Consider the following 57,671-nt stretch of genomic DNA (forward strand, 5'->3'; position numbering starts at 1 on the left):
AAGCTCTTCGACCGGGTCGGCGGGCGGCCGGTAGTCGCCGTGGTACGCCGCAGGCTCCGGCAGCGCGGCCCTGTCCACCTTGCCGTTGGCGGTCAGCGGCCACTCCGGCAGCACGACGACGGCCGCGGGCACCATGTAGTCCGGCAGTTCCTCGGCCAGTGCGGCCCGCAGCTCCGGACCCGTCACCCCCTCGTCGGCGGTCACGTAGCCGACGAGCTGGTTGTCGCCGGAGGCGGCCTTCCGCATGAGCACCAGCGCGGCCGTCACTCCCGGCCGCTGCCGCAGCGCGGCCTCGATCTCGCCGAGCTCGATGCGGAAGCCGCGCAGCTTGACCTGATCGTCGAGGCGGCCCAGGAACTCCAGCGTGCCGTCCGGCAGCCACCGCACCCGATCCCCCGTCCGATACAGCCGGCCCCCCTTGGACGTGGGAAAGGACCCGAACGGATCCGGCACGAAACGCTCCGCCGTCAGACCAGGACGCCCCCAATACCCACGAGCCAGGCCCGGCCCACCCACGAACAGCTCCCCCGCGACCCCCACAGGGACCGGCGCCATCACCTCGTCCAGCACGTACACGTACGTGTCGCTGATGGGAGTGCCGATCGGCACCGACGTGTCGCCGACCTCCTCGACCCGATGGCAGGAGGTGAAGGTCGTCGCCTCGGTCGGGCCATACCCGTTGATGATCGCGCATCCGGGGAGCGCGTCGAGCGCCCGCCGCACATGCGCGGGAGACAGCGCCTCGCCACCGGCGAGAAGCTGGCGGAGCGGACGGAGATCGTCCAGGCGTTCCTCCACCATCCGGTGGAAAAGCCCGGCCGACAGCCACAGCGTCGTGACGCCCTCGGCCGCGATCACCTCGCCGATCTCGCCGAGTGCCGGCCGGGTCCCGGGGAACAGCGCCAGCCGCGCGCCGTTGGCCAGCGCGCCCCACACCTCGAGCGTCGAGGCGTCGAAGGCCAGTGGGGCGAGGTGCAGGAACACCTCGTCGGCGGCGAGCCTGGCGTAGGAGGCCTCCTTCACCAGGCGCGTCACGCTGGTGTGCGTGACCGCCACCCCCTTGGGCCGTCCCGTCGAGCCCGATGTGTACATCAGGTAGACGAGGTTGTCCGGCCGTACCGTCACCTCGGGCGCGGTCTCGCCCGCGCCCGCCAGCTCGTCCAGCAGCACGACGTTCGGGTGCTCGGGCAGGCCGCCGGCCAGCTCCGCGGTGGTCACGATGACGGTGGGCGCCGCGTCCTCGACCATGTACGTCAGGCGGGGCAGGGGATAGCCGGGGTCCAGCGGGAGGTAGGCCGCACCGGCCTTGAGCACGCCCAGCAGCACCACAGGCAGCTCCACGTCCCGGGGCAGGCACACCCCGACGAGGTGCTCCACGCCGACGCCCCGGGCGGCCAGCTCGTTCGCCACCCCGTTGGCGCGCCGGTCCAGCTCGCCGTACGTCAGGGACCGGCCCTGGCACGAAACCGCGACCGCGGAGGCCTTGGCCCGCGCCTGCTCGGCCACCAGCTCGTGCACGACCCGCGGCCCCGCATAGGCGGAGGGTGTCACGTTCCAATCGGACAGGACGAGCTCGCGCTCGGCGGCGGGCCAGTAGACCAGGTCGGCGGGGCGGGCGCCGGGGTCGGCGGCGATGGCCGTGAGCATCCCGCGCAGGTGCCTGCCGAGCCGCTCGACCGTCTCCCGGTCGAGCCGGTTCTCGTCGTAGAGCAGCTTGAACGACAGGCCGCCGCCGTCGCGGGCGACGATGGTGAGCGGGTAGTTGGTCCATTCGCTGACGCGGGGGGCGTGCACGGTGAGCGGCTGCCCGCCAATTTTCGAACGGCCGTCGGAGTCCGGTTCGCGCGGATAGTTCTCGAACACGAGCAGGCTCTCGAACAGCGGCGATCCCGCGGGCAGCCCGCTCCACGACTGGACGTCGGCCAGCGAGGCGTAGGCGTAGCGGCGGGCGCGGTTCTGGGCGGCCTGGAGATCGGCGAGCCAGTCCGCGGACCGGGCCGCCCCCTCCAGCCGGGCCCGCACCGGGAGCGTGTTGATCAGCGGGCCCACCATGGCCTCGACCCCGTCGATCTCGGCGGGCCGCAGGGCCACGGTGGCCCCGAAGACCACGTCCCGTTCGCCGCTGTAGCGGCTGAGGAGAATCGCCCAGGCGCCCTGCGTCAGCGTGTTGACCGTGAGCTTGTGGTCGCGGGCGAACGAACGCACGGCGACGGTCTCCGCCTCCGTGAGCGCGCAGTGGTGCTCGGCGAACCTCGGCGACTCCGATGTGGCCGCCCGGTCGGCTCCCAGCGCCGTCGGCCGCTCCAGCCCAGCCAGCTCCCCCTTCCAGAAACGCTCGGCGGCGGCCGTGTCCTGCTTCCCCAGCCAGGCGATGTAGTCCCGATAGGGCCGTACGGCAGGCGACGCCGGCGCCGATCCGCCCACGAGGGCGGCGTAGCAGGCCAGGGCCTCCTGGAGGACGAGCGGCATGGACCAGCCGTCGAGCAGCAGGTGGTGGAAGCTCCACACGAGCTGGTGGTCGGTTTCACCGAGCCGCACCAGGGTGATCCGCGTCAGCGGGGCGCGGTCGAGCGGGAAGCGGCGCGAGTGGTCGTCCGCGAGCAGCTCCTCCAGGCGGCCGTCCTGGTCCGCCGCGCCGCGCAGGTCCTCCTCCCGCCAGGGCAGCACGACCTCCCTGTGGACCACCTGGACGGGCTGCTCCAGCCTGTCCGACAGGAAGGCGGTACGCAGGATCGGGTGGCGGGCGATCACTCGCCGCCATGCCTGACGGAACAGGCCGGGAGCGAGCGGCCCGGTGATCCGGCAGGTGACCTGCACCCCATAGAGCTCCCGGTCCGGCGAGCGGAGTTCGTGCACAAGCATCCCGGCCTGGAGCGGGGACAGCTGATACAGGTCTTCGATGGTGTCCAGGTTCATGTCATGACCGTCCGGGATCGAGAAGGGCGGCGAGGACGTCGGCGTCGCGCCGGCTGAGCCGCGCCAGGGGGAAGTCGGAGGCGGCGAGTGGCTCGTCCGCCTGTTCGGCGTAGGCCCGCAGCCGGCGGACGAAGGCGTCCGAGAGGCGCTCGACGGTCGAGGCGCGCAGGGTGTCCTCGCTGTACGTCCAGGAGAAGCGCAGCCTTCCGCCGCTGACGAAGCCGTCGACCTCGAGGAGGTGAGGACGGCGCTGCCGCGGGCTCCTGTCGTCCGCGCCCGACTCCCTGACCAGAGTGAAGAGCGTGGAGAAGGACGCGTCGAACTGGCCGAGGTAGTTGAAGCTGACCTGCGGATGAGGCGTCGCGGCGAGCCGCCCGCCGAGGTGGCGCAGGACACCGAAGCCGATGCCGCGGCGCGGCAGCCGGCGCAGCTGCTCCTTGACGTGGCGCAGCTCCTCCCGGTCGTCGCGGGACGGGCCGAGGTCGAGCAGCAGGGGGAAGACCGAGGTGAACCAGCCGATGGTGCGTGAGACGTCCACGTCGGGTGCGAGCGGTTCGCGCCCGTGCCCTTCGAGCGTGAGGAAGAGCGAGCGCGACCCCGTCCACTCACCGAACGCCTGCGTGAACGCGGTGAGCAGCACGTCGTTGACCTCGGTGCGGAACGCCTGGGACGCCTTCCTGAGCAGGTCGCGGGTGTGCCGCTCGTCGAGCCCGTCCCAGTGCCTGCGCAGCGACGCCACGCTGTTCGCACCGCCGGGGAAGTCGACGGGCAGCGGCGCCGGGTCGCGCGGCGCCTGGCCGCTCCAGTAGCCGATCTCGTCGCGCAGCCCGTCGGCGTGCTCGCGCAGGTGCCGGGACCACCCCTGGAAGGACAGCGTCTTGGCCGGGAACCGAACGTCCTCGCCGCGCCGGAGCTGCCCGCAGGCCGACTCCAGATCCTCGATGAGCACGCGCCACGACACCCCGTCGACCACGAGGTGGTGCACCACGAGGAGCAGGACGCCGTCCGCGAACAGCACGGCCCGCACCAGCGGCGCCTCCCCCAGGTCGAGATCGGCCTGGGCCTCCCCGATGGCGTCCTCAGTGCACGGAGCCGTGGTCACCCTCAGGACCACCCTGGCCGGTTCCTCGACGTGCTCCTGCCGCCACCCCGAGGCGTCGCGGACGAACCGCAGGCGGAGCGCGTCGTGGTGGCGCACCACCTGGTTGACCGCCTCCTCCAGCACGTCAGGGTCGACGTGTTCGCGCAGCTCCAGCAGGAAGGTCTGGTTGAAGTGGTGGGGGTCGGCCGGGTCCTGGTCGAAGAACCACCGCTGGACCGGTGTGAGCGGCACCTCTCCCGTGACCGGCCCCTCGCAAGCCGCGACGGGGACCGGCTCGTACGGCACGGCCGCCGCCAGCCGGGCGACCGTCGGGTGGTCGAAGGGGTCGCGGGTGGTGAGGCGCAGGCCCGCCTGCCGGGCGCGCGCGACGATCTGGATGCTCACGATGGAGTCGCCGCCCAGAGCGAAGAAGTCGTCGTCGGCTCCCACCCTCGGCAGCCCGAGCACGGCCGCGTAGATGCCGGCGAGGATCTCCTCCACCGGGCCGGCGGGGGTCCGGTAGCCACTGTCGCCGGGGACGGGGTCGGGCAGCGCCGCCCTGTCCACCTTGCCATTGGCGGTCAGCGGCCACTCGGGCACCACGACGACCACCGCGGGCACCATGTAGCCCGGCAGGCGCTCCGCCAGCGCCGCCCGCAGATCCCGGCCCGGCAGCCGCCCGCCGCCGGCGGTCACGTAGCCGACCAGCTGATCGTCTCCGGATGCCGCCCGCCGCATCACGACCACGGCGTCGTCCACCCCGGCCTGCTCACGCAGCGCGGCCTCGATCTCGCCGAGCTCGATGCGGAAGCCGCGCAGCTTGACCTGGTCGTCGAGACGGCCCAGGAACTCGAGGGTCCCGTCGGGCCGCCACCGCACCCGGTCCCCGGTCCGATAGAGCCGCTCCCCCGGCTCGAACGGATCCGGCACGAACCGCTCCGCCGTCAGACCGGGACGCCCCCAGTACTCCCGGGCCAGGCCGTCCCCGCCGACGAACAGCTCCCCCGCGTCCCCGGCGGGGACGGGCGCCAGCGCCTCGTCCAGCACCCACACGCGGGTGCGGGAGATGGGGCCGCCGAGCGACGGCTCGCCCGGCAGCGGCCCCTCCGGCACCACGCCAGACGTGGTCACCACCGAGTACTCCGTCGGCCCGTAGTTGTTGACCAGAGTGAACGGCAGGCCCGGCCGTGGGTGGCGGTGCAGCGCCGCCCCTCCGGTGAGCAGCACCCGCAGCGCGCACTCCGCCGGCCAGTCCAGCAGCAGCGCCCGCTCGGCCAGCGGCGTCGGCAGGAACGCCACCGTCACCCCTTCGCCGAGCAGCCACTCCCGCAGCAGCTCGGCCGAGGGCCGCGTCTCCTCCGGCGGCAGGCAGACGCGCGCTCCGGCCGTGAGGTACGGCCAGAGCTCCCAGCCCGCGGCGTCGAAGCCCAGCCCGGCGACGAGGCTGGCCCGGTCCGCCGCCGTCACGCCGAACGTACGGCAGTGCCACTCGATCAGGTTGACGATCCCCCGATGCGGGACCGCCACCCCCTTGGGCCGTCCCGTCGAGCCCGACGTGTAGATGACGTAGGCCAGGTGGTCCGGCCGTACGGGAACGCGGAGATCGGTCCCGCCGGCCGCCCGCAGCTCGGCCGCGACCGCCGGGTCGTCGAGGATCAGCAGCCCCGGATGCGAAGGAAGGCTCGCGGCCGGCTCCGCGGTGCTCACCACCGCGGTCGGCGCCACGTCATCGATCATGTAGGCCAGCCGCGCCGGCGGAAGGCCCGGGTCGAGCGGCACATAGGCCGCGCCCGCCTTGAGCACGCCCAGCAGCACCACAGGCAGCTCGACATCTCGGGACAGGCACACCGCCACCCGATGCTCGATCCCCACCCCGCGCGCCTTCAGCAGGTTCGCCACCTGGTTGGCGCGGCGCTCCAGCTCGCCGTACGTCAGGAACCGGCCCGCGCCCGAGACCGCCACCGCCGAGGGGGTGGCGAGGGCCTGTTCGGTGACCATCTGATGCAGGACGACCGACTTGTTCATGACTGCGTCTCCGGAATCTCCAATGTGATGGCTTTCGCCGAAGCGGCGGCGTTGCCGTGGGTGGCCGCGACGCGGGTCAGCAGGAGGGCGCCCGCGCTGGCCACGATGGCGGCGGTGAGGAACACGGGCACCGGGCCGCTCGCCTCCAGGAGCGCCCCCGCGCACAGGTACCCGGCCGCGCCGGCCAGCAGGTTGCCGGTGACGAGCGCGGTCATGACCTGGGTGCGAAGCGCCTCGGGCGGCCGCAGCGTGATCACGGTGATGTAGGCGGTGTTGAGCACGGGCACGCACACGCCGCTGACGACCAGCAGCGCCCCCACGGCCACGGCGGGCAGCGGCAGGGCGAGCGCCCACAGCGGCAGCGCGGTGACGCAAGCGGCGAAACCGCCCAGCCGGAGGGGTGGCACCCGGCCCGCCAGCCGGAAGGCCAGCAGGCTCCCCGCCACCGAGCCGCCGCCCCATGCCGCCAGCAGCCAGCCCAGCACCGCCGGATCGTCGCCGAATCTGCCCCGGGTGAGGACGGGCAGCGTGGCCAGCAGGACGGGGAACAGGAAGCCGTACATGAGGGTGGCGCCGGCGAGCCGTACGAGCAGCGGGTCGCGGAGCAGGTGGCGGAGCCCCGCCGACACACCGCCCTGGTCGTCTGCCGAGCTCCGTCCGCCTCCCCCGGGAAGCAGGGGAAGCAGGCCCAGCAGCAGGAAGGAGATCACGTACGACACCGCGTCCAGCCAGAGGACGTTGACGGCGCCGACGGCGGCGATCAGCGCGCCCGCCGCGGCGGGCCCGGCGAAGGCGGCGAAGCGGGTGCCGCCCTCGATGAGGCTGTTCGCCCGCGCGACGGTGACCTCCTCGTGGAAGACCTCGGGCAGCACCGACCGCTGGCAGGCGAGATACGGCGCGGTGAACGCGCCCACCCCGCACACCAGCAGCAGGAGCAGCGGAAACGACAGCACGCCGAGGGCGTCGAGCAACGGGATCATGGCGATCAGCACGGCCCGGCTCAGGTCGGCCAGCCGCATGGCGGCCCTGATCCCGACGCGGGCGACCAGCATCGCGCTGGGCAGCCCGAGCAGGGCCACGGGGACGAGCTCGGCCGCGAAGACGGCCGCCATCCGGGCCGGCGAGTCCGTGGCGCGCAGGGCGAACCACGGCAGCGCGACGAAGCTGAGCTGCGTCCCGAGCCCGGACAGCGTCTCGGCCGCGACCAGCCCGAAGAGGGTCCTGCCGGGTGTCGAGGCCAGTGGCGAGGCGGTCATCGGCTCAGTGGCTGTGGTCGTGGGCGATCCGGAGCAGACCGCCGTCCCGCACCAGGATGAGCGAGCTCACGGCCTGCGCGGGGACCCGCGTGTCCCCTCCGCTGATGCCGGCGAGGGCGACGGTGTGGAGCGTTCCAGTGCCGACCACGTCGGTGTGGAGCTGCTCGTAGGTCAGCGTCGGCCGGTCGAACCCGGGCTTGAACATCGGGGCCTCGGCGTAGAACCGGGCGATGCGCGACGTGCCGCGCAGCACCACGGTCTCCCGGTCCTGGACGGGCCCGTCCCCCGGCTCGTAGATGACCATCGTGGTCTCCTCGGACGGCAGGTAGGCCGCCATGTAGGCCTCGTAGTCGCCCGTGTTGTACGCCTCGGCGACCTCGTGCAGGAAGGCGTCGACCTCGGCGCGGACGCCGGGCGGCGCGGGCATGGGGTAGGTCATCGCTCCACCGCTTCCGTGGGCTCGTCCACCCGCACGAGGGCCAGGTGCGGCGTGGTCCGCACGAAGAAGCCGTTCAGCGCCGTCTCCTCCGACAGGGCGTACTCGTTGGGGGCGACCAGCGGCCGCACCTCCGCCAGCACCTGCTCCTGCTCCTCCTCGGGCAGTCCGGCGAGCCAGGCGTCGTCCCTGCCGGAGCCCTGGGCGAAGTAGACGTCGATGAGGCGGCGCATCTCCGACACGACCAGCGCGCTGCCGCCACCTTCCGCGTCGTCGAGGTCCTCCAGCCCTGACACGACGTTCCAGAAGGCATGGATGATCCGGCCGTCGGCGACCTCCTCGCGCGACATCCGGTGCGCGTCCCAGAACAGCGACTTCTTGCCCCGGTAGTTCAGGTAGAGCGACGACACGAGGACCAGGAAGCGGATGTAGGCGGTCTGGTAGGCGCCGCGGTAGTACTCGGCGACCTCGTCCTCGCGGAGCTCGCCTCTTAGGATGCTGGAGACCCCGGCCGCGGCGAGGGTGGCGCTGAACGTGGCCAGGTGGACACCAGTGGACAGCAGCGGGTCGAGGAAGCTGGCCGCGTCGCCGGCGATGAAGTAACCCGGACCGGCCGACTCCTCGCAGATGTAGGAGAAGTCCTGCTCGACCTGGACCGGCCGGACCCGCGTCCCCGATTCCAGCAGGCCGGAGATGAGCGGCGACTCGGCCAGCGCGTCGCCGTACAACTCTTCGATCGTGCGGCCCTGGTCGCGACGGCTCTGGAAGCTCTGCTTGTGAGCGACGACGCCGACGCTGAGGGTGCCGTCGTGCAGTGGGATGGCCCAGATCCAGCCGTCCTGGATGGAGCCGACCTGGATGGCCCCGGGCGGGCCGTGCCGCGGCGGCGTGGTGCCGGTCCAGTAGCTGTAGGCGGCGACGTTGCGGAAGCCCTCGTTGTAGCGGCGGCCGCCCAGGTAGCGGGTGGCCAGCAGGCCGGCGCGGCCCGAGGCGTCGATGAGGTAGTCGAAGGAGATTTCGCCGGTCTCCTCGGCATCGCGGGTGTTCACCCATTTCACCGAGGTGGGACGGCCGTCGGTGAAGACGACCTCGGTCGCCTTGACGCCCTGGCGTACGCGCACGCCCTGGCTCTCCGCGTGTTCGAGCAGCAGGTGGTCGAACTCCGAGCGGATGACCTGGAAGCCGTACCCGTCCTTGAACTCGGCGGGGTCGCCGAAGACGATCTCGAAGGTGTCGTCACCCCATTCGAGGTAGCCGCCGTATTTCCTGACGAAGCCGTGCCGCTCGGCCTTCTCCCTGGCGCCGATGAGATCGAGCACGGTGAGGATCGAGGGCAGCAGCGACTCGCCGATGTGCTCACGGGGGAACCGGTCACGTTCGAGCAGGGTGACCTGGAAGCCCTCGCGGGCGAGCAGTGACGCGGCGGTCGATCCCGCCGGGCCCCCGCCGATGACGAGGACGTTCGTGGTTTCACGCATGTGTGCCTCCTACCTGGGTAAGGCGGGCGAGCTGCCGGAAGCCGCGCTCTGGCGGAGGCAGGAAGCCCGTGTCGACGAAGTGCCGGATGTACGTGCGGAGCAGCTCGGCGTCGAGTGGCGGGCACTCGACGCCGCTGCCGGACAGCGCCGCCGAGGTCGCGCGGCAGGTGAACGGAGCCGAGGCCGGCTCCTGGGTGCGGGCGAACTGGTGCACCAGCGGGAAGAGGGCGTTGCCGTCCTCTTCCCGTAGGTCGTCCAGCCTGGACAGCCAGTCGAGGTAATCGACGGTCTCCAGGCGATATCCCAGGTCACGGACTGTGCCGAAGACCTCTCGCCATGGCGTGGCCCGCGTGCCGATCAGATGGAAGGTCCCGCTCGGCGAGGGCGTCCGGGCGAGGTGGACGATGGCCCTGCTGACGTAGTCGGCGGGAGCGCCGACGATTCCGGTGCCGATGTCGGGGGCCAGGCCGAGCTGCAGGCAGCCCTTGAGCATGCGCCAGATGGCGTCGTCGGGGCGCGACGCGCTCGTCCTGGTGTCGCCGGTGACCGCGCCGGGGCGGTAGACCGCAACCGGGATGCCGCGCTCGCGTGCGGCCTCGGCGAGCCGCTCCGCGACCCACTTGCTCTGGGCGTATCCGGTCGGAAGCACCTCGCCCGACGTCTGGACCGCGTCCTCGCCTATCTCTCCGTCCCGGTCGGCGGAGAAGACGGCGGTCGTCGACACGTGGTGGACCGGCTTGAGCCGATGCCGTACGGCCAGCCGCAGCACTTCCTGAGTGCCCAGGACGTTGCAGTCGCGCAACGCGGCGTAGGGCAGGGTGAAGTGGACCACGGCCCCGCAGTGGTAGATGGCGTCGACCTCCGCGCCGAGCCGGTCGAAGGCGTCCTCCGAGAGCCCCAGGAGCGGGCGTTCCAGGTCGCCCGGCACGGGGATGACGCGCTCCGAGTCGGCGATCCCGTGCTCACGCATCACACGGCGGAGGCGCCGGCCGGCCTCCGCCTCGGTCGAGGCCCGGACCAGGCAGTGCACGCGGTGGTCTGTGCCCTCCAGCAACGCCCCCAGCAGGTGCGCGCCGAGGTAGCCGGTGGCACCGGTCAGCAGGACCGCCCCGCACTGCCCATGCGCGGCATCGGGACCGGCATCGGGGCCCGCGGGCGGGACGATCGCCGGGTCGAGCCGCGCGTCCTCGTCGAGCCACATGCCGCGGTCGGGCCGTGTGCCGAAGCCGGTCCGCGTGTCCTGTTGAGGTAACTCGGAATGGCCGGACGCCGCCGACGGATCGATCACCCTGGCGAGCCGGGCCACGGTAGAGGCGCTGAGCAGGTCCTTGATGACCAGGCCGGCCCCGAACTCTCTGTTGACCATGGAGAGCATCCGGGTGGCGAGCAGCGAGTCGCCGCCGAGCTGGAAGAAGTCATCCCCATCCCGCAGGGACGGGTTGCCGAACAGAGCGCGCCACAGCGTCAGCAACCGATCCGCGACCTCGCCCACCGGGGCCGGGGCGGCGTCCTCGACCGGTTGCGGCGCCTCCTCCTGGTAGCCGTCGGGCCAGTACCGCCGCCGCTGGAAAGGGTAGGTCGGCAAGGGCACCTTGGTACGGCTCCGCCCCTGGAAGGCGGCCCAGTCCACGTCCACCCCGCTGGACCAAAGGGTGCCGAGCGCCTCCAGCACGGCGGCGGTGTCCTCCGTACTCTCCGGCCCGGAACGGAGAGAGGCCGCGGTGAGCGGCGCTTCGTCCGCCGTGTCGTGGGCCCGCACCAGGGACGAGAGCGCCCAGCCGGGCCCCACCTCGAGGAACACGCGCGAGGGGTCCTCCAGCAGCGTGCGGACGCCGTCGGAGAAGCGGACCGTGTGGCGGAGATGCGCCGTCCAGTAGCCGGGGTCGGTGGCCTGCTCGGGCGTGAGCCACGTCCCCGTCAGGTTGGAGACGATCGGCAGTCGCGGCGCGTTCAGTCGCCTTGACCGGACGAACTCCCCGAACTCGGTCAGGATCGGCTCGACCGCCGCCGAGTGGGCGGCGATCGCCACCTGGAGCCTGCGGCACGTGACGCCCTGTCCCGTCAGCCGCCGCTCCAGCGTCTCCACCGCCGCGACGTCTCCCGAGATCACGCAGGAGCGGGGGCCGTTCACCGCCGCGACCGCCAGGCCCGAGCCGATGGGAGGGCCGAGCAGGGGCCGCAGATCCCGTTCCGGCAGTGCCACGCTGAGCATCGCGCCCGGTGGAATCCGGTCGAAGAGCCGCCCGCGCAGCGCGATCAGAGCCAGCGCGTCCTCCAGCGAGAAGACCCCGGCCAGGCAGGCCGCCGTGTATTCGCCGAGGCTGTGCCCGATCACCGCCTGCGGCCGGATGCCCCAGTGGTTCCAGAGCCTGGCCAGCGCGTACTCGACGGCGAAGAGGGCGGCGGGAAAGGTCGAGACCCGGTGGACGCCGTCGCCCCGGGCGGTGCCGTACAGGATGGAGCGCAGGTCGGCGCCCAGGTGGGGCGTCAGCAGGCGGGCGCATTCGTCCACGGCCTCACGGAAGACGGGCTCGTGGGCGTACAGGTCCGCGGCCATCTCCGGCCGCTGGGCGCCGCCGCCGGGGAACATGAAGACCACGGGGCGGTTCCCTGCGGCCTCTCGGCCCGTCGCGGCGCCCGCGAGCGCGGCGACGGCGCCGGCGATATCCGCGCAGACCACGGCGGTCCTGTGCGCGAAGGCGCGCCGTCCGAGTCGCAGCGTGTGGGCGACGTCGGCAAGGTCATGTCCCGACCGGGACAGGTGCTCGGCCAGGTCGGCCCTCGCCTGCCGTAACGCCGGCTCGGTGCGGGCCGAGAGCACGAGCAGGTGGTGGCCGTGCGACGGGCCCGTCTCGGCAGGAGGCGGCGCCTCCTCCAGCACCACGTGCGCGTTGGTGCCGCCGATGCCGAAGGAGCTGACACCCGCGCGCCTGGGCCCGTCCTGCTCCCATGCGCGTAGTTCGGCGTTCACGTGGAACGGGCTCCCGCCGAGGTCGATCTCGGGGTTGAGCTCGGTGAAATGCAGGGTGGGCGGCAGCCGGCGGTGCTGGAGCGCCAAGACGGTCTTGATCAGGCCCGCGACTCCCGCGGCCGCGTCGAGATGCCCGATGTTGGTCTTGACCGAGCCCAGGCCGCAGCGCGTCCCCGCGTCGCCGAACGCCTCGATGAGGGCGGCGACCTCGATGGGGTCGCCGAGCGGGGTGCCGGTGCCGTGGGCCTCGACGTAGCCGATCGTCTCCGGTTTCACGTCGGCGACGAGGTGGGCCGCACGGATGGCCGCGGCCTGGCCCTTCACGCTCGGCGCGGTGAAACCGATCTTGTCGCGGCCGTCGTTGTTGATGGCGCTGCCCTTGATGACGGCGTGAATCGTGTCGCGCTCCGTCAGCGCGTCCTCCAGCCGCTTCATCACGACGATGCCGACGCCGTCGCCGCTGACCGTGCCCCTGCCCCGGGCGTCGAAGGCACGGCAGCGCCCGTCGGGAGAGAGGACCCCGCCTTCCACCGGCAGGTATCCCGCCCGCTGCGGCACGCTGATCGACACGCCCCCGGCAAGCGCGATGTCACAGTCGCCGGTCAGCAGGCTCTGACAGGCAAGGTGGACCGCCACCAGCGAGGTGGAGCAGCCGGTCTGCACCGTGAGACTCGGTCCTTCCAGGCCCAGCTTGTAGGACACGCGAGTGGACAAGAAGTCCCGGCTGGTGGCGAGGCCGATCTGGAACGGGTCCACGGCGGCCCGCACCTCGGGGCTGGCGTTCAGCGCGCTCGCGTACTCATTGGCGCTGGCGCCGGCGAACACCCCTACTCTGGCCGTCCCGGAGCCCGGATCGTGGCCCGCGTGCTCCAGCGCCTCCCAGGCGCACTCCAGGAAGACACGCTGCTGAGGATCGAGGATCTGAGCCTCGCGCGGGTAGTAGCCGAAGAACGCCGCGTCGAAGAGGTCGGCGCCGTCGAGCACGCCCCTGCGCGGCACGTATCTGCTGTCGCGGCGTATCTCCTCGGGCACCCCCGCAGCCGCCAACTCCTGGTCTGTGAAGGTCGAGAGCGATTCCATCCCGCTCTCGAGGTTGCGCCAGAATTCGTCTAGATTTCGCGCCCCGGGAAAGCGTCCCGCCATGCCCACGATCGCGATCTCGGTGCCAATGGCGTCATGATTTGTTTCCCCCATGCTTCAATCCCCCCGGACACGGCCGTGTCCCCCGTAAGTCGAATGGTCCCCACCTTCGCCGAACACGGATAACGGTCACAAAGCCGTCTTGCGACAGACTTGCAGGGGAATGGGATTCCTAGTCAGAGCAGCTGTTCTCCAGCTTCATTGGCCGTTGACCAGCGACCACTGACGGCGGCCACCAGCGAGGTGAACGACGGTGCGGAAGTGACCGTCGTCATCGATTGCCCGGCTCCGGTAACCGACCAGCCTGGTGGATCCGCACCGGCGCCCGGCCACCGAACGCCAGTGCCACGGGAGTCATCGCGTCTTCCCATCCGGAAGCGGGGCGGCGTTCTGCTCCGACTTGGCCAAGAACGGGGACCGCCCGAGAATCACGATGCCCGCCACCATCGCGATCAAGCCGATCACCTCGGCCGCAAGCGCCTCCGGGCTGACCCGCAAGCGCTCGGCAAAGATCGCGATCCCAAGCACGATTCCGGTGATCGGTTCGGCCGCGGTGGTAGCCGGCAGTGAGATCTGGAGCGGCGCGGCGTCGAACGCGCTCTGGTTGAGCAGCAGTCCCACTACGGCCACGCAGAGCAGGGTGTAGGGCTGCCAGGTTTCGAAGGGGACCTGAAACCCCTTGCTCAAGCCAAGCAATGAACTGTGAGTCAGCACGTCCTGAAGTCCGTACAGCACTCCGGCGGCTGCCGCCAGCAACATCGCCTTGATCTTCAGAGAACGCCGGAGTCCGGCGAAGACCAGCCAGGCCGCGACCACGATCACCGCCAGCACCGCCAGCCAGCGCATAGAGCCCGGCTCAGGCAGATGGTCTCCGTTCGGCTGCCCGAAGAGCAGAAAGAGCGATGCTCCTCCGCTGACAAGTACGGCGCCCAACCACTCCGTCCGGCCGAAATGTTCCTGGTAGACGACATGCGCGGCGGCCAAGGCGAACAGCAGGTTCGTCGCGAGAATCGGCTCCACCCATGCCATGCTCGCCTCCCGAAGGGCGACCGCTCCGAGGATCTGGCCACAGAGCATGAGGCCGATCCCGATAAGCCACAGCGGCATTCGGACAAGATCCAGAATCAGATGCGGGTGCAGCATCTCCTTCAACGGCTCGCGATATGCGGCATGTTGCTGGGCAACGAAGCCCAGACCGAGAAGGCACGCCGCACCCAGGGAAATCGCGATGATAACGAACAACGACTGTCTCCGATGTCCGGTCAAGAGGTATGGGCGCCGAACTAAAAGAGACTGGCTCATCCGGCGAACGTTGCTGAAAGCTTTAGTCCACACCTTCCCTGGATACCGACTCCCTACCTCGTGGCCCGGCCATGGTCAAAGGTTGCGTGGTGCAGCGAACTGGACGACCCAGAGCGTGCGGAGGGGCTGGCGCACCTGCGCGAGCTCGCGAAGGGCCGGACGCTGACGCTGCTCACCGCGACCAAGCAGCCCGAGATCAGCGAAGCCGCAGTCCTCGCCGACCTGCTCCGCGGCTGACCTCGGCGATCAAACCACACACAGATAGCCGGTCGTTGATTGCTCGCGTGTACGGGATACGGCACGGCAGGGACGTCGCGGCCTGACATTCGAACGGGGACAAGGGCGGACGAAATGACACCTACGAGCGATCATTGACCGGCAATTGACAAAAAGTTACATTACGTCGGCAGATCGGGGGGTCCTCGAAGGGAGAACCGTCCTCATGGTGCGACGAGTCCTGATCTCCACTGCGGCAGCCGTACTCTTCCTGATTTGGGGTGTTCCATCAGCCGCCTTCGCGGTGGACGGCATTCGAACTCCATCGTCGCCCTCCTACACGGTCGCCCTGACCAGCAACGCGTCGGGCAGCACATGGACGGGACACGAGAGCGTCACCTTCACCAACCCGTCCGCGGACCCGTTGACCGAGGTCTACCTCCGGTTGTGGGACAACTACCACGGGACGTGCCCGTCCACACCGGTCACCGTGACCAACGTGACCGGGGGCACGCCGTCCCCGCTGTCCGTCTCCTGCACCGCGCTGAAGATCACACTGCCCACCCCGCTCAACCAGAACCAGAGCACCTCGATCGGGTTCGACCTGAGCATCGTGGTGCCCACCGGCGCGGACCGGTTCGGTCACGACGGGTCCTACAACTTCATCGGCAACGCGCTGCCGGTTCTGGCGGTCCGCGACGCGAGCGGCTGGCACCTCGACCCGTATACCGACAACGGTGAGTCCTTCTACGCGCTCATCAGCGACTACTCGGTCACGCTGGACCATCCGGCCTCGCTGCTCGTGCCCGCCACCGGCACCTCCGCCGACACGCCGGGGACGGCCGGCCGTACGATCACCAAGGCCACCGCCAAGAGTGTCCGCGAGTTCGCGTGGGCGGCCGGGCCGTTCGTCAGGACCACCGGCACCACCACCACGGGCGTCGTGGTGAACGTCTACCGGGTGAGCTCGATCAGTGCGGGCAGCGCCAGTTCGATGATGACCACCGCGAAGAACGCGCTCGTCGCCCACGCCGGGCGGTTCGGAGCCTTTCCGTACGGCGAGGCGGACGTGGTGCTGGACAACAACTTCTGGTTCGGCGGCATGGAGTATCCCGGCTTCGTGCTCGACGTGGTGAGCTCCACGGCCCTCGCCCACGAACTGGCCCACCAGTGGTGGTACGGCATCGTCGGCGACGACGAGTACAACAGCCCGTGGCTGGACGAGTCGTTCGCCGACTACGCGACCGACCTGTACAACAACATCTCGGGCACCAACTGCTGGAACAGCGTCTCCTGGCAGTCGTCGGCCGAGAAGATCAGCAACTCGATGGCCTACTGGGACGCCCATTCGAGCCGGTACGGAACCGTGGTCTACAACTACGGCAAGTGCGCGCTACACGACCTGCGGCGCACGATCGGCACGACGGCGATGCAGAACCTGCTGAAGAGCTACGCCACCGCCCACTGGTACGGGATCTCGACCACCGCGGACTTCAAGGCCGCCGCCCAGGCCGCGACCTCGGTCGACCTGTCGTCCTTCTGGACCATTCACCGCATCGACGGCTGAGCGGTTCGCCCGGTCAGGTGCTCGCGGGGGAGAGCTCGGCCGCGCTCTCCCCCGACGCCGCGCTCTCCCCCGACGCCGCGCCTTCCCCTGACGCCGTGCCTTCCCCTGACGCCGTGCCTTCCCCTGACGCCGTGCCTTCCCCTGAGGTAGCGGCGGGCACCGGCGCGGGTGGCGTACGGACGGCGACGAGGCCGAGCGCGATGGCGGTGAGGGAGCAGACGGCGAGCACCGGCCAGACCTGGTGCCCGAGCTGGATGAACAGCCAGCCGCCCACCAGCGGGCCGGCGGCCGTGCCCAGCCCGACGACGAACTGGAAGGCGCCGATGTACCGGCCCTTGAGACCCGGCGGGGCCGCGATGCCGGGGTAGGCGTAGATCGCCGGGCCGCTGACGATCTCGCCGAGCGACCAGATCAGCGTGCCGGTGATGACGACGGCGGGGCCCATCGGCAGGCCGTAGAAGGCGACCCCGGCCCCGACCAGGGCGAAGCCCGACACGACCGTCACCCTGAACGGCCAGCTCTGCGAGAGCTTCGTCACCAGCAGCTCGAACGCGATCACGATGAAGCCGTTCAGGGACACCGCCAGCGTGTACCAGAAGATCTTCAGCCCGGCCGCCTTCACGTCGAGCGGCAGCGTGGACAGGTACTGCACGTAGACGATCGAGTGGAGGAACATGGCGGCGAGGTAGAGGACGAAGCGCCGGTCACGGAGCACCGCCAGGTGGCGTGGTCCGGACTCGCCGGTCGTCCCGGTGCTCGCGCCGGCGGCCCGGCCGGGCGGCAGCGCGACCCGGGCGAGCGCGGCGTAAACGAGCGCGATCAGGGCCTGCCCCAGGAACAGCAGGTCGTAGCGCTGGTGGTTGAGGTTGTACAGCGCGAACCCGATCAGCGGCGCGGCCGTGGCGCCGACGTTCAGCCCGAACCGGTACATCGCGAAGATCATGATCTGCCGGCCCTCGGGCGTCAGCTCCGAAAGGAGCGTGGCGGAGGCGGGCCGGTACATCTGGCCCATGAGGCTGACCAGAGCCACCGCGCACAGCAGCAACGCGTAGTTCGGGAGGAACAGCAGCGAGGCGATCAGCGCGCTCGAGCTGCCCATGCTGATCACGGTCGCGTTCCGCGCCCCGAGCCGGTCGGCCAGCGCCCCGCCTATGAGGACGCCGACGATCGCGCCCGCGCCGTGGACGCCGAGCGCGATCACGGCCTGCCCGGCCGAATAGCCCCTGGAGGTGAGGAACAGCACCAGGAAGATGTTGAGGAACCCGCTCAAACGGTTCACGAATATGCCGGCCAGAAGTATCTTCACCGCCAGCGGCGACTCACGGAACGTCGCCCACACGGTGGCCCTGTTCTTGGTGGCGGTCTTCTCGGTGGCGGTCATCGTCACAGTCTCCGCGACGCCGTTTCGCGTCCTCAATCGCAATCGTGCGGAAATTCCTGCCGTACCTGAGTGCCTTACCAGACGTGGGAAGAGCGCGCGAATTTTAGCAGCTCTTCTATCGATTGACATCCCTTACGCAAGCAAATCGAACCGCGCAATTGAGAAGATGCACCCCTGTCCGGCCGGTTGTGACGATAAGTCCGCGCCGCAGCGTGATCGTGCACAGGGCTCCCAGCCTCGCGTACGCCGAAGTCCGACCCCCGGAGAGGACTCGAATGATCAGCGGAACCTTCTGCCGGCTGGACGACCCGCTGCCCAGCCTCCGGCTCACCCCCATCGACGACGGTCCGGCCCTGCGCCGGTACCCGGGCCTCGCGGCATGCCGCGACCTGATCGGTAACACCACTCTGCTCGACGTGCCGTCCCCCGAGGGCGGCGCGCGGATCGCGGCCAAGTGCGAGTTCGAGAACCCGGCCGGCTCGGTGAAGGACCGGGTGGCCTACGCGCTGCTGTGCGAGGCGATCCGCGGCCACGACGAGAGCGGACCGCCACTCAAGATCCTCGACTACTCGGGCGGCAGCCTGGCCAGGGCGTTCGGCTACCTGGCGCAGTTCACCGGCATCCCGATGCGGTTCACGCTGCCCGCCTTCATCCCCCCGAGTTGGCTGCGCGCAATCGAGGCGTACGGCGTGCAGACCGACCTGGTGGACGGCACCAAGGGGATCATGGGCATCGTCGACCTGGCCCTGGACATCGCCGCCCAGGACCCGAGCTGGACGCTGCTCTACCAGCACCGGAACCTGGCGAACGTCGCCGTCCACCTCTACGGCACCGGCCACGAGATCCTGCGCCAGCTCGGCGACAGGAAGCCCACGCACTGGATGGCCGGGATCGGCTCAGCCGGCACGCTCGCCGGCGTCGCGCTCGCCCTGCGCGCGAAGTTCCCCGATCTGGCGGTCGCCGGCATCACCCCCGCCGAGATGCCGTACGGCACGCCCGCCCTCCCCAACACGCAGCCCAAGTTCTCCGGTGGTGGCGGGCTCGGCTACGGGCTCCGTCATCCCTTCGTCGAGTCGTTCGTCCCGGACACCACGCACATCACGCTGACCGCCCCCGAAGCGTTCTCCGCGATGTGCCGGTTCCTCGACCTCACCGGCATCCGCATCGGGAGCTCCTCCGCCGCCAACTGGCTCGCGGCGTGGCGGCTGGCCGAGACGCTGCCACCGGACGCCCTCGTCCTGACCGTCTTCGCCGACGCCGGACCACCAGAGGAGTGGGAACGCGCCATTTCCTCTTAGGAGGCTGAACATGACTGGCCTGCCAAGGATTTTGGCTCGCGCCGAGGAGGATCTCCACACGGTCATGGTCAGGGACCCCTCCATTCACAGCGTCGGGGAGGCGCTGCTTCATCCGATGATCCCCGCGATATGGGCTCACCGCCTGGCCCACGCGCTGATCCGGCGACGGCACCGCGTGCTCGCGCGGCTGGTGAGCAACGTCGCGCGTGTCGTCTCCGGCGGCATCGAGATCCATCCCGGAGCCGTGGTGGGCCGCCGCGTCTTCATCGACCACGGGGCCGCCGTGGTGATCGGCGAGACCGCCGTCGTCGGCGACGACGTGACGATCTACCAGCAGGTCACGCTGGGCGCTGTCGGCTGGTGGCGCGACAGTCTGCGGCCCCCCGGCGAGCGCCGCCATCCGCGGATCGGCGACCGCGTGGTCGTCGGCGCGAACGCCACCGTGCTCGGCCCGATCGACGTGGGCGACGACGCGGTGATCGGCGCCCAGTCACTGGTGCTGCACGACGTCGCCCCCGGCGTCCACATGGGCGCCCCGGCGGCGGCACCTCATCACAACGGCATGAACCGGAGAAGACCGAGAGTAGGGATCCGATGATGACCGCTGTTTCCACCGACACCCCTGCGTCCACCGACACCCACTGGAACGAGCTGAACACCGACTACGACGTGGTGCTGGCCACCGACCCGTCGAACCGGGCGCTGCTGGCCGGCGTGCTCGATCTGCTGCCCCGCGACGCCCAGAGCCTGCTGGACCTGGGCAGCGGCACCGGCCGCCTCACCGCGATGTGCCGGGAGGTCCTGCCCGAGGCCGAGTTCGTCGGCCTGGACCCTGCGCCGAACATGGTGGCCGACGCCCGCGTGAAGTTCGCCGGCGACCCGAAGACCCGGTTCGTGGAGGGCGTGGCCGAAGACCTCTCCCAGTTCGCCGACGAGTCCTTCGACGTCATCATCTCCAGCTTCGCCCTGCACCACCTCAGCCACGACGACAAGCGCGTCTCGGCGGCCGAGGCGTTCCGGGTGCTCAAGCCCGGCGGGCGGTTCATCAACGCCGACCAGTACTGCCGGGTGATGGGCGAGCCGGGCGACCGCGACCGGGTGCTCGACGTCTTCGAGCTGCTGACCGCCAAGGCTCGCTACTACCTCCTGCACGCGAGCCTCGAGCGCATGCTGCTGCAGCTCGACCTGCTGCCGCTGTTCATCCGCGAGGACGGCGAGATCCTGGCCACCGCCGAGTTCTGGGTCGAGGCGCTCTCCGACGCCGGCTTCGCGGACCCGCGGATCGTCGCGACCGAGCCCGTGGAGCTGTTCAACCGGGTCGTATGGGCGACCAAGCCGGGCCAGTGACGGCCCGGGAGGACCATTCGGCGCAGCCGCGTGGCCGCCGGAAGATAGGGAGCTGGTGCCCATGAGCAACCTGATCAGGCGTGCGACGGGCTTGGTGCTGCGCGGCGCCGAGCTGGAGTATCGGCCGCACGGCGAGTGCTGGGTGAGCCGGATGGTCGGCCCCGAGATCGGCGCCCGGTTCGTCACCGTCGACGCCGTCAAGATCCCGCCCGGCGGCCGGTGGGCACCGCCGGAAGCCGCGGGTGAGGAGAACGTCGCGGTGGTGCTGGCCGGGTCGGGGGCCGGCACCGTCGGCTCCGGGTTCTCCCCCATGGACGCGGCCTCCGCTCTGTACTCGCCGACCGGCACCGGCTACTCCCTGTCGGCGGGCGACACGGAGATGACGGTCTACGTGTGGGGCAGCGTCCTGCCCGAGGGCAGCCCCCGGGGCAGCAGGCCGGCCAGGTTCCGCTCGCTGTGGAACGCCGAGACCCGGCTCGCCGGTTTCCCCGGCACCGGGCAGGTCGCGCCGGCGAGCCGTACGGCCACGATGAACTTCCTGTTCTGGCCGGGCACCGGCAGCGCGCGCCTGTGCCTGCACTGCGGGATCATGATGCCCGAGGAGACCTTCAACGTTCACCTCCATCCTGCGAGCGACGAGGCCTACTTCGTCTTCGAGGGCACCGGGCAGTTCTACCTCGAGGACCGCTGGATCGACCTGGGGCCCGGCGACGGGGTGTTCGCGCCGCCGAACGTCCTGCACGGTGCCCGTAACCCGCAGTCCGGCGAGGGGGCGCGCCGCTTCGTCGCGTTCGGCGGGCCGACGCCGTTCGACCCGGCGCTGTACGACTTCGCCGGCGTGTCCGCCGAGGTCCGGTGATGTGCCGGATCTTCGGTTGCCTCGACCAGGAGGTGACCCCTCACCATCTGCGGACCCTGTCCGCGCTCCAGCGGCACGGTGGGCCGGACGCGCAGGTCAGCCGCCTCCTGGGCGACTCCGCGGTCGGCAACAACCGCCTGGCCATCATGGACGTCGACGGTGGCGACCAGCCGTACACCGAGCTGGCCGGCCGGATCCAGGTCGTCTTCAACGGGGAGATCTACAACCACGCGCGGCTCCGGAGCGAGCTGCGGGGCAAGGGCTACGCCATCCCCGACGAGTGCGACGGGTCCGTCATCCCGGCCCTCTACCTGGAGCACGGCGCCGACTTCCCCGAGCGGCTGGACGGGATGTACGCGGTGGCCGTGCTGGACCTGCGGGGCGACGGGCCCACGCTGGTCCTCGCGGTCGACGACATCGGCATGAAACCGCTGTACTACCACCGCAAACCGCATGAGAGCCGTTTCTACTTCGCGTCGGAGATACCGGCGCTGCTCGCCGTGCCAGGCGTGGATCCGGAGCCGGCACAGTGGAGCCTGGACTCCTACCTGGCCACGAAGACGCCGTTCGGCGAGGAGACCGCCTTCAGACACATCCGCGTCATGCCGCCCGCCTCGACGGCGGTGGTCCGCCGGGACGGCGAGCTACGGATCTGGCGGCGCGACCGGAACATCGCGCAGGACATCGCTCAGGACATCGCGCAGGACACCCCGCAGGACACGACGCCTGGAGCGCCGGCGGGCGCCGGCTTCCATGCGTCCGTCCAGGAAGTCCGGGAGGTGCTGCGGGGCGAGGTGCGGCGGCTCCTGGTCGCCGACGTCCCGGTCTCGGCGATCACCAGCGGCGGGCTGGACTCCAGCCTGGTCACGGCTTTCGCGGCGGAGGCCGCGCCGGCGCTGCACAGCTTCAACATCGCCTACCGGGGCGACTGGCCCGCGGACGAGCGCCACTACGCCCGCGAGGTGGCCGAGCGCTGCGGGACCGTCCACCACCAGGTGCTCGCCGACCCTCGGTCGTTTCCCGACCTGCTTCCCGACGTGGTCTGGCATCTCGGCCAGCCGAACGCCGACCCGATCACGCTGAGCACCTACCTGCTGTTCCGGGAGGTCAGCGAGGCGGGGTTCAAGGTCGCCCTGACCGGCGACGCGGCGGACGAGCTGTTCGGCGGGTACGACCGGATCACCCGGGCGCTCGCCACGGCCGGCTCGGGAGACGGGGACGGCTGGGTCGATCCCTACGTCGAGGCGCTGGCCGCGGTGCCGTCGGCCCTGCGGACCAGGCTCTACACCGGCGAGTACCGGGACTACATCGAGCGGGAGGGATCGGTGTCCTCCCGGCTGGCCGAGCAGCTCCGCACCTCGCGGCTGAACCGGATGGCCCGGCTGTCGGAGATCGAGATCGGGCTCCGGCTCCCCGCCTACCATCTCCGCCGGGTCGACCACCTCAGCATGGCGCACGCCGTGGAGGTGCGGCTGCCCTTCTGCCAGCCCGCGGTCGTACGGCTGGCCGGCCGGCTGCCGGTGGACCACAAGGTGCTCGGGGACGAGCGCAAGAGGGTGCTCTACGCGGCGGCCGGGACGTCCCTGCCGCGCTCGGTGCTCGACCGGCCCAAGCAGCCGTTCACCCTGCCCATCCAGGCCATGCTTCGCTCGGGGGAGCCGCTGCTCGACTTCGCCAGGAGCGTCCTGTCGCCGTCCCGGCTGCGGCGGGACGGGCTGCTCGATCCGGCCGCCGTGACGGGGCTGTTCGAGCGCCAGCTCCAGCGGCCGTCAGCCACGGCGGCGTCGGCGATCTGGGCACTGCTGATCTACCAGTTATGGATCGACCAGTTCGGCGTGCGCAGATGGGCCGCCACGGGCCAGGGGGCGGTCAGGTGATCGGGTACTTCGCCTACGCCGAGGGGAGTCCCTGCCCCACGCTCGTGCTGGACAGGGCCCCGCTCCCCGAGGAGGAGGGGGAGCTGCTGGGCGTGCTCACCGCCGTCCGGCAGTGGCTGATCTCCCGAGGGGTCGGCTCGGTGCTCAAGATCGCGCTCATCGGCCGGTCGCCGCATCCCGCCTTCGACCTGGACTACCGGTTCGTCCAGGCACTCCCGGGCGACGGCTCCGGGTTCGACCTGGGCGGGAGCTGCGGGCACTCCATCCTGGCGTCGGTCGTCGCGGCCACCCGCCTGGGCTGGCTCCGGCCCCTGGCCCCCGGCGACCGGGTGCGGGTGCAGGTGCTCAACAACGGCGACAACATGGTCTGCGAGGTCGACGAGGCCGACCGGTACCGCAACCGGTTCACCGTCCACCTCTTCCACCAGCCGTCGAACCGGCTCGGCGACCTGCTGCTGACCGGTGAGCCGGTCAGCTCGGTCGAGGCCGTCGGCGGCCGGGTCCCCGTCTCCCTGGTCTCGATGGGCAACCCTTACGTCTTCATCGACGCCGCGGACCTCCGCGTCGGAAGCCGGCGGGAGCTGTTCGCGAACGACCCCGTGCTGTTCTCGCGGATGTCGGAGGTCCGGGCCGCCGCCGCGTCGCTGCTGCGCTGGCCGGTCACCGGGACGTTCCCGAAGGTGGCGGTGGTCGGGCAGTTCACGCCGGGACGGCTCGCCGTACGGGCCATCTCCGTGCCGAGCTGGCATCCCACGCTGGCGCTCACCGGGGCGACCTGCCTCGGCGCGGCCTCCGCGATCGAGGGCACCATCCCCTTCCGCCTGGCCACGAGGGCGGGCTGCACGCCCGGTTCCGTGGAGATCGACACTCCCGGAGGCCGTACGAACGTCTCCACCGCGATCAGCGGCAACTCGCCGGAGAGCGCGCTGCACTGGGTGAGCATCAGCGGCAAGACCGTCCGCTTCCTGGGTTCCCTCGCCGTCGAGCCACTACATCGCTTTGTTGGCAAGGAGAGTGCCGAATGCCTGTCTCTGCTGGCTTGACCATGTTGAAGACGCGATCGTTATCGGACCTCTTATCGGTCCTGGAGAGCACCGCGCCCACCGCCGACGAGTACGGCAGGCCGGCCGATGACGCGCTGGAGGCCCTTCGCGGCTCAGGGCTGCTCGGCGCGGCCGTGCCTGTGCCGTACGGCGGGCTGGGCGGCGACGCGATCGACACCAACCGGCTGGTGATGCGGGTGGCCCGCGCGGACGCGTCGATGGCGATCGTGCTGTTCCAGCACTTCGCCGTCACGGCGCGCCTGGTCGAGCACGGGACCCCCGAGCAGCGGGAGCGCATCCTGCCCGACCTGGCCTCGGGGAGATGGCTGGCGGCCTCCGCCTGGAGCGAAACCGGGGCCGGGGCGAACAAACGCGACCTTTCGACCGTCGCCGTCGCAGGCGGCGACGGGACCTGGGAGCTCGACGGCGTGAAGTCCTTCGTGACCGGCGCCGGGATCGCCGACGTCTACCTCGTGCTCACCCAGACCGGGGAGAAGGGCGGGCAGGAGGTGGCCTACGGCGCGGCGGGCCAGACGTTCTTCCTGGTGGAGGCCACCAACCCGGGGCTGGTCAACAACCCGGCGATGGATCTCGTCGGCATGCGGAGCTCGGCGACGGGCGGCATCACCCTGCGCCGCTGCCGGGTGCCCGACAGGGACCGGCTGGGCGAGACCGGCCGGGCCGCGAGCATCATCGCGCGGGTGCGGGAGTCCGGCGCGTCGCTGGGCGCGGTCAGCGTGGGGGTCGCCGAGGCCGGATACGCCCACCTGGTGGCCGGGCTGCGCGATCGCGGCCAGCTCGGCAATCAGGCGGTGCGCCACCAGCTCGTCGACCTGGCCACCCGGATCGAGGCGGCCAGGGCCATCGTCGAGCAGGCCGGTCGCAGGGACGCCGAGGACCCGGGGCTGACCACGCTGCACAGCAAGCTGTTCGCCTCGGCCGTGTGCGAGGGCGTCATGGCCGACGTCGCGCGGATGCTCGGCAGCGCCGGATTCCTCCGGTCGCATCTGGTGAACCGCCTCCAGCGGGACGCCCGCGCGGTGGCGCTCATGGGGCCGACCAACGACCTGTGCCGGGAGTTGGTGAGCGTCCAGTGGGTGAGCTGACCACGCGCGGCGAGGCCGCCGATCTTCTCGTGCGCGACGCGCTGCTGGTCACCCCGGACGGTGTGACGCCCGGCGGCGTGACGGTCAGGGACGGCCGCATCGCGGAGATCGTGCCGCCCTCGGCCCGGCCGCCCGCACGGAAGGTGATCGACGCCCGGGGGCGCTACGTCCTGCCCGGCCTGATCGACTCCCACGTGCACTTCCGGACCCCCGGGCTGACGCACAAGGAGGACTGGCGGCACGGGAGCCGCGCCGCCGTGGCCGGGGGCGTCACCACGGTGATCGACATGCCGAACACGGTGCCGCCACTGGCCGATCCCGCCGAGGTGGCGAGCAGGGCGGAGCTGGTCCGCGGCGATTCGCTGGTCGACTTCCGGTTCCATCTGGGTGTCCGGCCCGATCGCCTGGACCTGCTGGCCGGCGCGGACCCGGCGGCCGCGGTCAGCGCCAAGGCGTTCCTCGCCGGCCATCACACCGCGCCCAACGTCATCCGCGACCCCGAGGTGCTGCGCGACGTGTTCGCCACCGCGGCCGGGGCGGGGCTACGGCTGTTGCTGCACGCCGAGGACGACGGGGTGTTCCAGCTCCTCGACGGCTGGCGCGGCGCCCCGGAGTCCTACCGCGACTACGAGCCCCACCGGCCCCGCAGCGGAGCCATCGTGGCGGTCGCCAAGGTGATCGAGCTCGTGCGGCGGTACGGCACGGCCGCCCACATCGTCCACGTGTCCACGGCGGAGGAGGCGGACCTGCTCGCCGCGGCGGCGGCCCAGGGGCTGCCGGTGACGTTCGAGGTCACCCCGCACCACCTTTCGTTCACCGCCGCCGACGTGGCGCGGCTCGGCGCGCGGGCCCGGCTCAGCCCGGCCATCCGGTCCGTCCGCGACCGGGAGCGGCTCTGGGATGCCGTGTGGCAGGGCCAGGCCGCCACCATCGGGAGCGACCACGCCCCGCACGGCATCGATGAGAAGCTTCGCGACCCGGCCGACGCCCCGCCCGGGCTCCCCGGTGTCCAGGAGCTGCTGCCCGCGGTGTTCACCGGCATGACGGCCCGCCGCCCGGACGCCGATCCCGGCGTCCTGCTCCAGCTGATCGCCCGGCTGTGCGCGGACAACCCGGCACGGCTCTTCGGCCTGTCCGCCCGGAAGGGGCGGATCGCCCCGGGGCTGGACGCGGACCTCGTGGTCTTCGACGCGGAGGAGCGATGGACCTTCGGCCCGGTCGAGCCGCGCAGCAAGTGCCGCTGGTCCGCCTACGACGGGTGGACGTTCGTCGGCCGCCCCACGCTCACCGTCCGCCGGGGCGAGGTGGTCTGGGACGCCGGACGGGACCGGTTCGGCTCACCCGGCGGCGTCTTCCTTCCCGCCGGACGGCCCGGCGACCTGCACCGGAAAGGGGGTGTCCATGACCAGGATTCTCATGCTCATGCCGTACCAGCAGTACGTCCGTAAGGCGGTGGCGGAGGGCTTCCGGGTCTACGCGATCTGGGATCCCTCGTACGAGTCGCCCGCCTACCTGGACGCGGTGGCGGCGCATGCCGAGGAGCTGATCCTGGCCGACTTCTCCGACGTGGCGGGGCTGCGCCGCCTCGTCGCGGAGACGGCCAGGCGGCACGACGTGGCCCACGTCCTGCACCTCGGCAAGGAGGACACCCAGTGGGCCGTCTGCGACGAGGCCGGCTCGCTGGGGCTCGCGCCGAACCCGCCGTCGGCCATCCGGCAGATCAACGACAAGGCCGCGATGAGGGCGCTGCTGCGGGAGCACGGGCTCTCCCCGGTGCGGTCCGCCGCCGTGGACTCCCCCGCCGAGGTGCCGCGCGTGCTCGACGCCTTCGACCTGCCCGTCGTCGTCAAGCCGACCGGCCTCGACGGCAGCCGTGCCGTACGGCTCGTCCGGGACCGGGCGGACCTGGACGAGTGGGCCGAGAGCCTCGGCGCGTACGGCTACACAGGCCAGGTCCTGGTCGAGGAGCGCCTGCGGGGGCCGGAGTTCAGCGTGGAGACCCTCACCGCGGCCGGCACGCATCACGTCCTCGGCGTGACGGCCAAGAGGCTGGGGCCGCCGCCGGGCTTCGTGGAGGCGGGCCACCTCCACCCGGCGCCGCTCGCGGAGGCCGAGTGGGCCTCGGTGACCGGGCTGGTCACCGCGTTCCTCGACGCGGCGGGCTACCGGTTCGGGCCGGCGCACACGGAGGTCATCCTCACCGCCGGCGGCCCGAGGATCGTCGAATCGCAGACCAGGGTCGGCGGCGACCGGATCCCGCTGCTGATCGAGCTCGCCACCGGCTTCGACGTCGAGGCGGCGGTCTACCGGGCACTTCGGGGCGAGCCGGTCCGGCCGCCCGCCGCCGGGCGGATGGGCTGTGTCGAGTTCTTCGACCTGGGACCGGGGCTGCTGGAGTCCCTCGACGGCCTCGACGAGATCGAGGCCCTGCCGTACGTGCACGCGCTGAAGGTGAAGTTCCAGCCGGGCGACGTGCTGCCCCCGGTCGTGGATTCGAGGACCAGGCACGGCTATGTCGTCGTGGACGCGGGCTCGCCCGGGCAGGCGGCCGAGCGCTGCGCGGCGGCGCTGGGCCTGCTCCGGGCGGTCGTACGGCCCGCCGAGGGCGACCATCAACGGCCCGCGGGCCACGAGCGTGGAGGAGCGCTGCGATGACACCTGAGAAGACCGTCCTGCTCATCGGGCACAAGACGGAGACCGTGCGGACGGCGAAGGCGTTCGGCCTCGACGTGGTGCTCTTCCAGCACCCGACGAAGATCGACCCGGTGCAGGCGAAGCTCGCCGACGCCACCTTCTTCGTGGACTACACCGACTGGTCGGTGGTCGGGCCGCTGGCCCGGGCCGCCCACGAGATCTGGCGCTTCCCCGTCGCCCTGTCGCTCACCGAGCCGGGGCTGGAGATCGCGGGCCGGGTCAACGACCTGCTCGGCCTGGGCGGCACGGGCTACGAGGTGAGCCACCGGCTGCGCGACAAGTGGGAGATGCGGCGGCACCTGGCCGCGTCCGGCGCCGTGACGATCGGCGCGGAGCTGGTCGACGGCCGCGACAGCCTCGCGTCGTTCGGCGCGCGCCACGGGTACCCGTTCATCGTCAAGCCCACCGACATGACGGCGGGCTACGGCGTGCACCGCGTCACCGGCCCGCAGGACATCGACGAGGTGTACGCCGAGGTGCTGCACCTGCGGAAGGTCGGCGTCACCCGCGGGACCACGCTGTTCACGATCCAGGAATTCATCATGGAGGAGTACGTCAGCGGGCCCGAGTTCAGCGTCGAGGCGTTCAGCTTCGCCGGGCGCCACGTGGTGCTGGCGGTCACCGAGAAACTGGTGGACGAGGCGCACTTCGCGGAGCTGGGCCACGCGCTGCCCGCCCGCCTCGGCCGGGAGGACGAGGACGCGATCGTCGCGGCGGTCACCGCCTTCCTCGACACGATCGGCGTCAAGGACGGGCCCAGCCACACCGAGGTGCGGCTCAGCGAGCGCGGGCCGATCGTGATCGAGGGGCACAACCGCATCGGCGGCGACCGGATCAGGGACCTCGTGACGTCGGCCTACGGCATCGACCTGCTGACCTACACGGTCGGCTGGCCGTTCCGGCTCGTCGACGAGCTGCCGGACCGGCCACCGGCGCTGGGCGGTGCCTGCGTGCGCTTCCTGCACGGCGAGACCGGCCAGGTCGCGGCGGTCGACGGCATTGAGGAGGTCAGGGCCGACCCGGCCGTGCTGGCCACCGAACTGAGCGTCAAACCCGGTGACACCATCCGGTCCCTCCAGGACAACTGGGACCGGCTCGGCCTCGTCGCCGTCTCCGGGCCCGACACCGACGCCGCGGTCGAGCTCTGCGAGCGGCTGATCGACTCGGTGACCGTCCGGACAGCCGCCCCCGCCCTCGCGCACGCGGCCGGATGAGGAGGGACGCGATGACCGTAGTGGTGCTTGACGCGCCGTCCGGCCCGCTCCTGCCCTACCCGTCGTGGCTGGCAGGAGCCGACGTGGTGCTCTTCACGGGGCGCTCCCCGGTGGAGATCCGGGACACGGACGGCTACGCCGGGGTGCGCCCGTTCGCCCGTTACGAGGGGTCGGCCGAGGTCGAGCGGGCCGTGCTCGCACTCGCGGAGGTCCGGACGGTCACGGCGATCGTCGCGACCGCCTCGGCGGACTCGATCCGGGCGGGAGCCCTGCGCGACCATCTCGGCCTTCCGGGACAGGGACGGGAGAGCGCGATCCTGTTCCGGGATCTGGTGGCCATGCGGCAGAGGCTGGCCGGAGAGGCGGTCCCCACCGTGCCCTTCGGGGCGGTGCGCCGGGTGTCGGACCTCTACTGGTTCGCCCACGAATGGGGCTTCCCCCTGACGGTCCGGCGGCGCCGTACGAGCGGGTGGCCCACCGTGGCGACGCTCCGGGACGAGGCCGAGGTGCGCGAGTTCACCCTGGGCGGCATCTCCGGCAAGCTCGAATCCCTGCCCGATCTCGTGGCCGAGCCGCAGACCGAGCGGAGCCTGGTCGTGACGGACCTCGGTTCCCGGCTGCCGGACACCGGCGTAGGCGGTGCGGACCTGCCCGCCGTCGCCCGCGCCGCGTTCACGGCCCTGCCGCCGCCGACCGGCCCCTACCCCTACGCCGTGGAGGCATGCCGTACGGCCGGCGGGGCGTGGCTCGTCGGCTCGGTGGCCTGCGATTTCGGCGAAGCGCGGGCCCGCGACGCGGTCCGCGCCCAGGCCGGTCTGGCCCCCGAGCTGGAGGAGGTCTCATGAGTGTTCTCATCCTGCATCGGGGCTCGCTCGCGGGCAGCGAGTACGACCAGTGGCTGGCGGAATACGACGGTGACCTGCTGCTCCTCGCGTCGCGTGAGCAGCTCGACCAGTTCGGCGAGGAGCTCCCCCGCGAGGGTTACCGTCATGCGGAGGCCATCGCCGACTACGACCTCGGGGGCGAGGTCGAGGTGCGCGCGCTGGAGCTCGCCCGCGAGCACGGGGTGAGCCACATCATCGCCACCCAGGAGCGGGACCTTGAGCGGGCGGCCCAGCTGCGGGGGATCCTCGGCCTGCCCGGCCAGGATCTCCCCAGCGTCACCCCGTTCCGGAGCAAGATTCTCACGAAGGAGCTGGTCCAGGCCGCGGGCGTGGAGGTCTCGCCGTACGCCGAGGTGGAGTGCGCGACCGACATCATCGCCTTCGTGCACGAGCACGGCCTGCCCGTCGTCGTCAAGCCGCGTGACGGCGGCGGGTCCATCGACGTCACGATCATCCGCACCCAGCCCGATCTGGACGTGTTCCTCGACCACCTGGACCTGGGCGGGCCGAGCCTGCCCAACCTGATGGTCGAGTCGTACGTCCCCGGGCTGATGTGCCACGTCGACGGCCTGGTGGTCGGCGGCCGGGTCGTGTTCTCCTGGCCGTCGCAGTACCAGTACGCGCTCGCCGTCTTCAGGGGCGACCACAGCGCGCGGCTCGACCTCACGCTCGACGCGGACGACCCGCTCTCGCGGCGGCTCATCGACCTGGTGGACCGCATCCTCGGCGCGCTCCCCTCCCCCGAGACCTTCACCTTCCACGCCGAGATCTTTCACACGCCCGACGACCGGCTGGTCCTGTGCGAGATCGCCTGCCGTACGGCCGGCGCGGCGATCCGGGACACCGTTCGGACGATGTTCTCCGCCGACCCGTCCGAGTGCTGGGTGCGGGCGCAGCTCGGGCTGCCGATGCCGCTGCCCGAGAGCGACACACGGCTGGAGCCGACGCAGATGGCGGGCCAGCTCCTGCTGCTCAAACGCGCCGGCAAGGTGATCAGCGTTCCGGAGGGGCAGCCGCCGTTCGACTGGGTGGAGCACTACCGGCTTCTCGTACGGCCCGGCCAGGTCACGCCGGGTGCCGCCTTCGCCGGCGACTTCATGGCCACCTTCGTGGGGTCCGCCCCCACCAGGGCGGAGTGCGAGCGGCGGCTGAGAGAGCTGGCGGCGTGGTTCAACGACGGCATCGTGATCGAACCGAGCGAGCTTTGATGGCTCGTCGGAACCGCGACATCACCATCTTCGGCGTCGCCGCGCTCATCGACGCCGTGGGCACCGGCACGTTCCTCGCCGGTTCGGCGCTGTACTTCACCCGGACGGTGGGCCTGTCGTCCAGCCAGATCGGCGTCGGGGTCACCGTCTCGGCGCTGGTCGGCCTGGCCGCTACCGTGCCGTGGGGTCATGTGGCTCACCGCGTTGGCGCGCGGCCGGTCTACCTCGGGCTGCTGCTCGCGAGGGCCGCCTGTTTCGCGGCCTACGCGCTGGTCGGCAGCTTTCCCGCCTACCTGTTCGTGGTCTGCCTTCTCGGGCTCGTGGACAAGCCGACCGCCCCGATCCAGCAGGAGCTGGTCGGCGTGGTGGTCGGAGACGCCGACCGGCAGCGGGCGCTCGCCTGGATCCGGTCGACCCGCAACGTCGGCTTCGCCCTGGGATCCGGGGTCGCCGCGCTGGTGTCGGTCGCTCCGGTGCTGGGCGGCTACCGGAGCGTCGTGGTCGTCAACGCGGTGAGCTTCGTCGCCGCCGCCGCGCTCGCGACGAGGCTGTCCCGGCCAGAGGCGCCGTCCGCGGCGAGGACCGCCGCGCCCCGCAAGCTGACCGGCCTGCTGGAGGATCGCCGCTACCTGGCCATGACCGTCGCGAACGGCGTGCTGACCACCCACATGACGCTGCTCTCCGTCGGGCTGCCGTTGTGGATCATCAGCGCGACCGATCTCCCCGAGCTGACGGTTCCGCTGCTCTTCGGAGTGAACACGGTGCTCGCGGTCCTGCTCCAGGTCCCGGTGAGCGCTCGGGTGGACACGACCCTGTCGGCCGCGCGGTCGCTGGCCGTCGCCGGCGCGCTGCTGGCCGCCTGCTGCGTGACGGCCGTGCTGCTCCCGTCCGTGTCCGGGGCTCCGGGCGTCGCTCTCGCGGTCGTCGCCGTGCTGTTCCTGACAGCGGCGGAGCTGGTGCAGTCGGCGGGCGGCTGGAAGCTCTCCTTCGACCTCGCGCCCGAGCACGGCCGGGCGGTTTACCTCGCCAGGTTCAGCCTCGGCACGACAGTCCAGACGCTCGTGATGCCGCTCGTCCTCACCGCGGTCGTCTTCCCGGCGGGCGCGCTGGGCTGGCTGGTGCTCGGCGCCGTCCTGGCAGGGGTCGGCGCGGCGGCCCCGCGCGGGGCGGGTGTGGTGCCTGTCCCCGCGCGGTAGTCCCGGTGGTCGTGGTCGTGGTCGAGTGCGGGTCATACCCGCTCAACCCCCTTGATGTACGGTGATAGGCCCATACGTCGAAGCGGCTTCAACGACCATGGCCCCGGCAGGCTCCCCCGTCAGAAGCAGGAGAGGATGTCATGCGCCACCTCGCTGTCTTCGACCTCGACGGAACGCTCGTCGACACTCCCCGCGCGATCATGGAGACGTTCCACGCGGCGTTCGGCGCCATGGACATCGCCATCCCGGACGCCTCGGCCATCCGGCCCACGATCGGGATCCCACTCCAACAAGCCTTCGGCGGACTGCTCGGACTCCCACCGGATGACGAACTCGTGGCGCGCGGCGTGCGCCACTACCTGGCGCATTTCAAGGAGATCGTGCTGCCGCGCGCTCCCGGACTGGTCTTCCCCGGTGTCGCCGAAGGGCTGGACGAACTGCGCGGCCTGGGGATCACCCTCGCCATCGCGACGAGCAAGTTCCACGCGAGCGCCGACGCGCTGCTGAGAGCGGCCGGTCTGCGCGACCATTTCTCCGTGGTCGTGGGCGCTGACGACGTCGCTCATCCCAAACCACACCCCGAATCGGGACAGCTTGTCCTCCGGACCCTCGGCGTTCCGGCCGAACACGCGGTGATGGTCGGCGACACCGTCCACGACATCCAGATGGCACGGGCCGCCGCCATGCGGTCGATCGCCGTCACCTACGGCGTCCACGGCCCTGCGGAGCTGGCCTCGGCCGGTCCCACCTGGATCGCGGACACCTTCGACGATGTCGTGGCCTGCCTCGGCACGGACCTGCGGACGGAACCAAAGGGACTGGCCGGGTGACCGGACGCGCCGTCGACTGGCTGCTCGCGCTCGCGGGTGGTGTGCTCCTTACGCTGATGACCCTGTCCAACGCCGTCCTGGCCCGGTACACCGACGCGGTGTACGCCTCCTGGGCCGCGCACGGGCTCGGGGCGCTGGTGGCGCTGATCCTCGTGGTGGTCGTACGCCGGGGCCGCCCGAAGACACCGGGCGACGATGCGGGCAGGGCGCCCCTCTGGTACTACCTGGGCGGCATCCCCGGCGCGTTCGTCGTCATCGTGTCCGCCGTCGCCGTGAACAGCGAGCTGGCCCTGGCCGGGACCATCGCGCTGATGCTCACGGGGCAGGTCGTCTTCGGCATCGTGTCGGACCGCCTGGGCCTGCTGCGCATCCCCAGGCGCCGCATCACCGCCATGGATCTGCTGGTCGCCGGATGCGTCCTCGCGGGCAGCGTGCTCATCGTGCTCGGCGGAGCGTGACCGTTGCTCTTCCACATCATGCTGGCACTGCTCAACGGCGTGCTCATCGGAACGAGCCGCGCGGTCAACGGCCAGCTGAGCACCCGGACGGGCCCATTCAGGGCCTCCGTCTGGAACCACGTGGTGGGGTTCGTCTTCCTGACGACGGTCCTGCTCGTCCTCCACACCTGGCCGAACGCGTCGGACGTTCCCGTCGCCGCCTACGTCGGCGGGGTGTTCGGCGCGTTCTTCGTCGCGGTCAACAGCTACGTCTTCCCGCGCCTCGGAGCGATGAACGCCGCTGTGCTGGTCATCAGCGGCCAAGTGCTCTCCGCCGTCGCGATCGACTGCGTTCAGCACAGGACGATGCCCGCGCCCGCCAGGCTCGCGGGTGTCGCCCTCGTCCTCCTGGGTCTCTGCCTGCCCCGGATAACGGCACATCTACGAGGGAAACGCGATACGGAAGTGCCGACCGAGAACTGATCGGCGCCCTTCCCAGCCTGACGCCTACTTGGACCATCCGCGAGCACCTGCGGCGCGCCCCGGCACGAGACGCGTTCGGTCAGGTGATCCGGGCTAGAGGCCCAGCTCGTTGAACAGGTAGAGCCAGATCTCGCTGCGGGTCGGGAACGCGGGGATCGCGTGCCGCAGCCGCGTGAGCGGGACCTCTCCGACGATGGCGATCGTCGCGGCGTGGAGGAAGTCGGCGACCTCGGAGCCGGTGATGGTGGCGCCGACGATGACGCCGCGTTCCTCGTCGATCAGGAAGCGACTGGTTCCGCGGGCGCCGCGGCCGTAGAACGAGCCGCCCGCGTTGCCCGACGTGGGGAGGTCGACGACGCGCACGCGCAGGCCCGCCTCCCGCGCGGTCGCCGTCGTGTGGCCGACGGCGGCCACCTGCGGGTCGGTGAAGATCACCCGCGGCGAGCCCGCGGCGTCGGCGAGATGCTCCGCCGCCATGTCCTTGCCCAGCAGATGGTCGGCGGCGATCGCCGCCTGATACTTCGCCATGTGGGTGAACGCCGCGCGCCCGTTGAGGTCGCCGACCACGTAGAGCCAGTCGATGCCGGGAACGCGGCCGTGCGCGTCGACCTCGACGTAGCCGCCCGGCTCGATGCCCACGCTCTCCAGTCCGAGCCCCGACGTCTGCGGGGTACGGCCGGCCGCGACGAGCAACTCGTCGCCCGAAACGGTGCTGCCGTCGCCGAGCGTCACGACGACCGAGTCGCCGTCCCGGTGGACCGACGTCGCCTTCTGGCCGGTGCGGACGTCGACGCCCTGCTCGACCAGGGAGTCGGTCACCTGCTCGCAGGCGAACACCTCCTCGCGCGGGAGCAGCCGCCGCTCGCCCTCGATCAGGATGACCCGCGCGCCCAGAGAGCAGTAGGCCTGGCTCATCTCGGCGCCGACGACGCCGCCGCCGATCACGACCAGGGTCGCCGGAACGGCGGGCGCGGTCGTCGCCTCCCGGTTCGTCCACGGACGGGCGTCGGCGAGCCCGTCGATGGGCGGCAACGCCGGCGTGGTGCCGCCGGCGAGGATCACGGCACGGCGGGCTTCGAGCGTCTCGTCACCGACGACCACGCGCCTCTCGCCGGCCAGCCTGCCCCAACCGCGGAACAGCGTGATGCCGCGCTCCTCAAGCCACGGCAGCTGGGCGCTGTCGTCGAGACCGTTGATGACTTCGTCCCGGCGCCGCAGCACGGCGGCCCGGTCGAGCGGGCCGGTCACCGCCTCAGCCGTCCCCGGCACGCGGCGCACCTCGGCGAGCAGCTCGCCGGGGCGCAGGAGCGCCTTCGAGGGCATGCACGCCCAGTAGGAACACTCGCCACCGACCTTCCGGTCCTCCACGATCGCGACCTCGAGACCGGCTTCGGCGAGCCGCCCGGCCGCCACCTCGCCGCCGGGCCCGGCGCCGACCACCACCACGTCGAAGCCGCGCACCGGCCTCGACGGGTCGGACAGTCGATCGATCAAGGTGGGCTCCATCGCTTGGTACCTCCGAGGCTTAGGGTTCAGATCCTGGCCGGGTGCCCGCCCCGCGTCCTCGACGTGGGGGAACACCTCCGGCCCAAGTCGACACCGGGACCGGCGAGCGCCGCAAGTCGTGGCCGGCGACCCGGCGCCGGGGACGAGCAGGCGGGTGACCCACGCCGATCAGGTCACTGATGCTCCTTGATGACCCGGGACACGTGGGACTGGCCGATCCGCCACACGCCCTCGCCGAGCTGGAGGACCGGCGACAGGTGCACCGGCGCCTCCGCGCAGCAAGATAGTCAACTGGTCTACTACAAATTAGACGACCGGTCGTACACTTGCAATATGGGACGCAGCAGTGACGCCAGGAACAAGATCCTCACGGCCGCGCAGTCGCTCATCGAGCTGCGCGGCTACTCCGCTTTGGGCGTGGCCGAGATCTGCAAGGCCGCCGGGGTGCCGAAGGGCAGCTTCTACTACTTCTTCGAGTCCAAGGAAGCCCTCGCGCTGACCGTCATCGACGAGCACTGGGCCGCCCAGCGCCGTGACTGGACCGGCGTTCTGGCAGGGGACGGGAAGCCGCTTGAGCGGCTGCGCCGGCTGTTCGAGGTCACCGAGGCCGCACAGCGCGCCGGTCAGCAGAGCTGCGGCACCGTGTCCGGCTGCCTGTTCGGCAACCTCACCCTGGAGCTGAGCAACCAGGCCGAGGCGATCCGAGTCCGTCTGCAGGAGATCTTCGACGCGCAGGTCGGCATGGTCGAGGCCGTCATCGCGGAAGCCCGGGATCGCGGCGAGGTCGACGTCGCGAACACGCGCGAAGCCGCACGGTCCGTGGTCGCCCAGCTGGAGGGCCAGGTGCTGTTCGCCAAGCTCTTCAACAACACCAGTCACCTCGACGTCCTGTGGGCGAACTGCCTGGCGCTGCTGGGCGCCCGCATCCGGCAAGAGGTGCCCGCCGCCTCCTGACAACGCTCACGGGGGCGAGGGCCGCGTCCCTGTTCGTCGCCTATCAGGATCAGCGTCAGCAGTCGACCAGTTCGGGCTTCTGGTTGAGGATCTGGGCGCGGGGAGTCACGAACTCCTCGTAGGCGTCCGTGGCCGCCGGGTGGAAGACGGCGACCCGGTGGCAGTTCTGGAAGGCGAGCCGTACGCCGAAGTGCCGTTCGAGCGCGCCCCGCATGGCGTCGCTCGCCAGGCAGCGCAGGAGCTGGCCGCGCGCGGCCTCGTCGGGCGGCGGGACCCGGTTGTCGGCGAACTCGGCGCCGGACCGGTCGCGCCGCTCGGCCAGCTCACTGATCGTGGCCCAGGCGTACGGCAGCGACTCGCGGACGCACGAGACGAACGCCGCGTCGTCGACCTCGCCCGCGCGGGCCTGGTCGAGCAGATCGTTCGGAACGGTCAGCGACATGTGGCTTCTCCTCTTGGTAGGGGATCCGAAGGACCACGGAGCCGGCGACGCAGGTCCGCGGCCCGGGCGACCATGCCGATCGCAGATCGCGCATCCCCATACGCGACCATGCGACAAATGCAGACGCTAGATCGGACCGAGGGCGCCCACATCTGGCTTTAAGGCGACAACTTCATGGGTCGCGAGGGCTGAGCCGTACACCGAACCGGATGTCGATCCGGGCTGCGAGGTCCCCGCCGGTGACCACAGCGAGGACATGTACCGCGGCCGCCCTCACCCGGCACGGTAAGTGGTGGCGACGCGGCGTCGCCGGAACGCGAGCCGCCGGAGCACATCGTCCTGCCGTACGCCTCACATTGTGCCGTTGCTCGATCAATTGCGTTCCAGACCCAATTAGTACGCAATTGAACCAAAGTGCGGGTGCTCACGTTCCGAATGATGTTCGCTGTCTTATGTCAGCCGTCGCGGATCGGGGGTTCCGCACGGCCCACACGCGCTCGGGGAGGGGCGGTCAGTGGCAAGGGGGTGGGGGATGGAACAGCTCACAGCGTGCGAGGAGGATTGGGAGCTGTCGATTCTCGCGGGGGATCGCGCGCTCACGGTGGACGGTGATCTGCGGGCCGGCCGATGCTGGTTCGACGCCGCCTACCGGGAGGCCGAACGCGCGGGCGACGGTACGGCGATGGCGCGCGCCGCGCTGGGGCTGGGCGGGCTGTGGGTGCACGAACATCGCACGGCCGCCGACGCGGCGAAGGTCTGGGCGCGGCAGCGCCACGCCCTGTCGCTGATCGATCCGCGCTCGGCGCCCGCGCTGCGACTGCGGACGAGGCTGGCCGCCGAGGAGGATTACCGCGGCGGCACGCACGCCGCGGTCCTGGCGGCGGTGGCCGAGGCCAGAGCCTCGGGAGATCCGGTGTCCCTGGCCGAGGCGCTCAGCCTGGCCCACCACTGCGTCCTGGGTCCCGAGCACGGGTCTCTCCGGCTGGAGCTGGCCCGGGAACTGATCGGAGAGGCGTCCAGAACCGGCCGCCGCAGCGATCTGCTGATGGGACTGCTCTGGCGCACGGTCGATCTGTTCCTTGACGCGAACCCGCACGCCGAGCGCTCCCTCGGGGAGCTGCGCGGCATGCTGACGCGCCAGGGCCACCTCGCGGCCGGCTTCGTCGTCGACGCGATCGACGTCATGCTGACCATCAGGAAGGGCCGGTTCGCGGAGGCCGAAGCGCTGGCCGCCGCCTGCGCCGAGAGCGGCGCGGCGGCCGACGATCTGGACGCCACCGCCTGGTACGGAGGCCAGCTGGCGACGATCCGCTGGTTCCAGGGACGCATCGGCGAGCTGGTCCCGTTCCTCGCCGAGCTGGTGAACTCTCCGACGCTCAGCGCGACGGACAATTCCTATTTCGCAGTCCTCGCCGTGGCCGCCGCCACCACGGGCGACCGGCGCCTGGCGGAGGGCACCCTGGCCCGGCTGCGAGGCCGCGACCTGGCTCAGCTTCCCCGGTCGAGCAGCTGGCTGATCTCGATGTACGGCGTGGCCGAGGCGGCCTGTCTGCTCGGGAACACCGGCGCCGCGGCGGAGGCGTACGCCCTTCTCGAACCTTTCGCGCATCTGCCGGTGATCGCCAGCCTGGGCGTCACCTGTCTCGGATCGGCGCATCACCCCCTGGGAGTGGCGTCACTCGCGAGCGGTGATCTGGACCGAGCGGTGCGGCACCTGCGGTCGGCCGTGCAGGACAACCTGGCGCTGGGGCACTGGCCCGCAGTCGCCCTGTCCCGTGCGCGTCTCGGGCAGGCGCTGGCGTTACGCGACGGGCCGCGCGACCGGGCCGCGCGGAACGAGCTCGCGCTGGCCGCCAGGGAGGCCGCCGGGCTGGGCATGGCGCTCCCCGCCGATCTCCAGTCGCCCGGTACGGCCGACGCCGTCGCCGGCACCCGCGAGGGGATCGGGGGGGTGTCACCGCTCATGGTGTGCCGGCGCCGCGGCCGGCGGTGGCAGATCGACATGGGGAGGTGCAGCGTGACCGTCGACCACAGCGTGGGCATGGGCTATCTGGCCACGCTGCTGTCCAACCCCGGGCAGGAGATCCCCGCCACCGAACTGGCCGCGGGGCCCGGATCACGGGGGACGGCGACGCCGGACAGCGGCGGCGTCAGTGGCATGGCCGGCGGCGGCTCTGCGCAGCCCGTGCTGGACGAGCGGGCCGTCAGCACGTACAAACTGCGGCTGTCGCAGTTGCAGGCCGAGATCGACGAAAGCGAGGCGCTGAACGACCTCGAACGCGCGGCCGCCCTCCGCGCCGAACGCGGCTGGCTGCTCGACGAAGTGGCCGCCGCGACCGGCATGGCAGGGCGGTCGCGGACCTTCGCCGGCGACGACGAGCGCGCCCGCGTCGCCGTCGGGAAGGCCATCCGGCGTGCCATCGCACGTGTCACGCAGGTCGACTCCGTCATCGGAGACGCCCTGCGGGCCACCATCCACACCGGCCTGCGCTGCTACTACCTGCCCAATTGACCCCGTCCCGGCCGCGCGGAGCGCGTCCAGCGAGTCCCACCGTGCACGCGCCGGATGACGGGAATGGCCATCTACCGTCCGCTCATGCGAGGAGATCACGCAGCGAGCCGAGCAGGCGCAGGCCCGCCTCCCTGCGTTCGGCTCCCAGGTCCTCGAACGCCCTCATGACGGAGATGAGCTCGCCGTACTCGCCGCCACGGGCCTCGATCGCGGCGGCGCTCCGGCCGCGTTCGGCGATGCGCAGCGCCAGCGCTGCCTGCATGGCGAACAGGGAGAGCAGGTCCAGCTCGGAGATGGCCGACCTCGCCTGCGGCGCGGGATCGAGGACCTCCAGGACTCCGCCGACGTTCTCGTCGTGAAGGAGCGGGACCGCCATGATGGCGCTGGGCACATAGCCCGTCGACCGGGCCAGATCGTGGGCGAAGGTGGCGCTGCCCGACACGTCATCGATGATCATCGGTTCGCCGGAGGCCACCACCCATCCCGCGATGCCGCGATCCGCGGGGAAGCGCCGGCCGATGAGGAACTCCTCCCCCGCGCCCGAGACTGCTTCGAAGACCAGCTCGCCGGAGTCGCACAGGAAGATCGAGCTGGCCCGCGCCGCGAAGATGGCCCTGGCCACCTCGACGATCGACTGCAGGAGCCGCCGGCGGTCGTGGTCGCCGCCGGTCCGGGCCTCCGCGGCGGAGGCGGCGGAGGCGGCGTACGTGTCGGTACTCATTGGCCACTCTTCACGTTCGCGGCGGTCAGATAGAGGACGTTCTTGAGCTGGAAGGCCGTCAAGCCGGGGTGCTTGCTCAGGATCAGCGCGCACAGGCCGGTGACGTGGGGGGTGGCGAAGCTGTTCCCGGTGCACCGGCTCAGCCTCCCTCCCGGCCACGCGACCTCCACGTTGGAACCGTGGGCGAAGAACTCCACGGGAGGCGTGGGGTTGTACAGGACCAGCCGAGGATCGGCCTCGGCGTGGCTGCCGACCGATATGACCGACGAGAAGCGCCACGGGAAGCTCTCGACGGGCATGTTGTGGGCGGCGGCCACCAGCACGGTGCGGCGGAAGTAGGCCTCGTCGGCCACCTCACGCAGAGCTTCGGCGAATTTGTGCTTCGTGGTGGACAGGCTGAGGTTGATGACGTCGAAGCCCTGCCGTACGGCCCAGCGCAGTCCGGTGACGAAGCTGTCGCCGGAACCCGAGAAGCCCGCGCCGAGAACGCGCACGCTGTGCAGCTCGCACTCGGGTGCGAACTGGCGCACGATGCCCGCGCACGCCGTGCCGTGGCCGGCGCTGTCCGACGGCCTGGTCTCCCGCACCACGGGCGCGCCGTCCGGGCCCTGCTCGACGGCGTAGGAGGCGGTGACGGGACCGACCCGGGGATGCCCGTCCTCGACGCCGCTGTCCACGACGCACACCCGCACACCCCTGCCTGTGGCGCCGCCCCATGCCCAGTCGGGAGTGATCCCGGGAGTCCACTCGGCGGCCACCGGTATGTCGGCCGGGGCCATGTTCCTCATGTTCCACACCAGTCTGGCGGGCTCCCTGACTCCGCCCCCCACGGCCGGGCCGAATGTCATGTCGCCGCCAGGACGGACAGCAGGGCGGCCGCGCGGTCGGCGCCGACCCGGTGGCCCTTGGCGGCGAAACGCGTGCCCGCCTGCCGGGCGGCGTCGCCCGCCGCGGTCCGCTCGGACAACGCGGTCAGGACGTAGGCCTGGTCGAGCAGCACAGTTGCCTGACAGGCCGGGGAGTCGGTGCGGGCGGCTTCCCGTACGGCCCTGGCCGCCAGGAGCCTGGCCCTGCTCGGCTGGTCGCCCGCCACGGTCCTGGCCTTCATGCCGAGGAGCTCGGCCCGGTTGATGGGGGTGCTCCCCGAGGCGCTGGAAAGGGCCAGCCCGATCCAGCCGCGGGCGCCGTCCGGATCGCCCTGGTCCAGCCGGGCTCTGGCGAGATCGCGCCAGGCGGTGGTGAGGAGCTGCCCGTCCCCCAGCGACTCGGCCGCCGTGCAGGAGCGGCGCAGCGCCGTCTCGGCCGCCTCCGGCCGACCGGCGAGCAGGTCGAGCGAGGCGGAGAACAGCGGCAGGAACGCCCCCGCGAAGGCGTGGCCGATGCCGGTCATGATGGCTTCGGCCGCCAGGAAGGCGGCCCGGGCCTGCGCGGTGTCTCCCCGCATGGCGTGCATGACGGCCAGCGGGCACTGCATCACCGCGGCGACCGTCCTGCGCCCTTCGCCGTGCTCACGCAGCAGGCCGAGGCACTGCTCGACCGCCGCCTCGACGGCCACCGGGCCAAGCCACAGGGACACCGACAGCGCCCCGAGAGCGGTCGCCCGTTCCAGCTCGGCATCGGCCCGTACGGCATGGCCGAGCGCCCTGTCCAGCGTCTCGGCGGCCTCCACGAGCCTGCCCCGCGCCTGAGCCGCCTGCCCGATCCTGATCCAGGCGCGGGCCAGCCCGAGATGGTCGCCCGCCGCCTCGAAGACCGGCAGGCAGTCGTGAGCCGTCCGCGCCGACGGCTCGGGGTCGAGGTGGCCGAGGAACAGGCGGGCATGCGCGGCCACGCCGGCCGCCGCCCACGTGGTCGCGACGGCGGCGGACGCGTCGTCGGCCACCTCACGCAGCAGCCGCTCACCGCGGTCAACCTGCCCGAGCATGACCCATGTCTCCGCCAGCCGCTCCGCGGTGGGCAGGCGCAGCGGGTCGTCCGCGTCGTACAGGCCGACGGCGCGCTCCAGGAGGCCGGACGCCCAGTTCAGGTCTCCCCGGCGCAGCGCGGACGCGCCCGCGGCCGACAGGTGGGCGGCCGCCCTGTCGCGCAGCCGCGCCGACCGCTCGTCGGGGCGGCCCAGTCCGGCCCGGTGGCGGTACGCCTGCTCCAGATGGCGCCCGACCACCTCGTCGTCCTCGCCGTGCCCGGACGACCAGCCGGCCAGACGCTCGTGCAGATCGCTGAGCCTGCGCTTGGAGACCGCCTGGTAGCACACCTCCTGAATGAGGCCGCTGACGAAGCGGAGCCGCCCGGCCTCGGCCCCGTCCACGGGCTCCAGGAAGCGGCCGCGCACAAGCGACCCGACGGCGTCTCCGGGCGCGCCCGGCTCTCCCGAAATCCCCAGGACGCCGATCTGGGCCAGGGTGAACTCCCTGCCGGCGACGGCCCCGCATTCCAGGACCGCGCGCTCATCCTCGGGCAGGCTCTCGACGCGGGCGGCGATCAGGGCGCGCAGGCTCAAGGGGAGCCGCTCGGGCTCCTCCCCATGGCCGAGCATCGTCATGAGCTGCTCCAGAAAGAGCGGGTTCCCCTCGGCCCTCGACACCACCTGGTCCGTCATCACGGCGCCGGCCGCGTGGGCCGACACCTCGGGCGTCTGCGATGGCCGGGACAGATCGGCCAGCTCGCACGCGAGCACGCGCGAGTCGTCGTCGGTCAGCCTTTCCACCCGGTGAAGCACCCCCGGGGCCCGGTGCCCGCGCGGCTCGGGGCGGGCCACGCACAGGACGAGCAACGGCAGGTCGCGCACCTGCGACTCCAGCAGGGTCAGGGCGTCCGTCAACGCGGGCGCGGCCCACTGCATGTCGTCCAGGATCAGCACCACCGGACGGTCTCCGGAGACGGCCCGCAGCAGACCGCCCACGGCCCACACCGTCTCCTCCAGGCCGGTTCCCGGCGTGCCGTCGGCGAGCAGCCCGGCGGCGAGAACGGCGGCGATCTCCGGTTCGGCCTCCGTCTTCCGCGCCAGCGGGCGCAGCGCCTCGGCCAGGCTCAGCAGCGAGCCGCCCTCGCCGTACGGACGGCACCGGCCCGATGCGAGCCGGGCTCGGCGGGCCACGGGTGAGCGGCCGGCCCAGGTGCGGACCAGCCGGGTCTTACCGATGCCGGCCTCCCCGAGAACGGTCACGACCCGGCAGTGGCGTCGCGCGGTCACCGCGTCCAGGTGGGCGTCCAGGCTGTCGAAGTCGCTGTGCCGGTTGACGAAGGGCAGGTCGAACCGGCGTGACACGGCCGGGTCGTCGGCTCGCACCGACTCGACGCGCCACGCCACGACCGGGTGGTCCACGCCGCGAAGGCTGAGCGGGCCGGTCGGGGCGGCCACCACGGCCTGCCCGGCGGCGACCCTGGTGTCGTGCCCGATGACGATCTCGCCGGGCGCCGCGGCGGTCTGCAGCCGCGCCGCCACGTTGACGACCTGCCCGGACACCAGCGCCTGGCTTCCGGCGTTCTCCGCCGAGGCCACCACCTCGCCGGTGTTGACGCCGATGCGAGCCCGCAGCCGGATCCCGATCTCGGCCTCGACCTCGTCGTTGAAGCTCTCCAGCGCGGCCCGCATCTCCAGCGCCGCCCGTACGGCCCGCAGCGCGTCGTCCTCGTGCAGCGTCGGCACGCCGAACACGCCCACCACGGCGTCCCCGATGAACTTCTCCACGACTCCGCCGTGGTACTCGACACGGTCCCGCATCAGGTCGAAGTACCGCAGCAGGATCGAGCGCAGGGACTCGGGGTCGAGCTCGCCGCTGAGCGCCGTGGACTCGGTGAGGTCGCAGAAGATCACTGAGACGACTTTGCGGATGACCCTGGTGCCGGCGACGTCCATCAGAAGAGCAACCCGCCGATCATGTGGGCCTCCACGTCGGGCGCCGCGTCCAGCATCTGGAGCTGGATGGAGATCAGCAGATTCGTCTCCTCCTCGCTGAGGCGTGAGATGACGGCGAGCTGCTCCTCATCGGCCGGGCCGAGGTCGATGCCCGCCTCCGTCAGCGCGTGGAGCGGATCGAATGCCACGGTTCCTCCAAGGTGTTCTGTGCGATCGGAGTGGCGAGGCCGGCGGGGCCGCCGAGGTCGGCCGGGCCCGGAAAACCGGCCAGCCCGGCCAGCCCGGCCAGCCCGGCCAGGTCGGCGAACAGGCGCGTCGCCGCCTGAGTCGTGTGCAGGGCGCTGAGACCGATCGCCTGCTCCTGCCGGCCGGTCAGCGGCAGCCGGTCGAGGAGGGCGTCCAGCTCGGCACGGTGCTCCAGGTCGAGCTCGGCGTGGTGCCGCAGGGTGCGGAAGGCCGCCTCCGGGTAGCCCGTCCGCACGCGCAGGTGGCCGAGCAGCGCACCGGTCGGCGGAAAGCCCTCCAGGACGGCGATGTAACCGAGCAGAGCCACGGGATCGTCATGGATCACCCAGTAGTACTGGGCTCCGACGAGAGCGGCCGCCGACGAGGACGGCCGGCCCGGGGCATGGCCGAGGGCCTCCAGGTCGTCGCGAAGCCAGACGTCGTGGCCGCGTTCCTCCTCGATGTGGCCACGCAGGTATCCGGCCAGCTCCCGCTGCCCCTGCCGTACGGCCTCGGACAGGGCGGTCTCCATGAGCGGGACCGACGCGGTGATCACCTCGTGCATGGCCGCGAGGTAGGCGGGGTAGCGCAGCCGGAGGTCGGGGGCCGCCCACAGGCGGGCCGCGGCGGCCCGCAGGCCCGGCATGAGCAACTCGATCTTGACGCGGAGCGCCCCGCTGCGCGTGCCGGGAATCGTGCGATCACGGGTCCCGCCAGGACCGCCGGCGCGGGCCCCGCTGCGAGGGCCGGGAATCGTGTCCGTCATGACGCGCCGCCTTCGCGCGATCCGGTCAGGCCCGTGTGGTGCGCGAGGAAGGTGAGGACCTTCGCGGCGAGCCGGACTGCTTCGTCCCCCATCGCACCGGCGTGTCCGGCGCCCTCCACCATGTGGTGCAGGATGGGCCCTCCATCGGCCGCGTGCTGCAACTGCGCGGCCATCTTGCGCGAGTGGAGCGGATCGACCCGCGTGTCGTTGTCTCCGCTGAGGAGGAGAACCGCCGCGTTGCCGAAGGGCGCTCTGACGTTGTGGTACGGCGAGTACTTGAGCAGCGCCTCCAGGTCCGCCGGGTCCTCCGGCGAGCCGTACTCCTGACGCCAGGCCCTGCCCAGGCCCCAGCGCTCGTAGCGGATCATGTCCAGGGGAGCCGCCGCGCTGACGACGGCGGCGTAGGCGTGGGGCCGCTGGACGACGGTCCCCATGGCGAGGAGCCCGCCGTTGCTGCCACCGAGCAGGGCGAGTTGTTCCGGCGTCGTCCAGCCCTGCCGGACGAGCCAGTCGGCTGCCGCGTGCAGGTCGGCGAACGCGTTGGGCTTGTTGGTCCTGGCTCCGTCCCGGTGCCACTGCCTGCCACGCTCGTCGCCGCCGCGGATGCCCGCGACCGCGCTCACGCCGCCGCGGAGCACCCAGGCCACGAAGTCCGGTTCGTACTTCGGGCGGAAGGAGATGCCGAAGCCGCCGTAGGCGGTGAGGATTGCCGGCCGGGGCCGGCCGGGGTCACCGTCTCCGTCCGCGGCCGGGGCCAGGATGGTGAGGGGCACCTCGGTTCCGTCGAACGAGCGATAGGTGCGGTGCAGGATCCTGATGTCCGCTCGGGGGGTTCCCTCGGAGTCGACGGGCGTCACCCGGCCCGACTCGACGTCCAGACGCCAGACGGACGGAGGGATGACCCAGTCCGTGTAGCTCAGCGTCAGCGCTCCCGGGTCGGGGCCGGGCATGATCCCCATGACGGCGCCCGTGCCGGGAAGGACGACATCGGTGACGACCGCTCCGGTCTCCGCGTCGTGGACGGTCATCTGGCTGAGGCCGTCCCGTGTGCGCAGGGCGACCAGGCGTTTGCCGCGTCCGGTCCGGGCCAGGGCCACCGTGGAGAGGGCGGCGGCGGTGTCCTCGGGGATGAGGACCCGCCATGGCCCCCACCCGCGGGAGACGGGTTCGGCCACGAGCACCTGCCCGAACCCGGCCGTCGTCGAGACCGTGGCGAGCAACCGGCCGTCCTCGTCGACCAGGACACTGGCCGAGGACGCCCCGTCCAGCGACAGCGGACGGGGCCGCCCCCCTGTCTCGATGTCCGCGACGAGCACCTGCGTCTCCCGGGAGGTCCCCTCACGGATGGTGAAGACCAGCCATCGGTCGTGGCAGAGCCCGACGTGATAGCGCGTGGTCGCCCCCTCGTCACCGATCAGGATCTCGTCCTCGGTGACCGGGGTGCCCACCATGTGCCAGTAGACGCCGCGTCCCGGACGGTCGAGATGATCGCGTACATAGAAGAAACCACGGCCGTCGGCCCGCCACTCGATCGGCGAGTAGCGGGTGTGCGCGATGGCGTCCACGATCCGCCCGGTGGTCACCTCCACGATCGACAACGGGGTGTGCCGCTCGTCGCCCGCCAGGACGATCTGAATGGAGAGGTGCTCCCCCGTCGGCGACGGCTGCCAGCGCCGGATGAAGGCATCGGGCGGGAAGGTGACGTCGATGGGCGTCCACGGACCGCCGTCGCGGCTCTGGAACTCCGGTTCCCAGGCGGCGAGGCTGTCGCGCCGGCCGAGCCGGAACCTCCGAGATCCAGCGATCTTGACGGGTGAACGGACGGGCCCGCTCATCAGGCCGCGTATCGCCTCTCCCCAATGGCCGAGGCCGGGGAGCCGCTCCAGATATCCCGTGCTGAGAAGCTGCTGATCGCCTATCCAGTCCCGGACGGCCTCGGTGTGGCCTCCCTCCAGCCACCGGTACGGGTCCGCGACCGGGTGCCCGTGATAGTCCTCGACGATCGGCTCGCGGGGGGCCTGCGGATACGCGGGAACGGCGACCCGCCGGTGTTCGGGAGAAGTCATGGCCGGGCTCCGGATGCTACGAGGGAGGTGTCCGTGGCGGGAGGAGTCAGGTGCAGCCGTCCACGGCGCACCCAGATCAGGAAGATCACCGCCGCGAGGACGATAAGGGCCTGGCACAGCCAGAGGCCGCCACGGACGCCGAAACGCTCACCGGCGACGCCGCCCAGCAGCGCGCCGAGCGTGCTCGCGAACGTCGTGACCGACCCCAGGAGGGTGCCCACCCGGCCGAAGAACTCGTCGCCCACGTCGTCCGACAGAATGCCGACGAGCGCCAGGTTGGCGGCGGCGCCGAAGAACACCGGCAGCCCCATCCCGAACACGACGGCTGTCACGGCCAGCCACAGCGGGCCCTGCGCCGCCGGAAGGGTGAAGCCGCACACGGCTATGGCCGGCAGGCAGATCACCAGCAGCCGGCGAGCGGTCAGGCGCTCCGAGAGCAGGCGAGACCCCACGAAGGTGCCCGCGGCGGCCAGCAGCGTCGCCGCCACCGCGGGCACGCTGTAGAGGGCGACCGGCAGCCGCAACGTGTCCAGCAGGAACACGGCACGCTGGGCGGTGGTGCCACTTGTGGCGACGCTCACCAGGACGGCGTAGACCGTGTAGGCGACGAGGAGGCCGTGCGTGCGAACGGCGGTCACCCCGTCGCGCAACTCCCGCAGCAGGCCGGCCCGGGCTTGTGTGGGCGCCTCCCGCCGGTCCGGTGACCGCAGGGCGCCCAGAGCCAGGGCGCTCACCAGATAGGTCAGCGCGTCCAGGAAGAACAGCAACGCGGCGCCCAGCCCCGCCACAAGGGGCCCGGCGGTGCTCGCCGCGACGGACCGGGAGAGCAGCTCGGACGACTGCAACTTCCCCCTGGCCTTGCTGAGGTCGCCGACGTCGAGACTGCGGAGGTGGGAGAAGTACAGGGCGCCGGTGACGACCTGCGCGAGGCCCAGCGCGAAGGACGTTCCCGACAGGATCAGGACGCTCAGCAGGCCGCTGAAGGCCATGACGGCGCACACGAGCGTCGCCACACCGCAGGCCAGATCGACGAGTATGAGCGTGCGCCGTGGGCGGGTCACCCGATCTGCCAGGACCCCGAGAATCGGCCCGAACAACAGTGCCGGCGAGGTCCCGGCGGCGACGATCAGGGAAACCTGACGCGGTCCGGCGTCGAGGATGGCCACCGCCACCACCGAGGTGGCGGTGGCGGTCAGTGTGCTGCCGAAGGCCGAGGTGGCCTGCCCCCACAAATAGAGGCGCATGTCGGTAGGTCGGGCGATGAGGGGCACGGGAGACTCCGCCGTTGTCGTTCGCTTTGAGATCAGCCCGGAAAGGGATCCGAGCAGAAGGCCATCGACAGCACGCTGTTGGGCGCGTCGAAGCCCATCTCCATTTCCACTTCCATGTCCATGTGCGCATGGACGTCCGCGTCGTCGAGCCCGTAAGGAATGTCGTGCGGCAGATTGTTGAGTGACATCACTTGGTCCATGGTTCCTTCTCTTCACCAGAGTTCGGCTGGGTACCGGGGTGAGTCGCCGTCCCCGGCACCCGCCATCGGTTGCTGATTCAGCTCATCGAGCCGAATCCGGACCTCGAGCCGTTACTACTGCTGATTGGTGCACAGGAAGTAGCTCGTGGCGCTGAAGGCCCCGTCCTCCTCAGCGCCTTCCGGATTGCGCAGGTCCTGGAGCTTCAGAATCTCAATCATCGCGTTTCCTTTCTCGGGCTGTTCAGGTCGGTGCCGGGTGTGAGTCGCTGCCCCCACCCGGCACTCGCCATCGGTTGCCGAATCAGCTCATCGAGCCGAATCCGGACTTCGAGCCGTTGCTACTGCTGTGCCGTGCACAGGAAGTAGCTCTTGGTGCTGTCGGGCGCCTCCTCCTCCGTGCCTTCCGGAGTGCGCAGGGCCTGGAGCTTCAGAATCTCCGTCATCGTGTTGCCTTTCTTTGACTTGTTCAGGAGGGCGCGGGGGAACGCACCCCGGCCTGAATTTCTCCGGCTGATCGAGCCCGTTTGGACTCGAGCCGTTACTACTGCTGCTCGGTGCACAGGAAGTAGCTCCTGGTGCTGGTGGGCGCCTCCTCCTCCGTACCTTCCGGAGTGCGCAGGGCCTGAAGCTTCAGAATCTCGGTCATTTTCCCTCCCCTCTGATATCGCTTGTCTATTGGAACGGCGCCGGGTATCGGACCACGGACACCGGCCACTGGCGTGGAAAGTCTTCTATGGATTAGAACAGGTCAGAGCTGCGCATCCGCGTTCAGCTCGGCGGTCTCGGAGGCGGGCAGAGAACGCCGACGCTGAATGTGCTCACCGTCCACGGCGCCTTGTCCGTCTCCTCCGGACCGCGCAGAACCTGGAGTTTCAGAATCTCAGTCACCTTTGTTTTCCCTTCTTCTATGGCCTCGGCTCACTCGGGGACTATGCAGCCGTGGTAGAAGTTGCTGACGGAGCTGACGGGCGCGTCCTCCTCGATCTCTCCGGAGTTACGCAGAAGCTGCAACTTGAGAATTTCGGTCACGGTTCTCTCCTTGCTGGACGGCGTCGAGCGTGAACAGCGGGTCCGGAAGCCCTGTGAGCATTCGCGTGAGTGCGAGAAGCACGCCGGCCGAGCCGCTCCACAGATCCGCGGAGAATCGCATGAGGAGCGGGCCGCCCCCGAGGAACCGCACCCCGTCCTGGCCAGCCACCGCGTGCTTGAAGAGCGCGATCCCGGCTGCGCGCTCCTGGGCCGCCAGGTCCGGGCGATCCAGCAGTACGGAGGCCTGCCCCAGGGCCAGGGCCATCCCGGCCTGCCCGCCGAGCAGCCCGGCGGCCGCGGCGAATCGCACGGAGCAGTAGCGCAGGCTGCGCCGCAGCGCGTCGGCCAGTCCGGCGTCGTCGATCATCGTGAGGTAGCGGGCCACGACGTGCGCGTATCCGGCGCTGCCCCACTGCAGGTAGGGCATGTTGCGCCGGTCCACGGTGGACACCCGGAACCCGAGCGCGTCGACGTCCAGCGGCTGGCCGTGTGACAACTCCTCGCGCAGGAGGCGGGCACCGCGGTCCAGCATCGCCCGGTCACCGGTGAGCCGGCTCAGGTAGTACAGGGCCAGCGCGATGCCGGGGCGCCCGTCCACCAGACCGGAGGCGTCGTCGGGGCCGAGCAGGGGGACGAGCGCGGCCCCGTCGGGGATTGCGGTCAGCGCCTGCTCGGCGGCCGCGATGTGCCGGTCGTCGCCGGTGTGGCCGTGGAGGGACAGGTGGGCCATGGCCAGCCCGGCGGCGCCTCCGCCGAGTGTGGCGCAGGCGCGGCTGAGCGGATGCCGGTCGGCCGCGGCGAGCAACTCGCCGGCCGCGTCGATCTCCCCCAGGTCGGCCAGGACCCAGGCGATGCCGGCGTTGCCGTAGAACAGGCCGGGCGGGGTTTCGTCGCGCTCCCGGATCGACTCGTCGCGTAGCCGGGTGACGATCCGCGGGTCGATCCGGCGGCCCGCCGCCCGCAGGGCGTGGAGCACTCCGGCGGTCCCGTGGGCCACGCACCGGGTGTTGGACACCGCCCCCTGGGGTGTCGTCGGGTAGACCCAGCGCGGGTTGTCCGGCTGCGCCATGGCCTCGATCGCGTCCGCCGTGCGCTCCCGCAGCCATCGCAGGTGCGTGAGCGGCTCCTGCCGTACCTCATCGGGCGTGGGCAGCAGCGGGCGCTCGGGACTCGCGTGGAATCGGGTCACGACGCGCCAGAGCCGATCCGGGATCGGAGCGAGGTCGGTCAGGTCGCGGTGCAGGTGACCGGCCACCTCCGGCGTGCGCTCCAGGACGTTGTGCAGCGGGAACAGCAGCATCTGCGCCACGGCCGAGATGCCGTACTCGTCGATCCGCCGAGCGTCCTTGGCGGCGGGACTCTCCGGATCGCGGATCTCCGCGGGCAGGAACCCGGGGGCTCCTATCGTCCTGAACTCCGCGTCCAGGCGGCAGGCCCCCTCGAAGTCGACCAGCCTGATCCGTTCGTTGTCGTCGATGAGAATGTTCTTCGGGTTGAGGTCGACGAACGCGTATCCCACGTCGTGCAGGGTCGCGATCAGCCCCTTGAGCTGGTCGAGGATCGACAGGCAACTCCGGTAGTAGCCCGCGAACACCTCCGGCCGCTGCTCCACCCGGATGCTCGGCTCGTTCGCCACCACCCACTTCATCAGGGTGGTTCCGGGGACGAGTTCCGAGACCAGGAAGGTGTTCTCCCACTGCTGGAACAGCTCGATCGGCTCGGGGCATATCCCGGGATGCGCGGCGTGCAGCGCCCGCAGCGTCCGGTGCTCCTGCGCCAGCAGGGTCTGCGCGTCGGTCCCGTCCCACCAGTAGCCGTTGTGCGCCCGCGCCTCCTTGACGAAGACCTGCCTGCCGTCCTCGGTCCGGGCGACGTAGGCGCCGCCGGCGTTGCTGTGCTGCAGCACCGACTCGAAGGTGTAGCCGCCCAGCGTGATCGGCTGGTCGCCGGCGTCCGCCGGTTCGGTCCCGAACGGGTCCGCGATCCCGGGCGGCAGCATGAACATCGGCTGGCGCTCGTCGGGGATCTCCTGCCCGTCGAGGTCGAGCATGACCGGCTGCCGGGTGCCGTCCGGCTGAAGCCTGTGCCGCGGGCGGAACGCGCCGTACCGGTACGCCACGGACGAGGAGGCGCCGAAGCGCCGATCGGTGAGGATGTACGGCCCGGCGAAACCCGCGAGCCGCTCCTCCAGCCGCACCAGGATTTCGTGGGCGATCCGCGGGGTCGCCGGATACAGGGCGCAGAACTTCCCGCTCTGCACGCGGGAGCCGTGCTTGTGATGCATCCACAGGAACAGGCGCCTGCTGCTCACATGCTTGAAGGGGACGGAGAACTCGGCGCAGACCTCTGTGACGATGTCGAGCACGGCCTGCGCGTTCTCCAGCGAGCTGGAGACATGTACCTTCCACCCCTGGTCGGCAAGGTCGCCCTCAGGGGGTGTCCACATCGTCCAGACGCTGCTCGTGTGCCGGCTCCAGTGCTCGGGCACGACCGTCGGCGCGTAGGTGACACCGGGCTCGACCAGCTCGGCCGGCTCGTAGTAGTCAGGGTGGGCGAGGGTGAAGCCGAAGTACTGCATCAGGTGTCCCGTCAAAGCGTCCGGTGGCTCCGTCGCCGGCATCGGCCGGCAACGACGAAGCTAGGCAGCCCCGGTTGGCAGACAGTTCGGTCCCGGTATGGAAACGGCGAATTCGCAGGTGGAGAAGGAGTTGCGCGCACCTTCCCGCAATGCGGTGAAGGCGCGGCGCCGTCCCGGCGTGGAACGAGATGTCACGGAATGGCACGCCCTTGTTCGGGGGCCATTTCAGCTCGAGAACGGGACCTGGATGAACGATGGGGGCGGGCCGCGTGACACGCGCGCCCACGAGAACGCACGTGAGGTGGACGACTCGCGGTTACTGCAGGACATCCTGCGGGCCGTAATGGCGCGCGAAGACGCGGGCCACACCTGGAAAGTCGAAACCCGGGAGCCCTGGTGTGTCGTGACGCCACCGGAAGGCCGCATGCGCGACCAGGGCTGGAAGTTGCACGTCTCGGCGACGCAACTGTCGGCGCCGGTCGTGCTGAGCCGTGTCGCCGAGGTGCTCGTCCGCGGCGGCTGCGCGTTCAAGTTCGCACGCGGGCTGCGGGAGCTCGGCCGGCTGCTCGACGGCGACTGCGACCGCGGCAGCGGCGGGAAGTTCGTCACGGCATACCCGGCTGACGACGAGCGGTTCCGTGAGCTCGCGACGGAGCTGGACCGGGTGACCGACGGGCTGCCCGGGCCGGTGATCCTCTCCGATCGGCGACTGCGCCCGGGGAGCCTGGTCCACTACCGCTTCGGGGTCTTCGGCGCCTCTCCGGTGCTCTCCAACGACGGCGGCTTCGAGTCCATGCTCACCGCGCCGGACGGCAGGCGTCAGAAGGACGAACGGCTCGCCTGGTTCAGCCCGCCGTCCTGGGCGCCGGCACCACCACTGCAGAAAGCGCTGCAGGAAGCACCGGCCGAAGCGCTGCCGGAAGCACCGGCACCGCTGGTGGCTTCCGGGACCGCCGAGCCGGGAGCCGTCCTTCTCGGTGGCCGGTTCCTCGTCCGCGAAGCCATCCGGCAGTCCTATCGGGGCGGTGTCTACCGGGCCGCCGACCAGCACACCGGGGCCGAGGTCGTCGTCAAGCAGGCTCGGCCACACGTCCTGGGCTCGCTGACCGGGCGGGACGCCCGGGACGCGTTGCGTCACGAGGCGAAGATCATGGACCTGCTCGGCCCGCTGGGATTGACTCCACGCAAGGTGGCGTTGTTCACCCACCAGGAGAACGTGTTCCTGGCCGAGGAATCCGTGCCGGGCGTCACGCTTCGCCAGTGGGCCTCGGAACGCGCCGTCACCGAATGGCGGGGCCAGGGGGCACCACCGGCCGAGGCCGTCGACAAGGCCGTCCAGCTGGCGGACATCATGACGGCGGTCCACGACCAGGGCCTCGTGCTGCGCGACTTCACCCCGAACAATCTCATGGTCACGCCGGACGGCCGGCTGCGGCTGATCGACCTGGAGCATGTGGTCCCGGCCGGTTCCAGGGTGGCCCGCGCCTACACCACGGCCTACGCGGGCCGGGAGCAGACGTCCGCGCCCTGGTTCGGGCCGGCGCCGTCACCGCGGTCGGATCTGTTCAGCCTGGGCGCCACCGTTTTCTATCTGGTGACCGGCATCGATCCGCTGCTGCCCGCCGACGAGCCCCGTCCGGGGACCGCCGGGCGGCCGGACGAGGAGCGGCTGGAGGCTCTCGTCACCGCCATCGCATCCCGCATGCCGGCGCTGCGGTCGCTCTCCCCCTTGGTACGGGGACTGATGCGGGACGACCCGGAGGAAAGGTGGAGTCTGAAGCAGACGCGGGACTTCCTGGCCGCCGCGGGCCGCCCCGGGAGGCGGCGAACCGAAGGGCCGCCGATCACGATGAAGCGCACGCTGCGCGACGCGACGACGGACACGCTGCGGGAAGCAGTCGGGGACGTCATGAAGGAGCGCCTCCTCGCCGACGGGCTCAGGCACGTCCTGCGCACGATGACCCCCGAGGGGCCGCGGCTGTGGAAGGCCGGGGCGTTCGGCGACACCACCGATCCCTGCAACGTCCAACACGGCGCGGGCGGGGTGCTGGCCGTACTGACCAGATCCGCGCAGGTCCTCGGCGGCGACCCGCACGGCATCCCGCACCGTGACCGGCACGGGGACCTGCGCGGTGACCTGCACGGGGACCTGCGCGGTGATGACCTGGGGGCTGAACTGCGCGAGGGCGTGGCGGCGGTGGCGGGCTGGATCGGAGGGCGGCTCTTCGACATTCCGCGCGTCCTCCCCGGGCTCTACTTCGGCAGATCGGGTACGGCATGGGCGCTCCATGACGCGGCACGGTTCCTGGGGGACGACCACATGGCCGCGCGAGCCGTCGAGCTGGCCAAGCGTGTTCCCGTGGAATGGCCCAACCCGGACATCTGCCACGGCGCGGCGGGCGCGGGCATGGCCCAGCTTCACCTGTGGACGTCGACCGGCGATCCGGAGCCGGCGCGCCGCGCCGTCCTCGCCGCCGACTGCGTGCTGAATGCGGCGCGCGAGCGCGACGGCCACCTGATGTGGCCCATACCCGCGACATTCGACTCGAGCCTGGCGGGGCTGACCCACTACGGGTTCGCGCACGGCGTGGCCGGAGCCGGGACCTTCCTGCTGTACGCCGGGCTCGCGACCGGCCGGCCCGAGTATCTGCGGGCCGCCCACCGCGCGGGGGAAACGCTGGAGGCGGTGGCCGACGTCGAGGACGGCGCGGCCTGGTGGCCGAGCGGCGAAGCCGGCGAACCCTCCCGCAGCCGGTTGAGGCACTGGTGCAGCGGCTCCTCAGGGGTCGGCACGTTCCTCATCCGCCTGTGGCGGGCCACCGGGGAGCGCCGCTTCCGGGACCTCGCCGAAGCGGCCGCCGTGGCGATCCGCCGGGACCGGTGGTACTCGTCCGTCAGCGCCTGCCACGGGCTGGCCGGGGACGGGGAGTTCCTGCTGGACCTCGCCGGTTTCACCGGCGACCGGCGCTACCGCGACTGGGCGGAGGAGCTCGCCACGGTGATGTACGCCCGTCATGCCGTCCGGGACGGGCTCCTGGTGCTGCCCGACGAATCCGGCATGCACGTCCACGTGGGCTACAACACCGGGCTCAGCGGCGCGCTGGGGTTCCTCCTCCGGCTGCGCCACGGAGGGCCTCGCTGGTGGATGCCCGACGAACTGCTGGCCCAGGAGGGACGTGCCCACACCGACCGCCGTCGGCCGGCGGCGGTGATGGCCTCATGAGGTCTTCACCGCGGACCGGCATCCGGCACTCAACGACCGACCCAACGGGGCACGAGGAGGTGCAGAACAGTGGAGATTGACATCAGCGCATTGGAGCTCCTTCCCGCGAGGGCGGCAGGCCGCGTGCCGTGCAATCCCACGGGGAGCAGTTGCAGCTGGTCCTGCACATACAGCTGTGGCGATTCCTGTCAGGTGACCGAATGACCGTCGCCGGCGCTGTGGCTCAGCCATTTCATCGAATCAACACCCGAATCGCGGAAATCGACATCGCCCTGCTGGATCTGTTGCCCGCACAGCTCATTGAGCCGAAGCAGTGCGGCACGGAGAGCACATGTTCCGGGACCTGTACGAACACCTGTAAGAATTCGTGCAGGATAACGAACAGGTGAAAAGGCGGCGGCCCGGTCAGCTCTGGCCGGGCCGCCGCGCCCCGCCGAGCACGCCGAGCATGGTGAGCAGCGGGTCGTGGGCCGGGTCGGGGATGCGCTCGGCCACCAGCCAGCACAGCTCGCAGATGCTGGTGAACCGCCGGTCCGCGAGGTCGGCGAGGCGCGGGTCGGCGGTGATCGGCCCGGGTCCCACCGTGGCCACGACGGAGAACATGGCGTGATGCCGCAACTCCTTGAGGGCTTCCGCCGTCTCGGGCGCGTCACCGCACGTGCGGCGGAACTCGGCGGGTCCTCGGCCCATGACGACGGCCTCGTTGCAGCAGGCGGCCACGACGCCGTCGTAGCGGACGACCGGGCTGCGCGCGACGCGGCACGGGCCGAAGTCCTTGCCCGCGACGAGGGGCCTGGGCGCGACCAGACCGGCCGCGCGGCCGTACGGCAGCAGCCCGACCCTGTTGAGCTCCGCGGCCTCCGGCCAGCACGGCCCGAGCGCCTGCTCGAGTAGACCCACGGCGCGGTCGACGGCGTCCTGGTCGTCGACCACTTGGACGACGAGGGGCGTTCCCTCGTCCGCTATGGCGCGAGCGGCGTTCGCGAAACGCTCGTCGGCCAGCCGGGCCTGGTGGAAGGCGTCGGTGCTGAGGAACACGCACGAGCAGGCGCGCAGCACTCGACGGACCCAGCCGGAGGTTCGATTGCCCCAGAACCCGCTGGTGTACACGACGAGATGCTTACCGGCGGCGGTTATCCGGTCGGCCGCGAGCGTGAGCGCACGCCGCTCGGCGAACGGCTCCCCGCCCGATACGCCGATGAGGCGCGGTTCGCCGGCGCATAGAGCGTCCAGGACGCCCTCGAACAGCGTGAAGTCGGTCACGCGCGGACTGTCCGGGCGCGAGTCGACCGAGCAGTGACCACAGCCGACCGGGCAGCGGTCGGTGATGAACAGCAAGGCGCTGGCCCCGGGCGTGTCCCGGGCGGCCTCGACGTCCGCGAGCCTCAGGCGGGGCGAGGTCGCGGCCTCGCCGCACGGAAACGGCAGGCGGGGCGTCGGCGCGGCATCGCGGTACGACAGGCGGGGCGTCGGCGCGGCATCGCGGTACGACAGGCGGGGCGTCGGCGTGGTCATCGGCCCAGGCCCACGAGCTCGCCGTACCGGGCGGAGCCGTAGCGGCGGGCGAATCCGGCGGCCCCCTCGGCGACTTGGCGGCGGGTGGCATCCGCGTCCAGGAGCGAGAAGACGGGGCGGGTCGCGACCGCCTCGGCGCGCGGGTCGTCGGAGAGGAGCCGGCAGGTCTCGCAGTAGCCGCCGCCCTCGGGGACGCCGCCCATCGAGGCGACGTACTGCGGACCCACCGCTCTGATCGCTCTCAGCAGCGGCCTGCTGAGGCAGCGTTCCCTGATCTCCGGCCAGCCGTCCCGGGCCGCGTGCCCCAGGGTCAGATGCGGTACGGCCTCGCCCCGATCCGCCACGTCCTGGTTGCAGCAGGCGACCACCGTGCCGTCGAAGGTCACCACGGGCCAGGCGGCCATCGTGCACGGCGCGGGTGGAAGGGCGATCGGCCGGTGCGTGAGGACTCTGCGCCGTTCCTCCGGCCAGTCCCCCAGCCAGCCGGCGGCCCTGCCGACCGGGCCGACGAGTCCGACGAGGACGGGAACCCGGTCGCCCAGCGTCTCGCGGATGTCTC

42 protein-coding genes (1 of these 42 running past the window's edge) are annotated in these 57,671 nt (G+C 71.3%); 21 read left to right on the forward strand and 21 right to left on the reverse strand.

The window, feature by feature from the left end:
• The 7 genes from N5079_RS25450 to N5079_RS25480 form a co-directional block, all read right to left on the reverse strand.
• A partial coding sequence (locus tag N5079_RS25450; RefSeq protein WP_261586586.1) for an amino acid adenylation domain-containing protein occupies window positions 1-2,916 on the reverse strand: 2,916 nt, incomplete at its 3' end.
• A gap of 1 nt (window position 2,917) precedes the next feature.
• Entirely contained in the window at window positions 2,918-6,022 is a 3,105-nt protein-coding gene (locus tag N5079_RS25455) for an amino acid adenylation domain-containing protein (protein ID WP_261586587.1), read from the reverse strand.
• Window positions 6,019-7,278, reverse strand: a complete 1,260-nt coding sequence (locus tag N5079_RS25460; RefSeq protein ID WP_261586588.1) for an MFS transporter — start codon at window positions 7,276-7,278, stop codon at window positions 6,019-6,021. The genes N5079_RS25455 and N5079_RS25460 overlap by 4 nt, the downstream gene beginning before the upstream one ends.
• A gap of 4 nt (window positions 7,279-7,282) precedes the next feature.
• Window positions 7,283-7,717 (reverse strand): YybH family protein, encoded by a 435-nt coding sequence (locus N5079_RS25465; protein WP_261586589.1) that lies wholly within the window; start codon window positions 7,715-7,717, stop codon window positions 7,283-7,285.
• Entirely contained in the window at window positions 7,714-9,192 is a 1,479-nt protein-coding gene (locus tag N5079_RS25470) for an NAD(P)/FAD-dependent oxidoreductase (protein ID WP_261586590.1), read from the reverse strand. Before N5079_RS25470 ends, N5079_RS25465 begins: the two co-directional genes overlap by 4 nt.
• Window positions 9,185-13,357: a type I polyketide synthase gene (locus tag N5079_RS25475; RefSeq protein WP_261586591.1), complete on the reverse strand. Its 4,173-nt coding sequence runs from the start codon at window positions 13,355-13,357 to the stop codon at window positions 9,185-9,187. The genes N5079_RS25470 and N5079_RS25475 overlap by 8 nt, the downstream gene beginning before the upstream one ends.
• 300 nt (window positions 13,358-13,657) lie before the next feature.
• Window positions 13,658-14,545, reverse strand: coding sequence for a DMT family transporter (locus N5079_RS25480; RefSeq protein WP_261586592.1), 888 nt, complete (start codon window positions 14,543-14,545; stop codon window positions 13,658-13,660).
• Between the two features lie 120 nt (window positions 14,546-14,665).
• Here N5079_RS25480 and N5079_RS25485 point away from each other — a divergent pair, with 120 nt between their 5' ends.
• On the forward strand, window positions 14,666-14,842 hold the full coding sequence (locus N5079_RS25485) for a DUF488 domain-containing protein (RefSeq protein WP_261586593.1): 177 nt from the start codon (window positions 14,666-14,668) through the stop codon (window positions 14,840-14,842).
• Between the two features lie 205 nt (window positions 14,843-15,047).
• Entirely contained in the window at window positions 15,048-16,388 is a 1,341-nt protein-coding gene (locus tag N5079_RS25490; protein ID WP_261586594.1) for a M1 family metallopeptidase, read from the forward strand.
• A gap of 13 nt (window positions 16,389-16,401) precedes the next feature.
• Here N5079_RS25490 and N5079_RS25495 read toward each other — a convergent pair whose 3' ends face one another.
• Window positions 16,402-17,769: an MFS transporter gene (locus N5079_RS25495; RefSeq protein ID WP_261586595.1), complete on the reverse strand. Its 1,368-nt coding sequence runs from the start codon at window positions 17,767-17,769 to the stop codon at window positions 16,402-16,404.
• A gap of 275 nt (window positions 17,770-18,044) precedes the next feature.
• Between N5079_RS25495 and N5079_RS25500 the strand changes: the two genes are divergently transcribed.
• From N5079_RS25500 to N5079_RS25575, 16 genes are all read left to right on the forward strand, one after another.
• The gene (locus tag N5079_RS25500) at window positions 18,045-19,067 is read left to right on the forward strand and encodes a PLP-dependent cysteine synthase family protein (RefSeq protein WP_261586596.1); all 1,023 of its coding nucleotides are present in this window, start codon (window positions 18,045-18,047) and stop codon (window positions 19,065-19,067) included.
• A 10-nt stretch (window positions 19,068-19,077) separates the two neighbouring features.
• On the forward strand, window positions 19,078-19,665 hold the full coding sequence (gene epsC / locus N5079_RS25505) for a serine O-acetyltransferase EpsC (RefSeq protein ID WP_261586597.1): 588 nt from the start codon (window positions 19,078-19,080) through the stop codon (window positions 19,663-19,665).
• A complete protein-coding gene (locus N5079_RS25510; protein WP_261586598.1) occupies window positions 19,665-20,414 on the forward strand; it encodes a class I SAM-dependent methyltransferase in 750 nt (249 codons plus the stop codon). The genes epsC and N5079_RS25510 overlap by 1 nt, the downstream gene beginning before the upstream one ends.
• Before the next feature lie 61 nt (window positions 20,415-20,475).
• On the forward strand, window positions 20,476-21,273 hold the full coding sequence (locus tag N5079_RS25515; RefSeq protein WP_261586599.1) for a cupin domain-containing protein: 798 nt from the start codon (window positions 20,476-20,478) through the stop codon (window positions 21,271-21,273).
• Entirely contained in the window at window positions 21,273-23,150 is a 1,878-nt protein-coding gene (asnB, locus tag N5079_RS25520) for an asparagine synthase (glutamine-hydrolyzing) (protein ID WP_261586600.1), read from the forward strand. The genes N5079_RS25515 and asnB overlap by 1 nt, the downstream gene beginning before the upstream one ends.
• On the forward strand, window positions 23,147-24,193 hold the full coding sequence (locus tag N5079_RS25525; RefSeq protein WP_261586601.1) for a PrpF domain-containing protein: 1,047 nt from the start codon (window positions 23,147-23,149) through the stop codon (window positions 24,191-24,193). Before asnB ends, N5079_RS25525 begins: the two co-directional genes overlap by 4 nt.
• Window positions 24,172-25,299 carry an acyl-CoA dehydrogenase family protein gene (locus N5079_RS25530; protein ID WP_261586602.1) on the forward strand — a complete coding sequence of 376 codons (1,128 nt, stop codon included), beginning with the start codon at window positions 24,172-24,174 and terminating at the stop codon, window positions 25,297-25,299. Before N5079_RS25525 ends, N5079_RS25530 begins: the two co-directional genes overlap by 22 nt.
• A complete protein-coding gene (locus N5079_RS25535) occupies window positions 25,287-26,747 on the forward strand; it encodes a dihydroorotase (protein ID WP_261586603.1) in 1,461 nt (486 codons plus the stop codon). Before N5079_RS25530 ends, N5079_RS25535 begins: the two co-directional genes overlap by 13 nt.
• On the forward strand, window positions 26,701-27,954 hold the full coding sequence (locus N5079_RS25540; RefSeq protein WP_261586604.1) for an ATP-grasp domain-containing protein: 1,254 nt from the start codon (window positions 26,701-26,703) through the stop codon (window positions 27,952-27,954). Before N5079_RS25535 ends, N5079_RS25540 begins: the two co-directional genes overlap by 47 nt.
• The gene (locus N5079_RS25545; RefSeq protein WP_261586605.1) at window positions 27,951-29,207 is read left to right on the forward strand and encodes an ATP-grasp domain-containing protein; all 1,257 of its coding nucleotides are present in this window, start codon (window positions 27,951-27,953) and stop codon (window positions 29,205-29,207) included. The genes N5079_RS25540 and N5079_RS25545 overlap by 4 nt, the downstream gene beginning before the upstream one ends.
• A gap of 11 nt (window positions 29,208-29,218) precedes the next feature.
• Complete coding sequence (locus tag N5079_RS25550; protein WP_261586606.1) at window positions 29,219-30,052, forward strand: hypothetical protein; 834 nt, start codon at window positions 29,219-29,221, stop codon at window positions 30,050-30,052.
• Window positions 30,049-31,299, forward strand: coding sequence for an acetyl-CoA carboxylase biotin carboxylase subunit family protein (locus N5079_RS25555; RefSeq protein WP_261586607.1), 1,251 nt, complete (start codon window positions 30,049-30,051; stop codon window positions 31,297-31,299). Before N5079_RS25550 ends, N5079_RS25555 begins: the two co-directional genes overlap by 4 nt.
• A complete protein-coding gene (locus N5079_RS25560) occupies window positions 31,299-32,495 on the forward strand; it encodes an MFS transporter (protein WP_261586608.1) in 1,197 nt (398 codons plus the stop codon). Before N5079_RS25555 ends, N5079_RS25560 begins: the two co-directional genes overlap by 1 nt.
• A 140-nt stretch (window positions 32,496-32,635) precedes the next feature.
• Complete coding sequence (locus tag N5079_RS25565; RefSeq protein ID WP_261586609.1) at window positions 32,636-33,325, forward strand: HAD family hydrolase; 690 nt, start codon at window positions 32,636-32,638, stop codon at window positions 33,323-33,325.
• Window positions 33,322-33,783, forward strand: a complete 462-nt coding sequence (locus N5079_RS25570) for a DMT family transporter (protein ID WP_261586610.1) — start codon at window positions 33,322-33,324, stop codon at window positions 33,781-33,783. Before N5079_RS25565 ends, N5079_RS25570 begins: the two co-directional genes overlap by 4 nt.
• A 3-nt stretch (window positions 33,784-33,786) precedes the next feature.
• Window positions 33,787-34,245, forward strand: a complete 459-nt coding sequence (locus tag N5079_RS25575; RefSeq protein ID WP_261586611.1) for a DMT family transporter — start codon at window positions 33,787-33,789, stop codon at window positions 34,243-34,245.
• A 93-nt stretch (window positions 34,246-34,338) separates the two neighbouring features.
• Here the strand turns inward: N5079_RS25575 and N5079_RS25580 are convergent, their stop codons facing one another.
• Window positions 34,339-35,739 (reverse strand): dihydrolipoyl dehydrogenase family protein, encoded by a 1,401-nt coding sequence (locus tag N5079_RS25580; RefSeq protein WP_261586612.1) that lies wholly within the window; start codon window positions 35,737-35,739, stop codon window positions 34,339-34,341.
• A gap of 345 nt (window positions 35,740-36,084) precedes the next feature.
• On the opposite strand from N5079_RS25580, the gene N5079_RS25585 reads away from it, so the two are divergent.
• Window positions 36,085-36,705 carry a TetR/AcrR family transcriptional regulator gene (locus tag N5079_RS25585; RefSeq protein ID WP_261586613.1) on the forward strand — a complete coding sequence of 207 codons (621 nt, stop codon included), beginning with the start codon at window positions 36,085-36,087 and terminating at the stop codon, window positions 36,703-36,705.
• A gap of 55 nt (window positions 36,706-36,760) precedes the next feature.
• On the opposite strand, the gene N5079_RS25590 is transcribed toward N5079_RS25585, so the two are convergent.
• Window positions 36,761-37,147: an SCO5389 family protein gene (locus N5079_RS25590; RefSeq protein WP_261586614.1), complete on the reverse strand. Its 387-nt coding sequence runs from the start codon at window positions 37,145-37,147 to the stop codon at window positions 36,761-36,763.
• A gap of 532 nt (window positions 37,148-37,679) precedes the next feature.
• On the opposite strand from N5079_RS25590, the gene N5079_RS25595 reads away from it, so the two are divergent.
• The gene (locus N5079_RS25595; protein ID WP_261586615.1) at window positions 37,680-39,659 is read left to right on the forward strand and encodes a hypothetical protein; all 1,980 of its coding nucleotides are present in this window, start codon (window positions 37,680-37,682) and stop codon (window positions 39,657-39,659) included.
• Between the two features lie 82 nt (window positions 39,660-39,741).
• Here the strand turns inward: N5079_RS25595 and N5079_RS25600 are convergent, their stop codons facing one another.
• The 9 genes from N5079_RS25600 to lanKC form a co-directional block, all read right to left on the reverse strand.
• Window positions 39,742-40,380, reverse strand: a complete 639-nt coding sequence (locus tag N5079_RS25600; RefSeq protein WP_261586616.1) for a GAF domain-containing protein — start codon at window positions 40,378-40,380, stop codon at window positions 39,742-39,744.
• The gene (locus tag N5079_RS25605; RefSeq protein ID WP_261586617.1) at window positions 40,377-41,168 is read right to left on the reverse strand and encodes a S8 family peptidase; all 792 of its coding nucleotides are present in this window, start codon (window positions 41,166-41,168) and stop codon (window positions 40,377-40,379) included. Before N5079_RS25605 ends, N5079_RS25600 begins: the two co-directional genes overlap by 4 nt.
• Before the next feature lie 56 nt (window positions 41,169-41,224).
• A complete protein-coding gene (locus N5079_RS25610) occupies window positions 41,225-44,239 on the reverse strand; it encodes an adenylate/guanylate cyclase domain-containing protein (protein ID WP_261586618.1) in 3,015 nt (1,004 codons plus the stop codon).
• Entirely contained in the window at window positions 44,239-44,427 is a 189-nt protein-coding gene (locus N5079_RS25615; RefSeq protein WP_261586619.1) for an aroma-sacti cluster domain-containing protein, read from the reverse strand. The genes N5079_RS25610 and N5079_RS25615 overlap by 1 nt, the downstream gene beginning before the upstream one ends.
• Window positions 44,400-45,230: an iron-containing redox enzyme family protein gene (locus tag N5079_RS25620; RefSeq protein ID WP_261586620.1), complete on the reverse strand. Its 831-nt coding sequence runs from the start codon at window positions 45,228-45,230 to the stop codon at window positions 44,400-44,402. The genes N5079_RS25615 and N5079_RS25620 overlap by 28 nt, the downstream gene beginning before the upstream one ends.
• Complete coding sequence (locus tag N5079_RS25625; RefSeq protein ID WP_261586621.1) at window positions 45,227-47,296, reverse strand: prolyl oligopeptidase family serine peptidase; 2,070 nt, start codon at window positions 47,294-47,296, stop codon at window positions 45,227-45,229. Before N5079_RS25625 ends, N5079_RS25620 begins: the two co-directional genes overlap by 4 nt.
• Window positions 47,293-48,540, reverse strand: a complete 1,248-nt coding sequence (locus tag N5079_RS25630) for an MFS transporter (RefSeq protein ID WP_261586622.1) — start codon at window positions 48,538-48,540, stop codon at window positions 47,293-47,295. Before N5079_RS25630 ends, N5079_RS25625 begins: the two co-directional genes overlap by 4 nt.
• 59 nt (window positions 48,541-48,599) lie before the next feature.
• The gene (locus N5079_RS25635) at window positions 48,600-48,767 is read right to left on the reverse strand and encodes a hypothetical protein (protein ID WP_261586623.1); all 168 of its coding nucleotides are present in this window, start codon (window positions 48,765-48,767) and stop codon (window positions 48,600-48,602) included.
• Window positions 48,768-49,761: 994 nt separating this feature from the next.
• Entirely contained in the window at window positions 49,762-52,389 is a 2,628-nt protein-coding gene (lanKC, locus tag N5079_RS25640) for a class III lanthionine synthetase LanKC (protein WP_261586624.1), read from the reverse strand.
• Between the two features lie 232 nt (window positions 52,390-52,621).
• On the opposite strand from lanKC, the gene lanL reads away from it, so the two are divergent.
• Window positions 52,622-55,597, forward strand: coding sequence for a class IV lanthionine synthetase LanL (gene lanL / locus N5079_RS25645; protein ID WP_261586625.1), 2,976 nt, complete (start codon window positions 52,622-52,624; stop codon window positions 55,595-55,597).
• Window positions 55,598-56,002: 405 nt separating this feature from the next.
• Here lanL and N5079_RS25650 read toward each other — a convergent pair whose 3' ends face one another.
• A complete protein-coding gene (locus N5079_RS25650; RefSeq protein WP_261586626.1) occupies window positions 56,003-57,112 on the reverse strand; it encodes a radical SAM protein in 1,110 nt (369 codons plus the stop codon).
• A protein-coding gene (locus N5079_RS25655) for a radical SAM protein (RefSeq protein ID WP_261586627.1) crosses the window boundary here: on the reverse strand, window positions 57,109-57,671 show its 3' portion. 508 nt of this gene lie beyond the right edge of the window; 563 of the gene's 1,071 nt are visible here — the last part of the coding sequence; its start codon lies beyond the right edge, outside the window — the gene reads right to left on this strand; the stop codon is at window positions 57,109-57,111. Before N5079_RS25655 ends, N5079_RS25650 begins: the two co-directional genes overlap by 4 nt.

The organism is Planotetraspora sp. A-T 1434 (assembly GCF_025420585.1).
Lineage (GTDB): Bacteria > Actinomycetota > Actinomycetes > Streptosporangiales > Streptosporangiaceae > JAOEGB01.

Bases quoted from the DNA above. Each gene is read 5' to 3' on its own strand.
- N5079_RS25550 (WP_261586606.1), top strand. From the start codon at position 29,219: ATGACCGTAGTGGTGCTTGACGCGCCGTCCGGCCCGCTCCTGCCCTAC.
- N5079_RS25630 (WP_261586622.1), bottom strand. From the start codon at position 48,540: ATGCGCCTCTATTTGTGGGGGCAGGCCACCTCGGCCTTCGGCAGCACA.
- N5079_RS25465 (WP_261586589.1), bottom strand. From the start codon at position 7,717: ATGACCTACCCCATGCCCGCGCCGCCCGGCGTCCGCGCCGAGGTCGAC.
- asnB (WP_261586600.1), top strand. From the start codon at position 21,273: ATGTGCCGGATCTTCGGTTGCCTCGACCAGGAGGTGACCCCTCACCAT.
- N5079_RS25470 (WP_261586590.1), bottom strand. From the start codon at position 9,192: ATGCGTGAAACCACGAACGTCCTCGTCATCGGCGGGGGCCCGGCGGGA.
- N5079_RS25560 (WP_261586608.1), top strand. From the start codon at position 31,299: ATGGCTCGTCGGAACCGCGACATCACCATCTTCGGCGTCGCCGCGCTC.
- N5079_RS25545 (WP_261586605.1), top strand. From the start codon at position 27,951: ATGACACCTGAGAAGACCGTCCTGCTCATCGGGCACAAGACGGAGACC.
- N5079_RS25635 (WP_261586623.1), bottom strand. From the start codon at position 48,767: ATGGACCAAGTGATGTCACTCAACAATCTGCCGCACGACATTCCTTAC.
- N5079_RS25600 (WP_261586616.1), bottom strand. From the start codon at position 40,380: ATGAGTACCGACACGTACGCCGCCTCCGCCGCCTCCGCCGCGGAGGCC.
- N5079_RS25495 (WP_261586595.1), bottom strand. From the start codon at position 17,769: ATGACCGCCACCGAGAAGACCGCCACCAAGAACAGGGCCACCGTGTGG.
- N5079_RS25565 (WP_261586609.1), top strand. From the start codon at position 32,636: ATGCGCCACCTCGCTGTCTTCGACCTCGACGGAACGCTCGTCGACACT.
- N5079_RS25620 (WP_261586620.1), bottom strand. From the start codon at position 45,230: ATGACGGACACGATTCCCGGCCCTCGCAGCGGGGCCCGCGCCGGCGGT.
- N5079_RS25610 (WP_261586618.1), bottom strand. From the start codon at position 44,239: ATGGACGTCGCCGGCACCAGGGTCATCCGCAAAGTCGTCTCAGTGATC.
- N5079_RS25555 (WP_261586607.1), top strand. From the start codon at position 30,049: ATGAGTGTTCTCATCCTGCATCGGGGCTCGCTCGCGGGCAGCGAGTAC.
- N5079_RS25500 (WP_261586596.1), top strand. From the start codon at position 18,045: ATGATCAGCGGAACCTTCTGCCGGCTGGACGACCCGCTGCCCAGCCTC.
- N5079_RS25530 (WP_261586602.1), top strand. From the start codon at position 24,172: ATGCCTGTCTCTGCTGGCTTGACCATGTTGAAGACGCGATCGTTATCG.
- N5079_RS25595 (WP_261586615.1), top strand. From the start codon at position 37,680: ATGGAACAGCTCACAGCGTGCGAGGAGGATTGGGAGCTGTCGATTCTC.
- epsC (WP_261586597.1), top strand. From the start codon at position 19,078: ATGACTGGCCTGCCAAGGATTTTGGCTCGCGCCGAGGAGGATCTCCAC.
- N5079_RS25585 (WP_261586613.1), top strand. From the start codon at position 36,085: ATGGGACGCAGCAGTGACGCCAGGAACAAGATCCTCACGGCCGCGCAG.
- N5079_RS25625 (WP_261586621.1), bottom strand. From the start codon at position 47,296: ATGACTTCTCCCGAACACCGGCGGGTCGCCGTTCCCGCGTATCCGCAG.
- N5079_RS25510 (WP_261586598.1), top strand. From the start codon at position 19,665: ATGACCGCTGTTTCCACCGACACCCCTGCGTCCACCGACACCCACTGG.
- N5079_RS25515 (WP_261586599.1), top strand. From the start codon at position 20,476: ATGAGCAACCTGATCAGGCGTGCGACGGGCTTGGTGCTGCGCGGCGCC.
- N5079_RS25490 (WP_261586594.1), top strand. From the start codon at position 15,048: ATGGTGCGACGAGTCCTGATCTCCACTGCGGCAGCCGTACTCTTCCTG.
- N5079_RS25650 (WP_261586626.1), bottom strand. From the start codon at position 57,112: ATGACCACGCCGACGCCCCGCCTGTCGTACCGCGATGCCGCGCCGACG.
- N5079_RS25460 (WP_261586588.1), bottom strand. From the start codon at position 7,278: ATGACCGCCTCGCCACTGGCCTCGACACCCGGCAGGACCCTCTTCGGG.
- N5079_RS25455 (WP_261586587.1), bottom strand. From the start codon at position 6,022: ATGAACAAGTCGGTCGTCCTGCATCAGATGGTCACCGAACAGGCCCTC.
- N5079_RS25590 (WP_261586614.1), bottom strand. From the start codon at position 37,147: ATGTCGCTGACCGTTCCGAACGATCTGCTCGACCAGGCCCGCGCGGGC.
- N5079_RS25475 (WP_261586591.1), bottom strand. From the start codon at position 13,357: ATGGGGGAAACAAATCATGACGCCATTGGCACCGAGATCGCGATCGTG.
- lanL (WP_261586625.1), top strand. From the start codon at position 52,622: ATGAACGATGGGGGCGGGCCGCGTGACACGCGCGCCCACGAGAACGCA.
- N5079_RS25540 (WP_261586604.1), top strand. From the start codon at position 26,701: ATGACCAGGATTCTCATGCTCATGCCGTACCAGCAGTACGTCCGTAAG.
- N5079_RS25605 (WP_261586617.1), bottom strand. From the start codon at position 41,168: ATGAGGAACATGGCCCCGGCCGACATACCGGTGGCCGCCGAGTGGACT.